The 57,671-nt window shown below is 52.0% G+C and carries 53 protein-coding genes, 1 tRNA gene and 1 pseudogene (2 of these 55 running past the window's edge); 37 read left to right on the top strand and 18 right to left on the bottom strand.

Translation table 11 applies throughout. The annotated features are described in order from the left end of the window. The 4 genes in view from G5574_RS16280 to G5574_RS16265 are tightly spaced (each overlapping or abutting the next) and all read left to right on the top strand, a layout consistent with a single transcriptional unit that may run on beyond the window. Window positions 1-2,429, top strand: the 3' portion of a protein-coding gene (locus G5574_RS16280; protein ID WP_164482894.1) for a type I restriction endonuclease subunit R. The gene continues 625 nt to the left of window position 1, outside the view; 2,429 of the gene's 3,054 nt are visible here — the last part of the coding sequence; its start codon lies off the left edge, out of view; it ends in the stop codon at window positions 2,427-2,429. Continuing rightward, the gene (locus G5574_RS16275; protein ID WP_164482893.1) at window positions 2,422-3,660 is read left to right on the top strand and encodes a restriction endonuclease subunit S; all 1,239 of its coding nucleotides are present in this window, start codon (window positions 2,422-2,424) and stop codon (window positions 3,658-3,660) included. The genes G5574_RS16280 and G5574_RS16275 overlap by 8 nt, the downstream gene beginning before the upstream one ends. Then, window positions 3,660-4,817, top strand: coding sequence for an AAA family ATPase (locus G5574_RS16270; RefSeq protein ID WP_164482892.1), 1,158 nt, complete (start codon window positions 3,660-3,662; stop codon window positions 4,815-4,817). Before G5574_RS16275 ends, G5574_RS16270 begins: the two co-directional genes overlap by 1 nt. Beyond that, window positions 4,814-6,469 (top strand): type I restriction-modification system subunit M, encoded by a 1,656-nt coding sequence (locus tag G5574_RS16265; RefSeq protein ID WP_164482891.1) that lies wholly within the window; start codon window positions 4,814-4,816, stop codon window positions 6,467-6,469. Before G5574_RS16270 ends, G5574_RS16265 begins: the two co-directional genes overlap by 4 nt. 282 nt (window positions 6,470-6,751) lie before the next feature. On the opposite strand, the gene G5574_RS16260 is transcribed toward G5574_RS16265, so the two are convergent. From G5574_RS16260 to G5574_RS16225, 8 genes are all read right to left on the bottom strand, one after another. Beyond that, window positions 6,752-8,005, bottom strand: coding sequence for a tyrosine-type recombinase/integrase (locus G5574_RS16260; protein ID WP_164482890.1), 1,254 nt, complete (start codon window positions 8,003-8,005; stop codon window positions 6,752-6,754). Between the two features lie 445 nt (window positions 8,006-8,450). Then, a complete protein-coding gene (locus G5574_RS16255; RefSeq protein ID WP_161592657.1) occupies window positions 8,451-8,801 on the bottom strand; it encodes a DUF1493 family protein in 351 nt (116 codons plus the stop codon). Further along, complete coding sequence (locus G5574_RS16250) at window positions 8,795-9,238, bottom strand: STM2901 family protein (protein ID WP_064373099.1); 444 nt, start codon at window positions 9,236-9,238, stop codon at window positions 8,795-8,797. Before G5574_RS16250 ends, G5574_RS16255 begins: the two co-directional genes overlap by 7 nt. A 267-nt stretch (window positions 9,239-9,505) precedes the next feature. After that, window positions 9,506-11,830 (bottom strand): phage/plasmid primase, P4 family, encoded by a 2,325-nt coding sequence (locus G5574_RS16245; protein ID WP_164482889.1) that lies wholly within the window; start codon window positions 11,828-11,830, stop codon window positions 9,506-9,508. 11 nt (window positions 11,831-11,841) lie between these two features. Continuing rightward, window positions 11,842-12,165, bottom strand: coding sequence for a DUF5375 domain-containing protein (locus tag G5574_RS16240; protein WP_058701181.1), 324 nt, complete (start codon window positions 12,163-12,165; stop codon window positions 11,842-11,844). Continuing rightward, window positions 12,162-12,386 carry a hypothetical protein gene (locus G5574_RS16235; protein WP_164482888.1) on the bottom strand — a complete coding sequence of 75 codons (225 nt, stop codon included), beginning with the start codon at window positions 12,384-12,386 and terminating at the stop codon, window positions 12,162-12,164. The genes G5574_RS16240 and G5574_RS16235 overlap by 4 nt, the downstream gene beginning before the upstream one ends. Further along, window positions 12,383-12,919: a host cell division inhibitor Icd-like protein gene (locus G5574_RS16230; protein ID WP_164483250.1), complete on the bottom strand. Its 537-nt coding sequence runs from the start codon at window positions 12,917-12,919 to the stop codon at window positions 12,383-12,385. Before G5574_RS16230 ends, G5574_RS16235 begins: the two co-directional genes overlap by 4 nt. 28 nt (window positions 12,920-12,947) lie before the next feature. Continuing rightward, entirely contained in the window at window positions 12,948-13,214 is a 267-nt protein-coding gene (locus G5574_RS16225) for a helix-turn-helix transcriptional regulator (RefSeq protein WP_164482887.1), read from the bottom strand. Window positions 13,215-13,762: 548 nt separating this feature from the next. On the opposite strand from G5574_RS16225, the gene G5574_RS16220 reads away from it, so the two are divergent. The 5 genes from G5574_RS16220 to G5574_RS16200 all read left to right on the top strand — a co-directional run bounded on the left by G5574_RS16220 (window position 13,763) and on the right by G5574_RS16200 (window position 18,722). Further along, window positions 13,763-14,488 carry a phage polarity suppression protein gene (locus tag G5574_RS16220; protein ID WP_164482886.1) on the top strand — a complete coding sequence of 242 codons (726 nt, stop codon included), beginning with the start codon at window positions 13,763-13,765 and terminating at the stop codon, window positions 14,486-14,488. Further along, window positions 14,488-14,763, top strand: a complete 276-nt coding sequence (locus G5574_RS16215; RefSeq protein ID WP_164482885.1) for an ogr/Delta-like zinc finger family protein — start codon at window positions 14,488-14,490, stop codon at window positions 14,761-14,763. The genes G5574_RS16220 and G5574_RS16215 overlap by 1 nt, the downstream gene beginning before the upstream one ends. 15 nt (window positions 14,764-14,778) lie before the next feature. Next, window positions 14,779-15,603 (top strand): hypothetical protein, encoded by an 825-nt coding sequence (locus G5574_RS16210; RefSeq protein WP_164482884.1) that lies wholly within the window; start codon window positions 14,779-14,781, stop codon window positions 15,601-15,603. 279 nt (window positions 15,604-15,882) lie between these two features. Next, window positions 15,883-18,039 (top strand): DEAD/DEAH box helicase, encoded by a 2,157-nt coding sequence (locus tag G5574_RS16205; protein ID WP_164482883.1) that lies wholly within the window; start codon window positions 15,883-15,885, stop codon window positions 18,037-18,039. Between the two features lie 14 nt (window positions 18,040-18,053). Continuing rightward, entirely contained in the window at window positions 18,054-18,722 is a 669-nt protein-coding gene (locus tag G5574_RS16200) for a DUF2290 domain-containing protein (protein ID WP_164482882.1), read from the top strand. A 42-nt stretch (window positions 18,723-18,764) separates the two neighbouring features. Here G5574_RS16200 and G5574_RS16195 read toward each other — a convergent pair whose 3' ends face one another. Together G5574_RS16195 and G5574_RS16190 are read right to left on the bottom strand one after the other, a co-directional pair. Continuing rightward, window positions 18,765-20,036, bottom strand: a complete 1,272-nt coding sequence (locus tag G5574_RS16195) for a tyrosine-type recombinase/integrase (protein WP_164482881.1) — start codon at window positions 20,034-20,036, stop codon at window positions 18,765-18,767. Between the two features lie 163 nt (window positions 20,037-20,199). After that, window positions 20,200-20,284, bottom strand: a tRNA-Leu gene (locus G5574_RS16190). A gap of 623 nt (window positions 20,285-20,907) precedes the next feature. On the opposite strand from G5574_RS16190, the gene G5574_RS16185 reads away from it, so the two are divergent. From G5574_RS16185 to G5574_RS16135, 11 genes and pseudogenes are all read left to right on the top strand, one after another. Beyond that, complete coding sequence (locus tag G5574_RS16185) at window positions 20,908-21,453, top strand: hypothetical protein (RefSeq protein ID WP_164482880.1); 546 nt, start codon at window positions 20,908-20,910, stop codon at window positions 21,451-21,453. Between the two features lie 517 nt (window positions 21,454-21,970). Further along, the gene (locus G5574_RS16180) at window positions 21,971-22,462 is read left to right on the top strand and encodes a YjjA family protein (protein ID WP_006121821.1); all 492 of its coding nucleotides are present in this window, start codon (window positions 21,971-21,973) and stop codon (window positions 22,460-22,462) included. A gap of 181 nt (window positions 22,463-22,643) precedes the next feature. Then, complete coding sequence (locus G5574_RS16175; protein ID WP_006121820.1) at window positions 22,644-23,279, top strand: hypothetical protein; 636 nt, start codon at window positions 22,644-22,646, stop codon at window positions 23,277-23,279. 12 nt (window positions 23,280-23,291) lie between these two features. Further along, complete coding sequence (locus G5574_RS16170) at window positions 23,292-23,960, top strand: MarC family NAAT transporter (RefSeq protein ID WP_054634575.1); 669 nt, start codon at window positions 23,292-23,294, stop codon at window positions 23,958-23,960. Between the two features lie 129 nt (window positions 23,961-24,089). Further along, window positions 24,090-25,658, top strand: a complete 1,569-nt coding sequence (locus G5574_RS16165) for an ABC transporter substrate-binding protein (protein ID WP_164482879.1) — start codon at window positions 24,090-24,092, stop codon at window positions 25,656-25,658. Window positions 25,659-26,017: 359 nt separating this feature from the next. Next, window positions 26,018-26,470: a flagellar protein FlhE gene (locus G5574_RS16160; protein ID WP_110267927.1), complete on the top strand. Its 453-nt coding sequence runs from the start codon at window positions 26,018-26,020 to the stop codon at window positions 26,468-26,470. Between the two features lie 146 nt (window positions 26,471-26,616). Then, on the top strand, window positions 26,617-27,330 hold the full coding sequence (locus G5574_RS16155; RefSeq protein ID WP_133745511.1) for an ABC transporter ATP-binding protein: 714 nt from the start codon (window positions 26,617-26,619) through the stop codon (window positions 27,328-27,330). A gap of 2 nt (window positions 27,331-27,332) precedes the next feature. Beyond that, complete coding sequence (locus G5574_RS16150) at window positions 27,333-28,577, top strand: ABC transporter permease (protein WP_164482878.1); 1,245 nt, start codon at window positions 27,333-27,335, stop codon at window positions 28,575-28,577. Beyond that, a complete protein-coding gene (locus G5574_RS16145; RefSeq protein ID WP_244964639.1) occupies window positions 28,567-30,048 on the top strand; it encodes a TolC family protein in 1,482 nt (493 codons plus the stop codon). The genes G5574_RS16150 and G5574_RS16145 overlap by 11 nt, the downstream gene beginning before the upstream one ends. Next, the gene (locus G5574_RS16140; protein ID WP_164482877.1) at window positions 30,038-31,291 is read left to right on the top strand and encodes an efflux RND transporter periplasmic adaptor subunit; all 1,254 of its coding nucleotides are present in this window, start codon (window positions 30,038-30,040) and stop codon (window positions 31,289-31,291) included. The genes G5574_RS16145 and G5574_RS16140 overlap by 11 nt, the downstream gene beginning before the upstream one ends. A 37-nt stretch (window positions 31,292-31,328) precedes the next feature. Beyond that, window positions 31,329-31,439 (top strand): annotated as a pseudogene (locus G5574_RS16135) (helicase HerA-like domain-containing protein); the annotation flags it as partial. A 32-nt stretch (window positions 31,440-31,471) separates the two neighbouring features. Here G5574_RS16135 and G5574_RS16130 read toward each other — a convergent pair. Beyond that, window positions 31,472-31,966: a hypothetical protein gene (locus G5574_RS16130; protein WP_006121814.1), complete on the bottom strand. Its 495-nt coding sequence runs from the start codon at window positions 31,964-31,966 to the stop codon at window positions 31,472-31,474. A 248-nt stretch (window positions 31,967-32,214) separates the two neighbouring features. Here G5574_RS16130 and G5574_RS16125 point away from each other — a divergent pair, with 248 nt between their 5' ends. Beyond that, complete coding sequence (locus G5574_RS16125; protein ID WP_164482876.1) at window positions 32,215-33,504, top strand: DUF445 domain-containing protein; 1,290 nt, start codon at window positions 32,215-32,217, stop codon at window positions 33,502-33,504. A 622-nt stretch (window positions 33,505-34,126) separates the two neighbouring features. Here the strand turns inward: G5574_RS16125 and G5574_RS16115 are convergent. After that, entirely contained in the window at window positions 34,127-34,972 is an 846-nt protein-coding gene (locus G5574_RS16115) for a BtpA/SgcQ family protein (protein WP_033739242.1), read from the bottom strand. A 29-nt stretch (window positions 34,973-35,001) separates the two neighbouring features. Here G5574_RS16115 and G5574_RS16110 point away from each other — a divergent pair, with 29 nt between their 5' ends. After that, window positions 35,002-35,883 carry a PfkB family carbohydrate kinase gene (locus G5574_RS16110; protein WP_164482875.1) on the top strand — a complete coding sequence of 294 codons (882 nt, stop codon included), beginning with the start codon at window positions 35,002-35,004 and terminating at the stop codon, window positions 35,881-35,883. Here the strand turns inward: G5574_RS16110 and G5574_RS16105 are convergent. Then, complete coding sequence (locus tag G5574_RS16105; protein WP_164483248.1) at window positions 35,876-36,826, bottom strand: ABC transporter substrate-binding protein; 951 nt, start codon at window positions 36,824-36,826, stop codon at window positions 35,876-35,878. The two genes, G5574_RS16110 and G5574_RS16105, sit on opposite strands and share 8 nt — an antisense overlap. A gap of 324 nt (window positions 36,827-37,150) precedes the next feature. Here G5574_RS16105 and G5574_RS16100 point away from each other — a divergent pair, with 324 nt between their 5' ends. From G5574_RS16100 to G5574_RS16070, 7 genes are all read left to right on the top strand, one after another. Further along, window positions 37,151-38,173: a LacI family DNA-binding transcriptional regulator gene (locus G5574_RS16100; RefSeq protein WP_164482874.1), complete on the top strand. Its 1,023-nt coding sequence runs from the start codon at window positions 37,151-37,153 to the stop codon at window positions 38,171-38,173. Window positions 38,174-38,548: 375 nt separating this feature from the next. Then, window positions 38,549-39,295, top strand: coding sequence for an ATP-binding cassette domain-containing protein (locus tag G5574_RS16095; protein ID WP_161784123.1), 747 nt, complete (start codon window positions 38,549-38,551; stop codon window positions 39,293-39,295). 22 nt (window positions 39,296-39,317) lie between these two features. Further along, entirely contained in the window at window positions 39,318-40,319 is a 1,002-nt protein-coding gene (locus G5574_RS16090) for an ABC transporter permease (protein WP_161784121.1), read from the top strand. Between the two features lie 3 nt (window positions 40,320-40,322). After that, on the top strand, window positions 40,323-41,402 hold the full coding sequence (locus G5574_RS16085) for a phosphotriesterase family protein (protein WP_033739235.1): 1,080 nt from the start codon (window positions 40,323-40,325) through the stop codon (window positions 41,400-41,402). Window positions 41,403-41,414: 12 nt separating this feature from the next. Continuing rightward, entirely contained in the window at window positions 41,415-42,170 is a 756-nt protein-coding gene (locus tag G5574_RS16080) for a glutamine amidotransferase (RefSeq protein WP_033739233.1), read from the top strand. Beyond that, on the top strand, window positions 42,170-43,279 hold the full coding sequence (locus G5574_RS16075) for a M20 family metallopeptidase (protein ID WP_133745556.1): 1,110 nt from the start codon (window positions 42,170-42,172) through the stop codon (window positions 43,277-43,279). The genes G5574_RS16080 and G5574_RS16075 overlap by 1 nt, the downstream gene beginning before the upstream one ends. Before the next feature lie 212 nt (window positions 43,280-43,491). Beyond that, window positions 43,492-43,824 carry an SH3 domain-containing protein gene (locus G5574_RS16070; RefSeq protein WP_243835878.1) on the top strand — a complete coding sequence of 111 codons (333 nt, stop codon included), beginning with the start codon at window positions 43,492-43,494 and terminating at the stop codon, window positions 43,822-43,824. 63 nt (window positions 43,825-43,887) lie between these two features. Here G5574_RS16070 and lptG read toward each other — a convergent pair whose 3' ends face one another. After that, window positions 43,888-44,964, bottom strand: coding sequence for an LPS export ABC transporter permease LptG (gene lptG / locus G5574_RS16065; protein ID WP_006121802.1), 1,077 nt, complete (start codon window positions 44,962-44,964; stop codon window positions 43,888-43,890). Continuing rightward, complete coding sequence (gene lptF / locus G5574_RS16060; RefSeq protein ID WP_033739230.1) at window positions 44,964-46,064, bottom strand: LPS export ABC transporter permease LptF; 1,101 nt, start codon at window positions 46,062-46,064, stop codon at window positions 44,964-44,966. Before lptF ends, lptG begins: the two co-directional genes overlap by 1 nt. A 268-nt stretch (window positions 46,065-46,332) precedes the next feature. On the opposite strand from lptF, the gene pepA reads away from it, so the two are divergent. The 4 genes from pepA (at window position 46,333) to G5574_RS16040 (ending at window position 51,812) form a co-directional block, all read left to right on the top strand. Then, window positions 46,333-47,844 (top strand): leucyl aminopeptidase, encoded by a 1,512-nt coding sequence (pepA, locus tag G5574_RS16055; RefSeq protein WP_033739229.1) that lies wholly within the window; start codon window positions 46,333-46,335, stop codon window positions 47,842-47,844. Between the two features lie 69 nt (window positions 47,845-47,913). Further along, on the top strand, window positions 47,914-48,372 hold the full coding sequence (locus G5574_RS16050) for a DNA polymerase III subunit chi (RefSeq protein ID WP_164482873.1): 459 nt from the start codon (window positions 47,914-47,916) through the stop codon (window positions 48,370-48,372). Window positions 48,373-48,377: 5 nt separating this feature from the next. Continuing rightward, on the top strand, window positions 48,378-51,233 hold the full coding sequence (locus G5574_RS16045; RefSeq protein ID WP_164482872.1) for a valine--tRNA ligase: 2,856 nt from the start codon (window positions 48,378-48,380) through the stop codon (window positions 51,231-51,233). A gap of 81 nt (window positions 51,234-51,314) precedes the next feature. Further along, entirely contained in the window at window positions 51,315-51,812 is a 498-nt protein-coding gene (locus G5574_RS16040; protein ID WP_058707947.1) for a GNAT family N-acetyltransferase, read from the top strand. A 5-nt stretch (window positions 51,813-51,817) separates the two neighbouring features. Here the strand turns inward: G5574_RS16040 and miaE are convergent, their stop codons facing one another. After that, a complete protein-coding gene (gene miaE, locus G5574_RS16035) occupies window positions 51,818-52,579 on the bottom strand; it encodes a tRNA isopentenyl-2-thiomethyl-A-37 hydroxylase MiaE (RefSeq protein ID WP_033739224.1) in 762 nt (253 codons plus the stop codon). A gap of 57 nt (window positions 52,580-52,636) precedes the next feature. Further along, window positions 52,637-53,059: a ribonuclease E inhibitor RraB gene (gene rraB / locus G5574_RS16030; RefSeq protein ID WP_006121795.1), complete on the bottom strand. Its 423-nt coding sequence runs from the start codon at window positions 53,057-53,059 to the stop codon at window positions 52,637-52,639. Window positions 53,060-53,222: 163 nt separating this feature from the next. Between rraB and argF the strand changes: the two genes are divergently transcribed. The 4 genes from argF to ridA all read left to right on the top strand — a co-directional run bounded on the left by argF (window position 53,223) and on the right by ridA (window position 56,352). Next, complete coding sequence (gene argF / locus G5574_RS16025) at window positions 53,223-54,230, top strand: ornithine carbamoyltransferase (RefSeq protein ID WP_006121794.1); 1,008 nt, start codon at window positions 53,223-53,225, stop codon at window positions 54,228-54,230. Window positions 54,231-54,472: 242 nt separating this feature from the next. Further along, entirely contained in the window at window positions 54,473-55,408 is a 936-nt protein-coding gene (pyrB, locus tag G5574_RS16020) for an aspartate carbamoyltransferase (RefSeq protein ID WP_006121792.1), read from the top strand. A gap of 10 nt (window positions 55,409-55,418) precedes the next feature. Beyond that, a complete protein-coding gene (pyrI, locus tag G5574_RS16015; protein ID WP_006121791.1) occupies window positions 55,419-55,883 on the top strand; it encodes an aspartate carbamoyltransferase regulatory subunit in 465 nt (154 codons plus the stop codon). Window positions 55,884-55,965: 82 nt separating this feature from the next. Beyond that, window positions 55,966-56,352 carry a 2-iminobutanoate/2-iminopropanoate deaminase gene (ridA, locus tag G5574_RS16010; RefSeq protein ID WP_164483247.1) on the top strand — a complete coding sequence of 129 codons (387 nt, stop codon included), beginning with the start codon at window positions 55,966-55,968 and terminating at the stop codon, window positions 56,350-56,352. A 98-nt stretch (window positions 56,353-56,450) separates the two neighbouring features. On the opposite strand, the gene G5574_RS16005 is transcribed toward ridA, so the two are convergent. Continuing rightward, window positions 56,451-57,671, bottom strand: the 3' portion of a protein-coding gene (locus G5574_RS16005) for a methyl-accepting chemotaxis protein (protein WP_164482871.1). The gene runs 429 nt beyond the window's last position; the window shows 1,221 of its 1,650 coding nt (coding positions 430-1,650); its start codon lies off the right edge, out of view; it ends in the stop codon at window positions 56,451-56,453.

Raw genomic sequence — 57,671 nt, 5'->3', positions numbered from 1 at the left:
AGAAAATTGCTCATTTGCATGAATTTGCTGATGACTTCTTGTCAAAGTGTACCTTGGGTCAATTGATCAGCCGCTATATGGTACTAGTGCAGAGCGAGCAAAAAATGCTCATCATGCGCCCATATCAAATCTATGCCGTTAAAGCTATTGTGGATGCTATTCACCAGAACCGTGGTAATGGCTATATCTGGCATACCACAGGTTCTGGTAAAACACTCACGTCATTCAAAGCCTCTACTCTATTGAAAGATAATCCCGATATTGAAAAATGCTTATTTGTGGTCGATCGCAAAGATCTCGATCGCCAAACACGAGAGGAATTCAACAAATTCCAAGAAGGATGTGTAGAGCAAAACACCAACACCGAAACACTTGTACGCCGCATGTTATCAGAAGACTATGCCGATAAAGTGATTGTCACTACCATTCAAAAGCTTGGTCTGGCCTTGGATGAAAATAGCAAACGCAACAAGGCTCAGCAGAAAAATGGCAAACAGACCTATAAAGAGCGTTTGGAGCCGCTGCGTGATAAGCGCGTGGTATTTATCTTCGACGAATGTCACCGCTCTCAATTTGGTGAGAACCATAAAGCCATTAAAGAATTTTTCCCCAAAGCTCAGTTATTTGGTTTTACCGGCACACCTATCTTTGACGAAAATTCAAGCTATCAGCAAGTAGATGGCAACTTGGCCTCTTTCAAAACCACGGAAGATATTTTCGAAAAAGAGCTACACGCCTATACCATCACCCACGCCATTGAGGACAAAAACGTACTGAGTTTCCACATTGACTATTATGGGAAAGACGATGGTAAAGATGCTCAAACCAAGCTTAAGAAAAAAGAACTGCCACCACCTGAAGCAGTAATAAAAGCCATTCTCGACAAACACGATAGCGCCACAAATCAGCGCCGCTTTAATGCCATATTAGCAACAGGATCGATCAATCACGCCATCGAGTACTTTGAGCTATTTAAAACGCTTCAAGCACAAAAGCAGTCTGAAGACGAAAATTTCGAGCCATTAAATATCACCTGTGTATTCTCACCTCCGGCCCAGATTGCTAAAGAGAACGATGGTAACGGCAATGGTAATGTAAACGGCAATAAGAATGCGGCAGACATTAAGCAGCTTCAGGAAGATCTGCCCCAAGAAAGTGCTGACAACCAGGTAGAACCCGAAAAGAAAAAGGCTGCCCTGATGGCGATTATTGCCGACTACAATGTGCAATACGGCACTAATCACACCATTAACGAATTCGACCTTTACTATCAGGATGTGCAGCAGCGCATTAAAGACCAAAAGTACAGCAATGCTGATTACCCTCGTAAAAACAAAATCGACATCACCATTGTGGTGGACATGCTATTAACCGGTTTTGATTCAAAATACCTCAATACTCTGTATGTGGATAAAAGCTTGAAGCATCACGGGCTTATCCAGGCATTCTCGCGCACCAATCGTGTACTAAACGACACCAAACCTTGGGGCAATATTCTGGACTTCCGTTATCAGGAAAACGAAGTCAATGCCGCCATTGAATTGTTTTCTGGCGGGGCGAAAGACAAAGCCCGAGAAATCTGGCTGGTCGATCCAGCGCCCAAAGTGGTTGAGGCATTCCAGAAAAAGGTGGACGAATTGCAAACCTTTATGGAGTCTAAAGGCTTAAGCTGCGAGCCATCTGAGGTGCATAACCTCAAGGGCGATACGGCCAAGGCCGAGTTTATCAACCACTTTAAGGAAGTGCAGAAGCTGAAAACCCAGCTAGAGCAATACACTGATCTGGACGAAGAAAGCAAAGCGATCATCGAACAAAAATTGCCAACGGATACCCTACGGGGCTTTAAAGCTATTTACCTCGACACCGCTATGGAGCTAAAGCGCAAGCAAGGTAAAAGTGATGACAACGAAGAATCAGTTGAGCAGCTTGAGTTTGATCTGGTACTTTTTGCCTCCAGCATTATTGATTATGACTACATCATGGGGCTGATTGCCAAATCCACGCAAAAAACCGGTAAGCAGAAGATGACACGCCAGGAGCTGATCGATCTTATCAGCGCCAATTCTAACTTGATGGAAGAGCGTGAAGATATTATTGCTTACATCAATAGCCTCAAGACGGGTGAAGCACTTAATGAAAAGCAAATCCGCGAAGGTTACCAGGCTTTTAAAGTGCAGAAAGCCGCGCAGGTATTAACACAAATTGCCGAAAAACATGGGCTACAAACCCAATCACTGCAAGTTTTCGTGGATGGTATTCTGGATCGCATGATTTTTGATGGCGAACAATTAACTGACCTACTTGCTCCCTTAGAGTTGGGCTGGAAGGCGCGTCGCGTGGCGGAGCTGGCTTTAATGGAAGATTTAGTACCTTACCTGCAAAAACAGGCCGAAGGACGTGAAATTTCGGGATTAGATGCGTATGAGTAAGCAAAAAAATGAATTGGTTCCAGAGTTACGCTTTCCTGAGTTCATGCGTAGCCCGGGCTGGGATGCCGTTTATGGTAACAAGGCCTTTGAACAGGTTAGCAATAAAGACCACAATTCAGATCTTCCAATCCTAGCTATAACGCAGGAGTATGGAGCTATTCCCCGGGAAATAATCGATTACAACGTATCCGTGACCGAGAAGAGTGTGCAAAGTTACAAAGTTGTAGACGTAGGAGACTTTATTATCAGTTTAAGGTCGTTCCAAGGGGGGATTGAGTATTCTGAATATAAAGGGCTATGCAGTCCAGCTTATGTGATCCTTCGTAATAAAAGGGGTATTGATAAACGATTTTTCAAACAGTATTTCAAGGCGAAGTCCTTCATTCGTGATCTAACAAAAAATCTTGAGGGATTACGCGATGGAAAGATGATTAGCTACAATCAATTTTCAGAAGTTCTTCTGCCAAAGCCTTCACCTGAAGAGCAGCGAAAAATCGCTAACTGTCTCGCTTCCATTGACGAGCTGATCACGCTACACACCCAAAAGCTGGATGCCCTCAAAGACTATAAAAAAGGGTTAATGCAGCAACTCTTTCCTGTCGAAGGTGAAACTGTACCCAAGCTCCGATTTCCTGAGTTTCAGGATAAGGGTGAGTGGGTGAAGAAACCGTTCGAACGAGTTATAGAAATTGCGTCTGGCCAGGTTGACCCCACAAAGTCACCATACTGCGACATGCCTCATATAGGCGGCGAGAATATTGAAAGCGACTCTGGGAAAATCTTAAATGTCAGCACAGCAAAAGACCTTAATCTTATTAGTGGAAAGTATGCTTTCGATGAAAGTTACATCCTTTACTCGAAGATCCGACCTGCACTGAATAAAGTCGCGAGACCGAATTTCAAAGGCATTTGTAGCGCTGATATTTATCCGATTCGCCCAGCGACTGATGAACTTCTTCTGGTTTTTCTTAGTTATATACTTCTATCCAAGGAGTTTTTGGATCACGCGAAAAAACACTCTGATCGAGGCAAGATACCTAAGGTTAATCGTGAAGCGGTGATGGCCTATATCGCTTCGCTTCCGGCCCCCGACGAACAATATAGGATCGCTAATTTTCTCTGTTCTATCGATGAGCTACTTGCCTCTCAAACTCTAAGAGTTGGAGCTCTCAGGGCCCACAAAAATGGTTTGATGCAAAAGCTCTTCCCTGTCATGGATGAGGTGGCGTGATGGCAAAAAACTTGGCTACTTTTCAAGAGATAAGCGAGGTCGCAGCTTATCTTCGGGAAATACTAGACACTAAAAAGTATGTTCTCTTATTTGCCTATAACGGTACAGGTAAAACTCGGCTATCAATGGAGTTTAAAAAGCAAGGAAAAAACCGCGATGAACGGGATACCCTTTACTTTAATGCGTTTACTGAAGATCTGTTCAATTGGGATAATGACCTAGAAGCTGATGTAAGTAGAGAACTTCGATTAAACACTCACTCACGATTTTTTGATGGGCTGTTCGCATTAGAGATGGATAATAGAATTCGTCCTCTTTTGCAATCCTATGCGGATTTTGATTTCAAGATCAAAGAAAAAGAAATCGAAATTACAGAGGGGGATACGGTTTATAAACAATCTATAACATATGTATCGTTCGAGCGTGAAACTTTGGTTGATGGCAAAACGGAGTTGGTCGAAAACATTAAGATTTCACGAGGCGAAGAAAATCTCTTTGTTTGGTGCTTCTTCCTTGCCATTGTTCAGCTTGTGCTCGATAAAGAGGAAGGATCGCCATATGCCTGGGTTCAGTATATTTACATTGATGACCCAATATCTTCCCTCGATGATAATAATGCAATTCAAGTGGCAAATCACTTGGCTCAATTATTAAAATTGAGCAACAACGGAATTAAAACGGTTATTTCTTCGCACCACGCACTGTTTTTCAATGTGATATGTAATGAGTTAAAAAGTGGATTGAGATACATGCTTTGCAGCCATGAAGGACGAGTGAAGTATTCCCTGAAAGACACGTCAGATACTCCGTTTTTTCATCATGTGGCGTCTTTAAAGAGGTTGGCAAAAGCAGCTAAGCGTAATGAGCTTTACACTTATCACTTCAGTATTTTGCGTAACATCCTTGAACGTTCCGCGAGCTTCCATGGTTTTAACGGCCTGTCTGATTTTGTAAAACGCGACAAGGATGATCCTGATGGTGTACTACATCATCGTATTATTCAATTGTTGAATCATGGCGGCTATTCTCATTTTGAGCCACAAGAGATGATTGAAGAAAACAAACGTCACTTTAAGAATATATTAAATAATTTCATGAAAAACTATGGATTTAACCCCGAATTGTTTCCAGAAGAGCAGGAAGAGACAACAGAATGACCAAAGGACAATTTAATCAGCTAGGTAAAACCCTCTGGGATATCGCTGATCAATTACGCGGCGCGATGAATGCTGATGACTTTCGCGACTACATGCTGTCCTTTCTATTCTTGCGTTATCTGTCTGATAACTACGAGCAAGCCGCTAAGAAGGAATTGGGCAGTGATTACCCCGAACCGGGCAATTATGATCGTCGCGCACCACTAGCAATCTGGTATCAGAACAACCAAGCTGATATTACCGATTTTGAAAAACAGATGCGTCTTAAAACCCATTATGTTATTGAGCCTGAGTTTCTGTGGAGCAGTGTGGCCGAAATGGCACGTACCCAGCATGCGGATTTGCTGGATACACTATGGAAGGGGTTCAAATATATTGAAGAGAAGTCATTCAACAGCACATTTCAGGGCTTGTTCTCGGAAATCAACCTACACTCTGAAAAGCTAGGCAAAAAGCCTGCAGATCGTAATGCCAAGCTTTGTGCCATTATCCAAAAGATTGCCGAAGGTATTTCTGGTTTTAGCAATGCCAGGGACGATCTGGGTGATGCCTATGAATATTTGATTGGCCAGTTTGCAGCAGGTTCAGGAAAAAAAGCTGGTGAGTTTTATACACCTCAACAAGTTTCTACTATCTTGTCAGAAATCGTCACATTAGATAGTCAAGACCCGACGACAGGCCCAAAGAAAAAAATTAAACAAGTAATGGATTTTGCCTGTGGCTCAGGCTCGTTGCTATTAAATGTACGAAACAGGTTAAATGATGAAGGGGGTTCTATAGGTAAAATATTTGGCCAAGAGAAAAATATCACTACCTATAACCTTGCGCGCATGAACATGCTGTTGCATGGAGTAAAAGATACTGAGTTTGAAATTCATCACGGTGATACGTTAGAGAATGACTGGGATATTCTTAATGAGATGAATCCTGCGAAGAAAATGCAGTTCGACGCCATCGTCGCTAACCCACCTTTCAGTTTGCGTTGGGAGCCAACCGAGGCATTAGGTGAAGATTTCCGCTTCAAGAACTATGGTCTTGCACCTAAATCAGCCGCTGATTTCGCCTTTCTTCTGCACGGCTTTCACTTCCTCAGCGAGGACGGGGTTATGGCGATTATTCTCCCGCACGGTGTTTTATTCCGTGGCGGTGCAGAAGAACGGATACGTACCAAGTTGTTAAAAGATGGGCATATAGATACCATCATTGGCCTTCCTGCCAATCTGTTCTTCTCAACCGGCATTCCTGTTTGCATTCTGGTGCTCAAACGCTGTAAGAAGTCAGACGATGTCTTGTTTATCAACGCCGCAGAACACTTCGAGAAAGGAAAACGTCAGAATTACCTTCGTAGAACTGATGAAATGCCTAATGGAGAGTTGGGCGATATAGAAAAAATTATCGATACCTACCAATTCCGAAAGGAAGAAGAGCGATATTCTCGTCGTGTGTCTATGGAAGAGATTGAGAAAAACGGCTTCAATCTGAATATCTCACGTTATGTCAGTACAGCACAGGCTGAAGAAAAAATAGATCTAAAAGATCTCCACAGTGAGTTGGTATCATTGGAAGAAAGAATTAAGAGAGCAACGCTCACTCATAACGCGTTCCTTGAAGAACTAGGACTACCCCCACTTCCCTTAGCTGAAAAAGACTAATCTGGAGTGATGTAACTTATAGGTGAAATATATAGCCCAAATCATCAGTATTCGGGCTCTATATTTATCAATTTAGCCTTCAGTAAGGCAATGTTATTGATCGGCACAAGAAAGGCACAGCCAAGATTATGTAAAGAATGAGCGTCCGCTTCACGCTCACAGCGGACTGTCAGATTTTACTTGTTTCAACCTATAAAGCTGTTAGGTTAAATTTGTGTTAATACAAAATTGTCGCACCCAAAAGTTCCCCCACGTCAGCCCAACCATTTATCCACAGTTCCCCTAATTAATTTTTGCATAGTCAAACGGCGTAATGCCCTTCTCCCGGTTCGCATCCAGAAAGTCCGCCCACCATTGCAGCATCAACTTACGTTCATCGATAAACTCTGCCTTATGGACATAGGCTGCCCGCACAGAGTTACGCTCCATATGGCTCATCTGCCGCTCTAACGCATCCCTCGACCACAGCCCTGACTCTATCAACGAACTACACGCCATTGTGCGAAAACCATGACCACAGACTTCGACTTTCGTGTCATAGCCCATTACCCGAAGCGCCTTATTCACTGTGTTTTCACTCATCGGTTTACGTGGGTCATGATCACCAATAAAAATCAGCCCTTGTTCTCCACAAAACTGTTTGATCTGTTTCAGGATCGCCAGTGCCTGCTTTGAAAGCGGCACAAGATGCGGCGTACGCATCTTTGATCCCCGGTGAGAATGTTTGACGCCGGGAATGGGCTCTCGTTCCGGCGGGATCGTCCACATTGATGTTTCAAAATCAATTTCTGACCAACGGGCAAACCGTAATTCACTAGAGCGAATAAAGATAAGCAGAGTCAGTTCCGTTGCCCGGCAGGTTAATGGTCTACCAGTATAATTATCTACTTTCTGAAGTAGTTCAGGGATACGCTTTAATTCCAGTGCCGGTCGATGTTGCCTGTTTCCGGAAGCAACCGCCCCTGCCATTTCCTGCGCTGGGTTATAATCTATCAGTCCACTCTGCACAGCAAAGCGCATGATAGCCGTAGTGCGCTGCTGAAGACGAGCCGCCACCTCAAGACGTCGAGACATCTCTACGGCTTTAATTGGAATAAGTAGATCTCGTGTTTTAAGCTCAGCAATATTCTGATTACCTATAGCAGCAAAGAGATTATCTTCCAGGCTTTTCAATACACGAGCACTATGCGATGCAGACCACTTCTGATTGCTGGCGTGCCAGTCTCTGGCGACCACTTCAAACGTTATCGCCTCTTGTTCCTGCTCTACTTTAACGGCTTTCTTGTTCTCACTTGGATCGACACTATTTGCTAACAGCTTACGGGCTTCATCCCGGCGTGCCCGGGCATCCGCCAGCGAAACTTCAGGATATTTTCCCAATGCCAGCATTTTCTCCTTACCGCCAAAGCGATAACGCAGTCGCCAGTATTTGGAGCCGTTAGGGTGAACCAGCAAAACCATGCCATCACCGTCAGTCAGTTTGTAGGTTTTTGCTTCAGGCTTTGCCGAACGAACCTTCACATCACTCAGAGCCATGATGAGTATCCTTTCAAGGGTTCTGTGTGGGTACAAACATTATCGAACCGGGATATACCCGCAGTTGTACCCGCATCAGTAAGTTGATGTAGATTGAATCAGGTTGACTTAGGTTGAGTGAAAAAGCGAGGAAAGCCTTGCGGATACTGGATTTCAGGCACAAAAAAAGACGTCCGTTGACGTCTATTGATGTTCCGATGGTGCGAAGGCCGGACTCAAATAATCATGTAAGCAGTTGTTTTAATGGTTAATTTAAAAATCAAAAACCAAAAGTGCCCCCATTTGTGCCCCCCTGGCTTTTTTTAGCGATTTCAACTAGCAGGGTTCTCAATACGGATAAAAACTAGTCGTGTGGAAAACTATCAAACCCATTGGTTAGGTTCCGAAAGACGGAACCTAACCACGCTCTATGCTTTTCTGGTGGGGCTGGATGCGCTTAATTTGATCAGTTGAAAAGCCATCGTCCAGCTTTTGCCGACTCAACAAGCATAAAAATCGTAAGGGGCTTTGGTTCAATATCAGGGACTCTTTGCGACTTAGGCCTTAAGAAATTGGGCAGAAAGCCTTTTTCGTAAGGCCAGTATGCAAGAAAGTCAAATTCGCTACTATCAACGTTAAATCTTTGGAAATAGTCATTCATTATTTCATCACCAGTCTCTCTGGCCCAAGGATACTTACCTGTTGAGAGGCTGGTTTCGAGCGTTAATTCAGGCTTATCTCTTGAGAAAAGGGGTTTAGAATTATAATTATTGTCGTACCACTCAAAAATAGCGCTTTCTATCGTGTCCTTTACCATAGCTTGTCACCATTCTTTGCAATCAGGTTATAGGTATGGGTTGCTTTCCATGCGATTTGTGTCACGTCATTTAATATAAAGCCAATCCCTAGTATTGGTATCCAGCGTCCAGCAAACGCCCCCAGATTATTAACGTAACTAAATTTAAGTCGTTTGATACTTTCAGTTGTAAGAGTCGGCCAGCGGTTAACTCTTATGTTCAACCAAACGCGGAGATTTGCACTCAAGATCGACGTCCCCTTTGTGGTCCCAGCCGGTTTTCCCCGCGTCGTTTGAGTTGGTTGCCCTAAAATTATAAGTGCCAAAGTAGCTATATCCTCGACACCAAGCTGTTTTTGAGCCTCATCCAGAAATACGAAGAAAAAAAGCTCTCCAGCGGTGAGATTGAACATTCCTTTGTAAAAATACGTTCCACCCAGCTCTTCAACTGTATCCATTTCGCACCTCGCTTGTGGCTGTCTGAATACCATATCTGTCGAATTGGTGTTCGTCCAGAATCGACGTTGGTTAATAACGGCTCAATATAATGTCGTGATTCCCCATAAAAAAAGATTTTATGAATAATCCTTCACACTGTTCACCTTTTTATTTTGTCTATTTATATCATATGGTTAACGGGTGATGAATGGGTGAAGGGTGACGCATATCCTTCACCACGGGTGAACGATGAGCGTAAAAAAACCGGCTTTCGCCGGTTCAGGTTGTCATGCTGCGTTCGGATCGTCGCACTTCGGCAGCCAGTCGGCGCTGCTTTCGTCCGTCAGCCCGAGGTTGGTCTGCATCCCGAGCTTCGTGCGCCGCTTCAGGTAGCTTTTGCCGTACTCGCGCAGGATGCTCTCCAGCGCCTGGCTGAAGGTCTTCATGCTGAGCGGGTTGCGGTAGCCGTTGGCCTCCATGTACGCCAGATAGGCGTGATAGAGGTAGCGGCGGGGTTGCAGGGGGCGGATGCTGGCGTTGCCCATGTGCAGGCCGTTCGGCTCGGCGGTCGCAAACAGGTAGCCGCAGAAGTCCACCATCGGGTCGGCGTCGCGCTTGATGCGCATGGCCTCGCCGGAGTTCTGCTGCTGCTGAAGCAGCACGCGGGCGTCCTGCGGGCTGCTGAAGCGCTGCATCAGCTGGCGCACGATGACGGCCAGCTCCGCCTGTATCTTCTCCTTCAGCTGCGGGTCGCGCTCGTTTGCCGGGATGATTTCCGCGAAGTGCAGGATAACCCGGCGGCGCGACACGCCCCCGCTGCGGTCGGTGAAGCGCATCGGGTTGTTGTTAACGGCCAGAATCACCGCCGGGATGTGCGTGGAGTAGGCGTCGCGGTACTTGGGGTCAACGGACACCGCATCGCCGCCGGTAATCGCCTTGATGCCCGCGCCGTCGCCGCTCCACTTCTCCTGGTCGGGCAGGCGGATGAGCGAATAGCCGATGACCGACGCCCGCTCGCGCGACGACTCCAGCGTCTCGATGGTGGCCGACACGGCGTTGTCCGTTCCGGCCAGCATGGTGGCGATTTCCGCCATGATGCTCTTGCCGCTGCCGCCGGGGCCGGTGACCTCCAGAAACAGCTGCCAGTCGTAGCGGTTTGCCAGCACCATGAACAGCGCCGCCAGAATCACGTCCCGCTTCTCTGCGCTGCGCCCGGCGGCGCGGTCAAGCCACTGCCAGAAGTGCGGCGCGTGGCGCTCCAGCGTTTCGCCCGCCACCGGGCGGGTGTAGTCCACGTCGCTGACCGTGCGCAGCCAGTTCTCACGCCGGTGCGGGCTGAAGGTGCCGCTGCGTGTGTCGAGCACGCCGTTGCGAAAGCCGATGAGCTGTCGCTGCGGCGCGGCCTGCTGGGGCAGCATCAGCTTCAGCGTGTCCACCACGCCCGCCACCTTGCCCGCCGAGAACGGCGCGCGCAGGCGCTGGAACAGCTTCGCCACGTCGCGGCCGAACTGGTTGCCGGAAATCACCTTCCACGCCCCGGCCTCATAGCGGCAGAGGATTTCGCCGCTGGCGTCCACGGCCAGATTTCGCCCGTAGTGCTCCGCAACGCGCTCCGCCTTCTCGCTGGCGCTCATGGCCGTAAACTCGGCCTCGCTCATGGTGTCGAACGGGCTGGCGGCGGGCGGGGCTGAGGCCTCGCGCAGCGCCTGCCGGGTGGCGTCCTCTCCGTGCGCGGTAAAGGCGTCGTTCCAGTCGCCGAACACCGGCGGCAGGGCAACTGTTGCGTTGCAGGCTGCGGCGGCATGCTTCGCCTTACGCTGGCCGTCGCCGTTCAGGTCGCGGTCGGCGGCAATCACCAGCGGCAGCGTCGGGTGCTTTTCACGGACGAGGCCGGCCAGGGAAAGGAGGTTTACGGACGACAGGGCAACCCACACCGCGTCCCCCGTCAGCGCGTGCACCGTCAGCCCGGTGGCGTAGCCCTCGGTGAGCCAGATGCGTTTCGGCGTACCTTTGCCGCTCAGGACGTGGCAGGCGCCTTTCACCTGACCGCCCTTAAGCGTGCGCTTGTCACCGGCGGCGTTAATCAGCTGGACGTTGACCAGCGCGCCGTCCGCGTCGTGCAGCGGTACAAGCAGGTCGCCGGGGCGGTAATCGGTCAGGGCCACCTTATGCGGCTTCGTGAGCGTCAGGCAGGAATGTTCGGGCAGCCCCTTGCGGGACAGGTAGGCGTTGCCCGTGACCGCCTTCGCGCTGCTGACCAGCTGCTGCGCCAGCGCGGCCGCCGCCGTGCGGGCGGCCTCGTCGTCCGGCTCTGGCGGTGCGGCTTCCGTGACCGGCGGCAGGTTGCCGGTCAGGTCGTTCACGCGCGCGGCGGCCCCGGTCAGGCTGACGCCCAGCGCCTTCTGCACCAGGTCCATGCCGTCACCGGCCCCGCACTGGTTGCAGAACCACGTCCCGCGTCCCTCTTTGTCGTCAAAGCGGAAGCGGTCCTTGCCGCCGCACACCGGGCACGCCGTGTGCCGGTTCTTCACCACCTTCACGCCCAGCGCGGGCAGGATGCGGGGCCACTGGCCCCGCGCGGCGCTGGCCGCGTCGGATACGGTCATTTTCATTATGTTTTCCCTCAGTGCAGCGGCGGCGCGTCGTGGATGCGCCCGCAGAGTTCGTCCATCACCACCTGGCCTAAAAAGCTCAGGCACGGGGCGGCCTTCAGCGGCCCGGCGGTCAGCAGGTCGTCGAGCAGCGCGCAGGCTATCTCCAGCCCGCGCGCCCGGCCGTGCTGGCGCAGGTAGAAGCCCTCCAGTTCGGTCTCAATGGCGCGCTCCAGGCGGGCCAGCGTCAGGCCGGAATGCCGCTGCTGCTCTCGGCACAGCGTGAGCCAGGCGCAGGCCACGGCGCGGCGGGACAGCGCGGCGCGCAGCTCAGGAGACAGGGTGCGTGCGTTCATGCGCTCACCTCCCCGTTCATCCAGCCGTCGCGGCAGCGGGTCACCACGTCGTCCAGCTGGCCGGTGATGAGAAACAGCAGCGAGGCCAGCTGTGCGCTGTCGGCAGGCTCCGGCGGGGTGCAGCAGTCGCGCAGGGCCGCCGCCTCACAGGCCAGACGTCCGGCGTTGCGCAGGTGCTCCAGGCGGGCAAGGTCGTCAAGGGTAATGGTGGCGTAATTCATGCGCGCACCTCCGTGAACGGCAGGCGGGCAGCAAAGGCCAGCACGTAATCGCGGGCCAGCAGCTGGCGGGCGGCGCGTTCGGTGGCGGCGGTGGCGCGCAGCATCTGCACGCGGGCGTGACGTTCACAGTGGCGCACGGCGGCAAACACAAAGACAAATTCTGAATGCGGGGAATTAAGGACGGTAGCCATAAGGGCAGTCTCCATTGAGTAGCGGTTATCGCCACCACCGGAGTTTCCACGCTCTGGCGGTGACCCGAACGGGGGTGGAAAACCGGCCTCAATGGATACCGGCCAGCCCGAAGGCTGCCCCGCCCGGGCCACCATTACGAGAACGGCGCAACGACAAAGAAACCGTTGCCCGAATAACGGGTGCACTGAGGCAAAGACACAAAAAAAGACGCATGGCGCGTCTGGTGTCGCCATTGAGTAACTCGGGTTTCCACGCCCGGCTGCCGATTTTGCGACAGCACAAACACTGTACCAGGGAAGGCCCCCGGCGCGCAAGCCGGGGAAAGCAAAGAAATGCAGCATGACGGACGGTCTCAGCGGTGGGTGAAGGTCATGCCGCACGCCCCTGACTCCGGGCGGCGATGCGTTCGTTCATCCAGGCGTTCACCTCGCTGGCCGCCCACGCGACGTTCTTGCCGCCCAGCGAAATCTGCGCGGGAAAGGCGTCACGGCTGATGAGATCGTAAATGGTCGAGCGGGACAGGCCGCAGACGTGAATGACCTCCGGCAGGCGCATGAAGCGCTCCTGAAACGGCGGCGCGTAAGCGGCTGACGGGGCCGCAGGGGCGGAAGATGGTGCGGTTAAAGCAGTGTGCATGGGCTACCTCTCGTTGATTCCATACAGAGCCGGGCGGGTGCGTCCGGCATCGGGCAGCTCTTTATTCTGAGTAAATTTCTTACGGAATCAACAAGTGAAATTTGTCTGGCGGCTCATACACCGGGCGCAACTTTTGTGCGGTTTGCCAGTGTTTGCCTCTGTTTGCCATATATTGACATATAGTGACATTTTGATTTTTTCCAGTAACGAAAGGGGATAAATAAGGGTCTTTATATGGATATTTATTATAAGTGGTGCAGGGTTTTAACCGTCACAGGGGGTGAAGGATGGTGAACAGTGGGTGAAGGATGCTTTTTAAACTGTTCACCCTCTAATTTACTGTATTACTTATCTTTTTCTTTCTGGTGAAGAATAGTGAAGGATTTATATAAAACTAAAAGCTGAGTAGTGGGTTTCGTGAGACCTTTTCCTGGCTGGCCAGAAGAAGGGCTTTTTGTCTGAGTCGTCACACAATGTCATCCGGTGGCACCGCCTGTGCCAGCTCCGGCACAATTGACTGACTGAAAACGACCACACAGGAAGCCGACATGACCGCCACCGTTTTATCCCTTCCCGCCGCCACGCAGGCCGCGCTTGATAAGGTCAGCACCGCTAAGGCGGCATGGCTTGAGGCCCGCCGCGTGCAGGCCGCCGCCGCTGAAAATGCCGAAACCATCCGCCAGCGCCGTGCGGAAACCGAAGCCACCGCGAACGCGCAGAACGACGAGTGGCGCGCCCTGTTCCGCGACAGCAGCGGAGCCATGACGCCGGAAATGCGCGCGCTGCGTACCGAAATCGCACTCAACCGCGAGACGCTGGAGGAGTTCGATGCGCTGCTGGCCTCTCACGCCGAAGAAACGGCCCGCCTGCCGTTTGAGACCGCCGACAGGGCGCAGGAGTACATCAGCGCCCACAACAGCCTGGTGGAGCTGCGCGCCATGCAGCTCTGGCAGGACTTCATGCGTGACCACGGCCAGCCGCTGATTCAGATGCTGAGCCTCCTGCACATCACGCTGGGCCGTCAGGCCGCGCTGGTCACCGGCGTGGTGGACTCCGTGAACGACCCCGACAGCGTGCTGAAGGACTTCATTAAGCGCCACATCACTGAACCGGCCGTTTCCGGTGAGGCCATGCCAGACAGCGACCCGGTGTTCCGCCTGTGCGGCGTGACCCCCGACGCCACCGCCAGGGCTGATGCGGGCCGCACCCTGTCACCGGCCGCCCGTCACAAGGCCAGAATCCGCCTGGAGTTAAAACAGAAGGAAAGCCGCTGATGGCCCTGAAATGTCCCGAATGCGGCCAGGTGGCCCACACCCGCACCAGCGCCTACGAGGCCCCGTCCGTCAAGCGCACCTGGTATCAGTGCCAGAACCTCGACTGCTCCTGCACGTTCACCGCGCTGGAGAGCGTCGAGAAAATCATCATGAAGCCCCACAGGCCCGTGGCGGCAGAGCCGGAGCCGGAAAATGATGCGCCTGCGCGCCAGCCGCAGACGCTGGGCCGCTACGGCTCGGCCTGCACCCGTAAAGACCGCCACGCACAGCCCTGACAGAGAGGAAAAGACATGACACAGAAGCAGATGACCGACGAAGAGATTAAGGCAACCGGCCAGTACGTGGGCCAGCTTGTGGCACGGAGTCAGAAGCCGCTTAAGGATGCGGGCTGGCTTATGAAGCTGCCCGAAGCTGAGTTAGCAGAACAGAGCGCCGCGCTGGCGAAAAGCCTTCCGGCTGGCTGGCTGCCCCGCATTCAGGAACTCCAGAAAAAAATGATGGAATGGCTGGAGGCCAAAAAGGCCGAAGCCGCCGCCAGGGAGAGCGTTGAGGCGCTGCGCCAGAGCCAGGCACAGACGGAGCAGTCAGGCCAGGACAACCGGGCGCGCTTTCGTGAGCTGCTGGAGCAGAACGGCGGCACCGTCACGCCGGAGATGAAAGCGCTGCGCGCGGAATACCTGGAGCAGCAGGAAACGGCGACCGAGCTGGCCGGGCTGATTACCCAGAGGGAAAAGCAGCTGCCGGGGCTGGCCGACGTGACCGGGCAAAAGGCTCACGCTTACATCACCTGCCATGAGCGCATTATGGACGAGCGCATTGATGCGCTCATTGACGAATTCTTTATCTTCCACGCCATTGAGCTGACCAGCCTGCTCAGAATGAAGTACAGCCAGTTTGAGCGCTACGGTTCACCCCTTGCGCCGGGCGTAATTGAAGGGGCAAACGATGCAGACACGCTCTACCGTGGATATATCATGAATCTGATGCTGAGCTGGACAAATACAAAGCTGCCGCTGATGTTCCGTGATGATGTTATCAGCCTTGCAGGCCCTTACCCCTTCAGGGGTGCCGGAACTGACCGGCGTAAGCGTAAACGGTTCCCCGGCCAGAAATAACCCCTCAGCCCGGCACCTGCCGGGCTTTTTTACGTCTGCTGCGCCAGTGCATGTCTATGCTGCATGAAAACGCATGAGTCTCAGGCACCCAAAAGCGGCAGCAAAGGCCAGCAGCGGCGCGGCCCGGAGCCACTCATGCAGGTGCATGAAAACCGCTACATGAAGTGCGCAGGCGTGGCGGGGCTACGAGCGCGCGCAAGAGGGTAAAGTAGATATAGAGTAGCTATAGTCTAGCGTGTATGATTGGGAGAAATTTTTTCAATTTCCATGGCGAATATTATGCTCAATATCATCAATGGTGCATCTGATAAACCCGTAACCTCTCAGCGCCTAAGAGAGTGGCTATCAGACAAAGAACATTTAGAAGGATCTCTATACATAGGGTATCCAATCATTGGTACTGTTGAAGGTGCCTACGAAATTGATGCATTATTAGTTTCACAGAAGAATGGCATAATCGCATTTAATCTTATTGAAGGTAATGTTATACCTGATAATTATTCTGAAATTCAGGATGAGTGTTTCAACATGCTTGAAGCCAAGCTAAAGCAGTATAAAGAATTAAATGCAAAAAGAAATTTATTAGTTGATATATCTATAATTACGCTAGCACCCGCAATCGTTAAAGAGAAAGAGGATGTAGAAGGCGACGCCCCAATTATTGTAAGCGAAGAAGGGCTTCTTGCCTTTTTACAAAACGTGACCTGGGATCATCCTGAATTATATAATAAGACTATTTCCGTTATCCAAGCAGTTTCTCGGGTTAGAGTCGCAAAAAAAAGGGACTATGTTAAAAAACAGGACTCTAAAGGCGCAATACTGATAAAACTTGATCAGTCGATAACAAATCTTGATAGCCAGCAAAGTAAAGCAGTGCTTGAAACTGTCAATGGAGTTCAACGAATAAGAGGACTCGCAGGCTCAGGAAAGACAATTGTACTTGCTAGAAAAATTGCTTATCTGCATGCAAAAAATAGAGAATGGAAAATAGCAGTCACCTTTAATACTCGTTCTTTAAAAAATCAATTTATTAATCTTATAACTAGTTTTGTTTATGAGCAAACTTCAGAAGCTCCCGACTGGGATCGCATAAAAATCATACACGCATGGGGGAGCTCAAGAATTGAGGGTATATATTACAATGCATGCATTGATAATAATATTGAATATTTAGATTTCGGCACTGCGAAAAATTACGCATCGGCTAACGATGCCTTTGGATATGTCTGTAAAAAATTCATTAAAGAAGCATCTTCTATAAATAAAGCTTATGATTTAATACTAATAGATGAAGCGCAAGATTTCTCAGTGGATTTCTTGAGGCTATGTTATTACTTACTCGACGAAAATAAACGTTTAGTATACGCCTACGATGAGCTTCAAACTCTAAATGAAAGTTCTATGCCTACTCCTGATGTAATATGGGGTCTAAAAGAAGATGATACGCCGCATGTTAGCTTAAGGAATGAAAAAGGAGAGCCTTTAAGAGATATCATTCTTGAAAAATGCTATAGAAATCCTGGCCCTGTATTAAGCGCAGCTCATGCTTTGGGTTTTGGTATATATAGAATGGTCTATGAGGGCTTAAACAATAAAGGCGAGAATAAGTGGAAAAGGGAATTAGTACAAATGTTCGATTACGCCCCTCTTTGGGAAGATATCGGATATGAGGTGATTGATGGTGAATTAAAAAGTGGTGAGCATGTTATTTTAAAAAGAAAAAAAGAAGCTAGCCCTGATTTTTTAGAGTCGCATTCACATATTGATGAAATTATTTCTTTTGAAAAGTTTGAAACAGAAGATGAGCAAACGGTAGCTTTAGTAAATGCTATCGAAAAAAATATTAAAGAAGATGAATTAAAACCTGAAGATATAATGGTTATTCATAGTGATCCGTTCACAACAAAAGCAGCGGTAGCTAGTGCTCGAAGAATGCTGTTTGATAGAAAAATTCAATCCACAGTAGCCGGAGTTACAGGGTCTCCAGATGACTTTTTCGAAGAAAATAGCGTGATGTTTACTTCAATTTACCGAGCTAAGGGTAATGAAGCTGCAATGGTTTACCTCATTAACGCCCAATACTGTGCCACTGGCGGCGGCTTAGGCACAAAACGAAATATCATGTTTACTGCTATGACAAGGACAAAAGCTTGGCTGCGCGTATTTGGGCATGGTGACATGATGGATATTATAAATTATGAATATGCAGAAGTTAAAAAGAACGAGTACAAATTAGACTTCACTTATCCTACTGAAGCAGAACGGAAACTTCTTCGAATTGTCAATAGAGACATGACTATTCAAGAGAAGAACAGAATTAACAAACGTCAATACCAGTTAGATGAAGTAGCCGGTGAACTTCTTTCTGGAGAAATTCATAAGGAAGATTTATCCCCTGAGGTTTTAGAAAAACTCAGAAAGGCTTTGGGTTTATAAATCGGGAGATTGCAATGATTAAATCCAAGGCAATAATTAAAGAGATTTACGAATTAACTTCGAAGGTGATTGATTCTTCAATCACCGATAAAGAGAAATTCCCCTGCATGAAAAACGTGCAAGGATATAAGGTTATTGGTATTGAAGGCGTTGAAGATCTTTCCATCGCACTAAAAAGCATGAGATACAAGGAGTTATATCAAGCTATTTTTGACGCCGGATTCTACAATTTCAGATTCGTAGATGGTGGTTTAATCCAATTACTTTACGAGTTTACCCCTAGTGATGAACTAATAAAACATAAACTAGCTTATTTCCCTTCACCTGACTTTGAAAGTTTTCAAAATGAACCAGATGTTTACCTTCATGACAATATTTATGCGGAGATTCTAGACCCCAGAATATTACCTGTACCTATACGGTTTGATTATGATGGTAGAGCTGCAGTTTATAAAGAACTTAGTCATCCTAAGAGTCATTTAACACTCGGTCAGTATAAAAACTGTCGCATCCCTGTATGTTCGCCTATAACCCCTTCTCTTTTTATTGATTTCGTGATGAGATCATTTTACAACACTGCACTACTAGATCTTTCTGAGAAATTGAATTTAAATTTCACACGTTTTAACGCAACTTCTACGCATTTAGAAAGAGATAGAATACATATAAATATAAGGCCTTAAATTAAAAATGCGGCATTCTGCAATGCTGCATTTTATATAAAATTAATTATTATTTAACTTCCTTGTTTTTGAAAAATCATAAGGTGTTAAATATTCTTTTTTTAAAGAATCCAAATAATCTGCCCACCACTGCACCATCAATACTCTTTCATCCAAATGCTCGGAGGTGTGAATATACGCAGCGCGGACACTGTTACGCTCCGAGTGGCTCAGTTGGCGCTCTATTGCATCATCGCTCCACAATCCAGACTCACCTAATGCACCACGTGCCATCGTCCTAAAGCCATGTCCGCAAACCTCTACCTTAGTATCATAGCCCATTGCACGTAATGCGCTGTTTACGGTATTTTCACTCATTACCTTATTTGCGTCATGGTCACCCGGAAAAAGCAGTTCTTTATCACCGCTAATCTGCTTCAGGTCACTTAATAAAATCATTGCTTGCTGACTGAGAGGAACTATATGTTCCTCTTTCATCTTCATGCCACGGTAAGAGTAACGCACGCCCTTAATTTCTTCCCGTTTCGCAGGTATGCGCCAAAGTGATTTATTAAAGTCAAACTCATCCCAACGCGCGAAACGTAACTCACTGGAACGCACAAAAGTTAGTAAGGAAAGCTCGACCGCGATCCGTGTCATTACACGGCCACGATATGCAGCAAGACGTGCAAGAAACTCTGGGAAACGGCTAGATGGTAAAGCTGGATAGTGTCGTGCTTTGGTTGTCGATAACGCACCGGCCATATCACTGGCTGGATTAGAGTCGATGTAATCGTTCTGTACTGCGTAACGCATTATGGCTGTGACGCGTTGTTGCAGGCGCTGCGCAACGTCATGCTTTCCACTCGCATCAACTTTTTTAATCGGGGCTAACAGGTGGCTAGTTTTGAGCTGACGAATGTCAGACGAACCGATATGAGGAAAGATATAAAGCTCAAGATAGCGAAGAACGCGCGTTCTATGGTCTTCACTCCAGCGCTTGTTACTGGCGTGCCATTCACGAGCAACGGTTTCAAAAGTGTATGCCCCCGAATTCTCGGCCTGAGCTTCTTTCTGTTCGGCTTTTGGATCAATACCCTGCACTAGCAGCTTTTTAGCTTCATCACGTTTTGCCCTAGCCTGAGCAAGCGTCACTGTGGGCCAAACGCCAAAAGCGAGGCGATCCTCTTTTTTGTCAGAGGGCCGTCTGTATTTCATGCGCCAGTATTTAGAACCCTTAGCCGAAACCTCGAGATACAAACCGCCGCCGTCGGCCATTTTATAGGTTTTGTCTTTTGGCTTTGCGGTCTCTACCTGTCTGGCGTTGAGCTTCATTTGGGGGCACATTTCTAATCGAAGTTAAGATGTCCCCAATTATGCCCCCAACGGCATCCGGATTTCAACGGACAACCTCGGACGACTCAGGACATAAAAATCGCTGCAAGCATTGATTTTTAAGGGATAATTGGACTTTCTCGGATGATCTTGGAAGTACTAATGGTGCCGAAGGCCGGACTCGAACCGGCACATCTTTCGATGGTTGATTTTGAATCAACTGCGTCTACCGATTTCGCCACTTCGGCACTGAAGAGGATGCGGAAAACGTTGGCGATTATACCTTTACGTGCCCAGCACGCAACCCAATTCCGCTGTGTTGTGCACTAAGCGGTGAAAAAACACGCGGAATCATCATTACATTCCAGTTTTCCTTAAAAGAGTGATTGAAACCTCTACAGAGTCAACAGATGAAGTAGTCTGGACGCTTGATGCAACTCGCATCAGCTTAAGAACACGCAGCCAAGTCAGCTCTTACAAAATTTGCAGCCTCTGTGGTAATTACTACATGCGTAAATCCATCATGATGGCAGTCGCCCCGCTACCTGCCTAAAACACAGCACAAAACTATAGTAGTTAACGCCATCGAAAGCACACAGGTAGTACTCTCATCAACGTTTTCAATTCTAAGCAAGTACCTTCAAGGAAAGGCCTTATCATGAAGCAAATGCATTGTCTGCTTTGCCTCTATTCATTCTTTATTATAAATAAGTAAAAACTAAAAGCAGTTTATGCGAAAGTATGTTAAAAATGCTTTTTATAATGTCTCGATGCCCTTTTTCTGCTTAACAACTATCATTTCGACGACAAAAAACTCTTTTTCACATATTTAAATCTCTGAGACGAATCTGTTTACTTTCAAGGAAAAAAAATGAAATTTTTACCTAAATCACTTCTGGCCTGTGCCATAACGTTAACTCAAGCACCGTGCTCATTTTCAGCTGAACTTCCGAGAGAAACAACGCCTGCAAATTACCATGCTGTAGTGTACTTTCTAAAAAACCCAAGTAACAGAGCCGCTATGAAACGCATTATGCCTGTTATTAAAAAGTCTATGGCAGATGGTGAACTCTCTGAGCGTGAAGCAGAAAACCTTATTGAGATGCTGAAGGGCGAAGGTATGATAGATTATACTAATCCGGAAAGCGATCAACTTTTTGCGCGCATGGAGTTAGCTGAAGTAATAGATAAAATTGAACGTGATCCTTGTATTATAAGTTATGAAGACGAAAAACCCAAAGAAGGAGATTTGAATGCAACAAGTGAGGATTTTTATAGAATATTTGAATTAGACCGACTCGACCATAAATGGTCTGAAGAACAAGGAAAAATAAACCAACAACGAATGATAGCAAGACAAGAACATTACGAAAAACAGAGATACACCGACTGTATAAAGGATAGTAAAAGAAAATAAAATTCTGCAATCAGAATTGCAGAATGATTCTGTTTTTTTTCGATGATTATAGATTTTAAAGGTTACTGGATAAAGTTCTCAATCTATTATGATAAATATATTGGCTATCTTTAGTACTTCATTGTGGGGCAGACGTATTCCACTTCCTGGCTAAGAGTATAGAAGCATTTAAATGTCTGGCATCTATGGGTAGGCCCCCCTGCCCTGTTTTATTTATCTGTGAGCAGGCATTAAAACCTTAATTGCTCCAGGTACAGAGCGATGACATATCAGTAGAGCTACATCGTGCTTAACAGAATCTCTTTAATGATTCAGACTACATCCACGACTTAAGAAGCCAGATCGGTAAACTTCTTAACAATCGAATCAAATGTTTTTCCAAAGCGATTTCATCAATAACACTACTCTCCCACTGCCAGAATCCTCCCAAACCGCCTTCCCCTCACCATTCCGTCGGAACTTTCTCATCCGCACCGCCTCTTAGCAACACGAAGCACTAAACCCAATCGAGGTCGAAATGAAAAAGCGCCATATCGCCTGCGCCCTGGCAGCCCTGCTGCTGGCGGGCAATGCGTCAGCCGCAAGCTGGCAGGATCAACTGAGCAGTGCCGCCAACCAGCTCAGCCAGCAAAACAACGGTGCAGCAGGTCAGCAGAACGGCGGGCTGTCGATGTCCTCCATTACCAGCCTGCTGAACAGCAACGACAAAGCCATGAGCGCCAACAGCATGACCAATGCCGCCGGCGTGATGCAGTACTGCGTGGAGCACAACGTGGTGAAAAACAACGTGCAGTCGGTAAAAGACCAGGTGCTGAGCAAACTGGGCCTGAATACCACCGCTGCGCAGGAGCAGAAACCGGATTACACCCAGGGCGTCGCCGGGCTGCTGAACACCGGCAATGGCCAGCAGCTGAACCTGCAAAGCCTCAGCAACTCGCCGATGGGCGAGAAGCTCAAAACCAAAGCCTGTGACGTGGTGCTGAAGCAGGGTAAAAACTTTATCTCCTGACCGTCGCCTGCCAGCCCCGCGCTGGCAGGTTTATCGCCCTTGCCTTCCGCCTGTTTACCGCCTGTCAGCACCCCGCCCGCTGTCTGTATCATCTTGTATCGCAACACGTTAAGTCATAAGTTTTCCTTCCTAATGCGTTGAGCGGTATAGTGATGTTTTGGATTTGAACAGGACGGCACGCATGAAAGGTATCAACATCGCAATTTACTTCGATCCAGACCTGATCACAGCCTGCGTAAATGCGTCAGAAGGGAGCTATGTAAACAAAAAGTTCGAGTACGACGATGGCGTGATCGAAGAGATCTACCAGTGGCTCGAAGAGTACGATCCCAACCGCACGCATATCTGCCTGATTGAAAACGAAAGCGCTGAGCTGCTGGCCGACGAACTGGTGGATAACGGTTATCACGTCCATCAGGTCACCATCCACCAGTTGCTGACCTGGTTCGCCGCCGAACCACCTAAATCCCCGGATGGCACACCGATGCGCCTGATGCTGCGCTACATGGCCGAAGAACACCCGCGCGAATATGAATCCCGCACGCCGCAAACCGAAGCGTTAATGGAGATGTTCGACGAGCTGGATGCGCTGGAGATGGTGGAAGACAACGAAGACGAAGACAACCTGCCCGCCGACCTGCTGCGCAGCATGAAGAAGCATAAAATCAGCGCCAGCGATGCGGCACAGCGCCTGATTCCGGACGTGAACGAACGCATCCGCGAGCACCTGATGCAGTACCCGGAGCTGATGACGCCGGAAATCCTGCAAGACTTCTTCCCGGAGCTGCTGGAAGCGCTGGAACGGCCTAAACACTAAGCGGAATAAGGCATGCTGGAGTTAATCAAAGCTGTCGGGTTGGGGCTGGTGGTGATCCTGCCGCTCGCCAACCCGCTCACCACCGTGGCGCTGTTTTTGGGCCTGGCCGGTGAGATGAATTTTCGGGAGCGCAACCGTCAGGCCCTGCAGGCGAGTATCTATGTGTTCGCCATCATGATGGTGGCCTGGTATGCGGGCAGCGCGGTGCTGCATACGTTCGGCATCTCCATTCCGGGGCTGCGCATCGCGGGCGGGCTGATTGTAGCGTTTATAGGTTTTCGGATGCTGTTTCCGGCGAAGCCGGTGGGCCATTCGGTCGAAGCCAAACACAAGCACGATGAGCTGGAAACCGCGCAGGAGCCGGTGAACATCGCCTTTGTGCCGCTGGCGATGCCGAGCACCGCCGGGCCGGGGACGATCGCGATGATCATCTCCTCGGCGTCTACCGTGCGCAGCGGGGTGGATTTTCCGGCCTGGGTTATTAACGTCGCGCCGGTGCTGACGTTCCTGGTGGTGAGCGTGATTTTATGGATTTCCCTGCGCAGTTCAGGGGCGATTATGCGCCTGGTGGGCAAAGGCGGCATCGAGGCGATATCGCGTCTGATGGGCTTTCTGCTGGTGTGCATGGGCGTGCAGTTCATTATCAACGGCGTACTGGAAGTGATTCACACCTTCCACTGACGATCTGAGCCGCCCTTAACGGGCGGCTTATCAGCTAAGACGAAACTGGCATAGCTCAGAACAAACCGGCATTTTGACCTGCTCTGGCGCGGGTTACAGTAGGGTTATCAATCATTAAGGATAACCGCCATGCGCAAACCGCTGCTCCTGCTTACCGCCCTTGCTCTCTCCTCAGCCGCCCACGCGGCAACGCCCAAAGATACGTTCGTGGTCGCCGTGCCGCTGGACGGCATTATCAGTTTTGACCCGGCGGAAAGCTTTGAAACCGTCAGCAACAGCAGCCTGCGCAACATCTACCAGACGTTACTGGAGCCGGACCATCAGGATCCGCAGAAGCTGTCCCCGCTGGCGGCGCTGCGCTGGCAGCCGGGTAAAACCCCAAACAGTCTGGTGTTCGACCTGAATCCGCAGGCGCGTTTTGCCAGCGGCAATCCGTTAACGGCGCAGGATGTGGTGTTCTCCTTTACCCGCGCGGTGAAGCTGAACAAAGCGCCCTCATTTATCCTGAGTGAATTTGGCTGGACGCCAGAGAACATCGACCAGCAGTTCACCGTGATCAACGATCATCAACTGGAGCTACGCTGGCCGGCACAAATCGGCCAGGATCTGGCCCTGCGCCTGTTGACCGCGCCGGTCTCCTCCATTGTCGACAGCAAGCTGGCGCAGTCGCATGCCGCCAGTAATGATTACGGCAACGGCTGGCTGAAAACCCACTCGGCGGACAGCGCGGCCTATGCGATCAAACAGTTCGTGCCCCTGCAGGCGCTGGTGCTGGAGGCCAATCCCAACAGCACGCAGAAAGCGCACCTGAAACGGGTGCTGCTGAAAGGCGTGGCCGATCCGGGCACCCGTCGGCTGTTGATCCAGCAGGGCGATGTGGATGCGGCCTATCAGTTGGGGCCGGATCAGCTGGCCTCGCTGAAAAGCGATCCCAATGTGCACATCGAGGCCTTTCCTTCCAGCCTGATCTACTACCTGGGTTTTAACACCAAAAGCACGCAGCAGCCTGCGCTGGGTAATCCGGCCTTATGGCAGGCGGCGCGCTGGCTGGTAGACTACGACAGCCTGGCGAATCAGCTGCTGAAGGGGCAATATCGTGTACACCAGAGCTTCCTGCCGCAGGGCTTTGACGGCGCGCTGGAGACCAAACCGTTCCACTACGATGTCGAGAAGGCCAAAGCGATTTTAGCCAAAGGCGGCATTAAGCCTGGCGCGCATATCGCGCTGTCGGTGGTGAATCAGCCGCCGTATATCGACATTGCCCAGGCGCTGCAGTCGAGCTTTGCCAAAGCCGAGGTGAATCTGGATATCCAGCCAGTGGCGGAATCCGAGCTGTGGAGCAAGATGCGCAGCCGTCAGTTCGAATCCATCTTTACCTACTGGGGCGCGGACTATATCGACCCGAACACTAACGCCAGTACCTTCGCCTATAACGTGCCAAACGGCAGCAAAACGCTGGCCTGGCGCGTGGGCTGGGATATTCCGGAGCTGAGCGCCCTGACCCGCAAAGCCGCCGGAGAAAGCGATGCCGCGAAGCGCAGGGCCGATTACGTCTCGCTGCAACAGCAGCTTCAGCAGAACTCGCCTTACGTGGTGATGCTGCAGGGCGAGGTGCAGGTCGCGCTGCGCAAGAACGTGACGCACGCCCAGCAGGGCATTGGCGTGACGCTGCTGAATTTTGAAGAGGTGCAGAAGTAAATTTCCGGGCGGCAGCACGCAATCTTTACTGACGGCTGCCGCCCCGCTGGCTATGCTTGACGCATGACTGACTTTTCATCAGGTTCTTTCAACATTAAGCCGCACAGATCTTGTTGAGAGACGACAGGTTGTTTTCCTTATCAGATTTTTATCTCTCCCCACTTTGAAACCATCATGTAAATTTATACAACGCTCTTTAACGATGGACGCAGGTCATGATTACCTTGAAAAATGATTACGAAACAACCTCCAAAAGAGCTTAATTTAATAAAAAAATAACATTAATATATTTTGTCATTCATGAAACTTGATGTAATTTATCGTTTCTTACAAATGATGATAACAATCAAGGGAAGCTAATGAAAAAAAGCATGAAAACACTCGTTATGGCAGGGTTGGTTCTGGGAATGGCTTCACAGGCAGCCTATGCTGTGGATGGTGCCTACAGTACGCAGGCAAACCGCCCTATGACCGTCAGTGCACCTAACACCTGGTACACGCTCAATTTTCCAATCCCATCGGGGGCTATCCCGGTTAGCAATGCCACACTGACAGAAATATATTATGATTACTCACTTGGTCAGTCAGACGTGGGGAGTCGTGGTACCTTAACTGTCCAGTTGTGCCAGGGCTCTACCATAAACTGCACTGATGTTTCCTCAGCTAAATCAGGGTCGACTACTTTTTTCAAGGGTAAACCTGCTGGAAATCCACTGTTTCTGTACTACATGGTCAGTAGTAACCGAGCAACCGGAACCATTACTGGAAATGGTGTATCGCAGTTAAGCGTCAACTATACATCAAGCAAATAAATTTATTTGTGCCTGGTAAACGCAATCAGTGATAGCAGCCATCACTGATTGCGTTATTACTATTTCTGATGGGTAAAAATGGATTTAAGGCCAATGCTCCTGGTTATTCAGTCCTGTGATTGTTTTAATTTGCAAAGTTATAAAGTATGAACATCGCAGAAAAGTTGCCCGAATCAGTTTTTGCATCCGCTGAAGCAATTCGCCTAAAAGAAATAACCTATGCTTATGGGATACAGTCGGATGCTACAACCATTTTAAATAACATTTCTCTTTCAATTCATCGTGGTGAAACCTGTGCTATAACGGGACCATCAGGTGCAGGAAAAAGTACACTACTTAACCTTATTGGTTTGCTCGAAAAGCCTGTTAAAGGGAAGGTTATTATTTCCGGCTACGACACATCTACAGCCCTTCCTGACGAACGGGCAGTATTAAGAAATCGCCTGCTTGGATTTATTTTCCAAAATTTTAATCTACTTCCTCGTCTTAACGCCCTTGAGAACGCTGCTTTACCGCTTCTCTATCGGGGTATTAGTAAAGAGAAAGCTTTTATTCGCGCGAAAGATAAACTTGAACTGGTTGGCCTTTCAAATCGGTTAAATCATCGTCCACACGAATTATCTGGAGGACAAAGTCAGCGAGTAGCCATTGCAAGAGCACTTGTTGGAGAGCCGATACTCTTGCTCGCGGATGAACCCACTGGAAACCTTGATCGTAAAACAGGAGATATGATTGCTAATCTTCTTCTGTCGCTGAATGCATCACAAAATACAACGCTGATTATGGTGACACATGATGATGCTCTTGCGAGTAAAATGAAAAGACGCCTGAATGTACTCAACGGAAAAGTATTTGAATAAAAATGCAATTTTTTAGATGGCCCCACTTTTTTGAAAAATTCACGGATGGTGGAATGTATGGCCCTACGCCAAGACAACACTTCTTTTCTGCAATCGAAAACATTCGTTACCTTGGACGCAGAGCTGTACTCGCTTTTGCTGGAATAGCTATTGGTTGTTGTGCTGTAACCGCCTTGATAAATATGGGAAGCATGGCGCAGGCAGAATCGATTAAAGTTTTTAAAGGATTGGGCAGTAATCTCATTATAGCCAACCTTCAACCTTCCCCGGGAAAGTTTAATGCAGGTCTTACACCTCGAGAATTTAATCCATCTTCGCTTTTACGCGCTTTAAAAGATATAAAAAGTGCGAGTGGAGTGATTTTCACTTCATCTGAAGTAAAATATGGCAGCCGGATCATAGGTTCATTAGTTATTGGTGAAAGTGGCGAACTCGCAAAAATAATGCAGTTAAAACTAACCTCGGGTCGTTTTTTGGGGGATGAAGATTCAGACAATACTTACGTCCTTGTTGGTTATAATGTCGCTCATCGCGCGGGTTATGCCTCTTTAAATACGGGTGAAAATATAGTTATTGGAAACTATATGTACAAAATAGTTGGCATTTTGAAAAGACAGGGTGAAAATTATCTCTTCCCTTTCAACATCGATGATGCCGTGGTTATGCCTGTTGAAGGTATGAAAAGAGTAATTCATCGGCCAATATTTTCTGCAATTATGATGGTATATCAAGAAAAATCTTCTGCAGAAGATACAGGAAAAAATATCAGTAATTATTTAAAAAAACTGAAAAATGGACTGTCGGTTAACATTCAGATCCCCGAATCACTCATTGATGGTATGAAACAGCAAACCGGGCTTTTTAGTTGGTTACTGATATGCATAGGCGGCGTCTCAATGTTAGCCGGTGGTATAGGCGTCATGAATGTTATGCTTATGAATATAGCCGAAAGAAAAAAAGAAATAGGTATACGACTTGCAATAGGTGCTCGTCCATTCGATATAACCATACAATTCCTTCTCGAGGCTCTCATCCTTAGCGCGGCAGGGGCTTTAGTTGGAAGCGTATGTGGAATCATTAGTTCACTTATATTTTTTTACTTTTCTGTATGGTCTCATTTTATTATTACGCCCTACTCTCTCATACTTGGCGTAACCAGCTCACTCGGGACTGGATTATTTTTTGGACTTTATCCAGCAATGAATGCATCTAAAATAGAACCTGTAAGAGCGCTTAATGATGCGTAAATATACTCTTATTCTTGCCATGATATATGCATTTACAGTTAACTCAGCCTACTCAAATATCTCAGCGCAATCTTCACATGGTGCAAATGAAAGTTCGCTCTCAACACCTGAAAATAAAATTAAACTAAATTTAATTGATACCATTGCAATCGGTTTAAGAAATAACAGAGATATTCAAAGTGCCTACCTTGAAAGGATTTCTCAAAAATTCGATCTTCGGGTTGCCGAGGATAGTTTTACACCGAAGATGACTATTACTGGAGAATATCTTAACGGTGAAAATGATGAGAATGGTTATCGCCAAAACAGGATTGGACCGACTGCGACATTGCTCACTCCTTATGGAACGAGATTCAGCCTTGGATGGGCTTATCAAGACCGAAAATCTGATACGCAGAACTCATTCAGCAATGACGGTGCAAGCTTTACTGTAATCCAACCCTTACTTAAAAATGCAGGGAAAGACGTTACCACCGCATCTCGAGAGCTTGCAAGGATGACCGAGGCGCAAAACCGTTTATCTCTTAAATCGACTCTGTCTCACAAAATTACACAAATCGTTGTGGCCTACAGAAATTTTTTGAGATCGAAGGAAGAAATTAATATTGCTCAAGAGTCATTGGACAGAGCAAAAAATCTCACACAGGTCAACGAGGCTTTAATAAAAGCAGGAAGAATGGCTCGATTCGAGGTTGTTCAGACAGAAGCGGATGTTGCAAATCAAGAGTTATCTCTGGAGGAGGCCAGAAATAACTATGAAACTTCTCGTCTCGGTTTACTTAGCCTCTTGGCACTTGATTTAAATACGCCTATCGATGTATCTGAAAATGCTGATCCTGCTTATGCAAGTATAAATATTAATGAAGCAATTAGTGTTGCTAAAAAAAACCAGCCCGTTTACTTAAGTCAGTTGATTGAAAACAGAAAATCAGATATCAATGTTTTGCTTGCCAGAAATGGACAGTTATGGGATATATCACTTGTTGCTGGCGCAAGTCAAATTCGATCTCATGCGGGAGATTCAAGTCCTGAAAAAACGTGGGATAAATATGTTGGGGTACAAGTTGAAATACCCGTAGGGGATCTTTCAACAAGAAAAACGCTTATTGATACAAGCGTGACAATGCAAATAAATAAACTCCGCACAGAAGATATGCAACAAAAAATAAGAGAAGATGTTCTCAATGCAGTCAACACAATAAATACTAAATGGAAACAGTACGAGATAGCTCAACGCGCTTACAGGCTGACTGCTGAAAAAGTAAAAATTGAAAGAGAAAAATTACTGGTAGGGCGTTCCACAAACTTCCAAATAATTTCGTATGAGAATGATCTTCGTAACGCAAACAACTTCAAACTGAATGCATCTATCAGTTACCAAAACGCCCTTACAGAATTGGATGAAATTGTTGGTACCACTCTTCAAAGCTGGCATATATCACTAAAAGATGAAGAAAGAAATGAGCCATAATCTTAATAAAAACTGGAAACTTTGGTCTCTGGTTATTTGCACCTGCGTGATTGGGGCTTGTTTATACTTTTCTAAAACGCCTGATGAATCACATCAAACCGCAGAACAATGGTATCCGATTGCACCGGGATCTCTGACGAATACTCTAGGCCTTATAGGGCATGTTGAAGCTGTTGAACAAAAGACGCTTAGTGCACCTTTTGACGGTGTCCTTGAAAAAATAAACGTTCAGGCTGGAGATAGCGTTAAAGCTGGCGATATGCTCTTTACTATGGGAACGTTAGAGCTTGATATTCAGATCAGGAACGCACTTTCAGAACTTCTTAAAACTAAACGGGAAGTCGTACGACTTAAGAACTGGGATCAAGATCCAGAAGTTCATCGCCTGAGACGACAGGTAAGCATAGCAACAGCAGTACTAAACAATAGCCGTAAAAATTTGAAAGAAACGACAGAACTCTACGACAGAGGTATTGTTGCACGCAATGAGGTTGACAATCTACGTCTTCAAATCCAGACGCAAGATCAAGACTTAAAAAATGCCAGGGAAGATCTGGCCACTCTTGAATCAAGAGCCGATAAAGATTCACTACAAATTGCTGAAATCGCTTTCCTTAACGCTCAAGCCCTCTATGAATCGCTTAGAAATATGGCTTTAAATTACCAGGTTCGGGCTCCTTTCGATGGCGTAATTGTTCCCGCCAAATTTTTTGGAGGTGACAAAAGCGTAATTGTAGAATCAGGGCAGCATATATCACAAGGCAATCCTGTTTTTTCAATCACTGGCCTAAAAAATTTTAAAGTACTGGCTCATGTTCAAGAAAGTGATATATCTTTGCTTAAAGAGGGCATGCCAGTGACAGTATCGGGGGAAGGGTTTGGAAACGTTTCCCGTCAAGGTAAAATAACCCGAATTGCTTTCCAAAACAGTAGTGATCAAAACTCAGGAGGGTTAGTTGAATACGAAATAACCGTTTCCTTATCTCCAGAACAGATAAAAAAAATAAATTCAATTAAATTAGGCATGAGCGCAACGCTGGAAGTGCTTGTTTATTCAAATCCACACGGTATAGCTGTACCTCCTCAGGCAATTATGCGAGACAATGATGGTAATGCTTACGTTTTGTACCGTAATGCCCCCCATTCATCACCTGTTAAAAGACCAATTACAACTGGAAAAAGTGTTTCAGCCGGGATTGAAGTTTTTGGACTGGAATCTGGCGAGGTCTTACTTAAAAATTAAATTATAGCGTTAAGATCCGTTAACGCTGAAGTACCGCGGCAAGCGAGATGGCGTGGTGCAAACCATGGCGAAAAGCGCGGGACGACAGATTACTAACCAGATTATTCGCGGCGTGCTGGGCAGCCTGTTTGGCGGTCGCCGTCGCTAAAGGTCGGTGGCAGCCTGGCTGCCACCTTAACGCTACTTGTGTTTCCAGCTGGTAGACACCGGGTTGGTGACGGTGTTCTTTTCCTGCGTGTAGGTGCCGTTCTGCTGGGCAATCGCCTCGCCGGTATCGACAATCGCGTTCTGGATAAACACGTTCTGCTTATCGCCGCGCACAAAGGTCAACTGATGGAAGGCGGTCTTGTTGCCCCAGTCGGTGGACGGCAGCGAGATAAAGCGCACCGTGAAGGTCTCATCATCGAACTTGCCCTGCATCACGTATACGCCGTAATGGTTTTCCCCCTGCGAGATGATTTTATAGGTGCCGTTGTCGTAGTAATAAATTTCGGCATCGGGGAAGGGTTTTTTGTCGTACATTTTACGGTAATGCAGGACCTGCTTAATGGTGGGCTTTCCGAAGCTGACGGTCAGATTTTTTCCATCGGCAGAGGTGGTCAGCCCTTCTGCGTGCGCGCCGATGCCACTCATTAACATCAACAGACTTGCGGTTGCCGTTGCGATTGCTTTCACGTGAATTCTCCTGGTCTGGTTCCATGGATAGGGTGCGTCAACGTACGGAGACTGCTTCCGAAATGTACACTGATGTAACTGTTTATAAGAGTGGTAATTTTTAATGTTATTAGTTTTTAGGAACAGTCTGATTAGCACATCGCCCGACATGTTAAGACAGAGCGGTTTAGTACCAGACTTAACTGCGCTTTTCGGCCTGGATCGGGCAACGTTGACTTACTCAGCAGGCAAGCTGCTAAGATCAGGATATGGATAAACAACGCGAACTAAAACGGACCAAACGCCTGGCGCTTTCGCTGCTGCTGCTGGCCGCCATCACTTTTGTTGTCACGCTGTTTCTGCCGCCCAACTTCTACGTCAGCGGTATTAAAGCCATTGCCGAAGCGGCGATGGTCGGGGCGCTGGCCGACTGGTTTGCGGTGGTAGCGCTGTTTCGCCGCGTGCCGGTGCCGTTTATTGCCCGTCATACGGCCATCATTCCGCGCAATAAAGATCGCATCGGTGAGAATCTGGGCCGCTTTGTGCAGGAAAAATTTCTGGATACCGATTCGCTGCTGAATCTGATCCGCCGCCACGATCCGTCGCAGATGCTGGCAAGCTGGCTGAGCGTGCCGGACAACGCCGATCGGGTCGGTCGTCATCTGTTGCAGGTGATGCGCGGCTTTCTCGATCTGACGGATGACGCACGCATCCAGCACTTTATGCGCCGGGCGGTGCACAAGGCGATCGACAAGGTGGATCTCAGCCAGACCGGCGCGCTGATGCTGGAAAGCCTGACCAAAAATAACCGCCATCAGGAGCTGCTGGATGCCGCGATCGATCAGCTGCTGCGGCTGCTGGATAAACCCAGTACCCGGGAATTTATCGCTAACCAGCTGGTGCGCTGGCTGAAGCGCGAACATCCCATCAAGGCCAAAATGTTGCCGACCGAGTGGCTGGGCGAGCACAGCGCAGAACTGGTGGCGAATGCGGTGGATTCGCTGCTGGATGATGTGGCGCTGGATCAGGGCCATGAACTGCGGCTGGGCTTTAACCGCGCGGTGGATCGCCTGATTGAGAAGCTGAAAAACGATCCGGAAATGGCGGAACGCGCCGAGGTAATTAAAGGCTGGCTGAAAGACGATCCTACGCTGAACCGCTATATCGGCGAGCTGTGGGGCGATCTGCGCGACTGGCTGAAAGCGGATCTCAACAGCGAGGCGTCAAAAGTGCAGAATAAGGTCCGCCAGGCGGCCCTGTGGCTGGGCGAAACCCTGGCCGCTGATGAAGGGCTGCGCAGCTCGATGAATCAGCATCTGGAAGACGCTGCCCGCAGCGTTGCGCCGGAGTTCGCGGCGTTCCTGACGCGCCATATCAGCGACACGGTGAAAAGCTGGGATGCGCGGGAGATGTCGCAGCAGATTGAGCTGAACATCGGTAAGGACCTGCAGTTTATCCGCATCAACGGCACGCTGGTGGGCGGCACCATCGGGCTGGTGCTGTATCTGCTTTCGCAGATTCCGGCGCTGCTGCCGGTGGTGAAAGGCTGGCTGGCCTGATTTAACACTGCCCTGTTCTGCTTAATTCAACGACATGATTAAAGGGAGGTAAACATCACCTCCCTTAGGTGCGGCCTGAACGTGATTTACCTGAAGGACTTCACGATAATTTCAAGCAGTTGCAGTAGTGCAACCATGAGCTTCAGAAATACGCGAGCGATTTCTATCCATCTCATACGCTGGCTCCTGTGGTCAGGAGCACTTACAGCCTGCGTACCTTTCCGCTGCCTGTAACAGGCTGATTAGGTTGATAATGCATGATGTGCCCCTGGAGGCTAAGGCACTGACGGCACCACCCGTTGCAGCCAGGACTTGTCAGTCATGAAACGCATCTTTCACAGCACGGTGCGGCCTCAGAGCACATCAACATCAACCTGGAAAGCATAACAAAAACACTGTATAAATAAACAGAAAAATACAATGATTGCGAGCGAAGCCTCAAACCAATCCAGTCAGAGCGTACAATAAAGCATCACCTGCTTGCACCATGCCGGATTAATTCGTATAGTTCAAAACGTTGATAATGCATGATGTGCACCGCACGCAATCGTGCTGACGTAAACAAAAAACCTCGCCTCACCCGCGGGGTTTTTTGTTGTCTGCGCCAGAGAATAAACGGCGGTTATGCCTGATCCAGCGCCGACTGCGCCACGGCCATAAACTGTTTTACCCTGTCCCGGTCCACATCGTTCCACCAGACGCCGTCCACCTTGAGCGCGCTGGCCACAATCACGCCCTGGGTGCGCCCCAGAATCTGGCAGACATTGGCGGGCGTGACGCCCGAACCCACCAGCAGCGGTAAGGCGGTGGCGGCGCGGATCTCGTCGATTTCGTCCAGCGTGGCGCTGTCGCCGGTACGCTGTCCGGTGGCGATAACCGCATCGGCTTCAAAGAAATCAACGTCGCGGGTCAGTTCCTGAATGGAGCGGTCGGCGACTATCGCATGGCTGCCGTGTTTAACGTGGCTGTCGGCAAACACCCGAATATGTTCGGCACGTAGCTGGCTGCGGTAGCGCAGCGCTTTGGCGGCGGCCCCTTCAATAAAGCCTTCGTTGGCGATGTAGGCATTCGCCCACTGGTTGACGCGGATAAAATCCGCCCCGCCCGCCAGCGCGGTGGCAAAGGCAGGCAGCGCGGCGTTCGCCAGCACGTTAATACCCAGCGGTACGCCGAAACGTTCGCGCACTTTTTCCGTAATTACCGCCATGAATGCCGGGGTTTCCGGGCCAATATCCTCGGGTTTTGAAAAGGGAATATCGCCATGATTTTCCACGATCAGGCCGTGAACACCGCCGAGAATATAGTTTTCGGCATCGCGTAAGGCGCGCTCAATGATCGCGCTGACGGATTTGCCGCGATATTTTGGCGAGCCCGGAAACGGGTCACAGTGAATCACGCCAATAACGGCTTTGGGGCGGGAAAATATCGCTTGTATTGCGTCATTTTTTTCTGCTGATATAGCAACCATCGCGTCTTTATCCTGTTCAGGAAAACACTATGCGTGTTTATGTGGCTGGTAATATTACTGTCGATGAAACCTGGTCTGTCACGGATATTCCGGCTAAGGGCGCCTCTGTGCATGGTTATCACCGTTCGCAGGATATCGGCGGTAAAGGCGCGAATCAGGCGATCGTATTATCCCGCTGCGGTATTGAGACGGTTTTACTTGCCGCGACCGGTCATGACAGCAAAGGAAACTGGATCCGTCAGCAGCTTATAAACGAGCCGGTGACGTTACTGCCTGCACAGCCTGTTGCGGCCCTAAGCGATACCTCACTTATTTTAAACAGCGCCGACGGCGATAACGCCATTATTACCAGTACAGCGGCGGCTGAGGCGCTGGATATCGCGACGCTCAGTCACCATCTTGCCGGCGCGCGTCCGGGCGATCTGCTGGTCCAGCAGGGTAATTTCTCGCCCGGAAAAACCCACGCGCTGTTCAGCCTGGCGAAATCCCTTGGTCTGATCACCGTCTTTAACCCCTCGCCAGTGAACGCCGGTTTTCGCGCGTGCTGGCCGCAGGTGGATATCGCGGTAGTGAATCAGCATGAAGCCCAACAGTTAGCGCCCAGCGCCGTTAAAACGCTAGTGGTTACTCACGGCAGTGCCGGGGCCTGGCTGATTCAGGGCGAGCAGCGGACGTTTTGCCCGGCGCAGCCCGCTCATGCCGTGGATACCACCGGTGCAGGCGATACCTTTCTTGCCGTAATGCTGGCATCCGCACTCCTTCGTGGGGGCGAGATTGATAAGTTAGCACTTACTCACGCCAGTAAGGCTGCCGCGCTGACCGTCAGTCGGCATGGCACACGTCAGGCCTTTCCCACCGCAGAGGAGCTCGCCGCGCTGCTCCAGGCAGGCGGCGAGTCAGCGGTTATTTAAACATCGCGCGATAGCTGTCCACGTTGGCTTTGGTCACCACCGTGGCCGGCACCAGAATGGTTTTCGACACGGTTTTGCCTGCGGTAATCGCGTTCAGAGCCTTCACCGCCTCTTCACCCATCTTTTTCGGGTCCTGTTGCAGGACAGCCGTGACATACCCGCCATCGATGCCGCTGATAGCTTTAGAGGTCAGATCCCAGCCAAAGACTTTGATGTCTTTCTGGCGGCCCTGGTTTTCCACCGCCGCAATCGCGCCCAGCAGGGCCGGTTCGCCGGTCGCGTAGATGGCGGTTAAATCCGGGTTGCCGGTGATCAGGTTTTCTGCCGCCGTCATCGCCGTATCCTGCACGTTCTGGCCATCAACCACATCCGCGACGGTGATGCCTGGATGACTTTTAATGGTTTCTTCAAACCCTTTTTGACGCTGGTTCTGCACGGCTGAGTTCAGCGCGCCCACAATGCCCAGTCGCGCTTTGCCGCCCATATTTTTCGCCACGTAGTCGACAAAATATTTACCAATAATTTTGCCGCCTTCCAGGTTATCCACGCCCACCTGTGCCGCCTGTGGGCCCGCCGGTAATACCGCATCAATTGCAATGACCGGTATTTTGGCGGCGGCCGCTTCTTTAATGGCCGGCATAATGCCGTTGACGTCAATCGCGTCCACCATAATGCCCTTCACGCCCTGCTGAATATAATTTTCGATCGCGTCGTTTTGCGATACGGGATTATCGTTGGCGTTAAAGATCACTAAATTTTTACCGCTGGCTTTCGCGGCTTCCTGTGCGCCCTGACTCATCTGATTAAAAAACAGGGCCTGCTGATTAATCTGAACCAGCGCATACGTCGTGGCGGCATGCGCCAGTGAAAATAACGAACCCGCAGACAGTAAGCCGGTAGCCAGCGCAACCGCGCGCAGTTTTCTGGTGTTAAATGCCATCATCATAAAATTCCTCGTCGGGAATGTGCGATAACCAGTCGATCTCCGCATCGTAATGCAGAGGGATTATTGTTGGCGGGCAAATATCGTCTGAATGGCTGATTCAGCCAGGACCTGAATAACCGACTTTCTGTTCGCCGTCCATTATGGTGAACTTGTGAAAGGGATTAATCGGGTTTGGGAGTGACTCCCGGGTCATGCGGTAAACTGTCTCTACCATTCGCTTCCGGCAAAATTTTGTCAAGCGATTATTTTATCGTCAGCGGTCAGGGAAAATACTGTATTCGCTGCGCGTAACTGTGTTACTGATAGCCGATTCCGGGCAAGATGGCAGATGATATGAGTAAAAAACGGGTGTTGTTATCCGACGTCGCAGCGCTGGCCGGGCTGTCAAAAGCGACCGTATCCCGCTATATGAATCAAAGCATTATGCTGCCGCAGGAAACCATCGACCGGATTGAAGCAGCGATTCGTCAACTGGATTATCGCGGTAACAGCCTGGCACGCCGTCTGAGCAAGGGCGGCAGCGAAACCTTAGGGCTGGTCTTGCCCGATATTACCAACCCCTTCTTTGCCGAACTGGCCGATGCCGCCGAAGAAGCCGCCTCGGCCCACGGCTACAGCCTGGTGCTGTGCCTCACCCGCAACCATCCTGACAAAGAGAGCCAGTTTATTCGCTGGCTGGATACCTGCCAGGTGGATGGCCTGCTGTTTACCACTAACCATCCTGATAACGGCCTGTTACGCAAAGAAATTAACCGCCACCAGCGCATCGTACTGCTGGATGAAGACATTCCCGGCAGCGTGGTGCCCAAGGTCTTTGCCGATAACGTGCAGGGCGGCCGGATTGCCACCGAAAACCTGATCGCCGCCGGTCACCGCCATATCGCCTTTGTCGGCGGGCCGGATGAGCTGATGAGTGTGCGCGAACGCTATCAGGGCTTTTGCACCGCGATGACGCAGGCGGGCCTGCACGTGCCGCCCGAATGGGTGATGTACGGCGAATACCAGCGTGAATTCGGTGAGCAGGCGCTGGAAAGGCTGTTCAGCCGCGATGAGCGCCCTACCGCTGTCTTTGCCGCCAGTGATTATCTGGTGCTGGGACTGCTGGATGGCCTGCGCGCACGCGGACTCACAGCCCCTGAGGCGCTGTCGCTGGTGGGCTTTGATGACGCGATCTATGCCGACTTTACCCAACCGCGCATTTCTACCATCCGCCAGCCCGCGCGGGAACTGGGCCGCACAGCGGTTCACATCATGTTGCGCATTCTGAATGACGACCTCGCCGTGCCCGCCGAAACCCGCTTGCCAGTGGAATGGGTGGCGCGCGATTCAATACAAATGTGTTAACAACGTCCCAAAATGGCGCAAAAGCGCACAGTTTTAGCGCAAATAACGCGCTTTTAATTTCACAGCGTTATAGTGAGTAAACCGGTTTACCTGAAATTAACATTTAAATGTTTTTCATTACAAAAGGTTAGACCGTGAATGTCGCGCCTGTTCCCAGGCTGGCACGGAAGCTGCAATGTCGTACCCGGCAAACAAATATCGTTGTAGCGCGTTGTTCTGTGTGTCATGACAAAGGGTTTATCTTGCAGGTAAACCGGTTTACAAGGGTGTAAACCGTGCCGGATAACCTCTTTTTACCCGCAGAACAACTTTCCCGTTAGCGGTGATGGGAGTGATCACATGCAGCAAATACAACCTGCCCCGGCACGGGTAGAAATGGTGAATATTACCAAGACTTACGGCGCGATACGGTCCCTGCGCGGCGTCAATCTGCAACTGGCCCCGGGCGAAGTGCTGGGCCTGGTGGGCGACAACGGCGCGGGTAAATCCACGCTGACCAAAGTGCTGTCTGGCGCAGTCGTGCCCACCAGCGGCACGATTCGTATCGATGGTGAAGACCAGCATTTCAGTAACCCGGCGGATTCCCGCCGCTGCCATATCGAGATGGTGTATCAGGACCTGTCGCTGTGCGACACCGTCGATGTGGCGGGCAACCTGTTTATGGGACGTGAGCCGATGAAGTCGATTCTCGGCATTCCGTTTCTGGACGAAGAAAAAATGCACGCAGATGCGCGGGAAATGCTGAAAGGCCTGGGTATTTCAATCCCCGACACGCGCTTACTGGTGCGCAATCTCTCCGGCGGTCAGCGCCAGGCGATTGCCATTGCGCGCGCCGCCGCCTTCGATCCCAAAGTGCTGATTATGGATGAACCCACCGCCGCGCTGGCCGTCGCCGAAGTCGAGGCGGTGCTGGAGTTGATCCGTCGGGTCTCAGCGCGTGGCGTGAGCGTCATACTGATCACCCATCGCTTACAGGATCTGTTCCTGGTGTGCGATCGCATCATGGTGATGTACGAGGGCACCAACGTAGCGGAGCGCCGCGTGGCCGACACGGATCTGACCGAGATCGTCAATTTGATCGTGGGTGAGAAGTTTGTCGCCCGCTCGGCCGCCGCGCACTGAGCGAGGTAACAGGATGACTATTATGAATCTGAGCAGTTCCCGTATGGCGCAACACTCGTTGCCGCGCCGCCTGCTGCACAACCACTCTGGCGTGGTGAGCATCGCGCTGTTTTTTGTGTTCTGCTGCGTGGTGTTCTCCCTGATCACCGGCAACTTTCTCAGCAGTGCTAACTGGCTGAATATCATTCGCCAGAGCGCGCCGCTGCTGATCGTCGCCACGGCGATGACGCTGGTGATCACCACGGGCGGCATCGATCTTTCCGTAGGATCGACGCTGGCGCTGGTCGGCGCGTTGTCGGCTATCGCGCTGAATAACTGGGGCCTGCCCTGGCCGGTGGTGTTGCTGGGTGGCCTGCTGCTGGGGGCGCTGGTGGGGGCCATCAACGGCTTCTTTATCGCCTATGAAGGCATTCCGGCCTTTATCGTCACGCTGGCGACGCTGGCGGTGGTGCGCGGCGTGGCGCTGCTGATTACGCAGGGCTATTCCATTCCCATCCCTGCCGACAGCCCGTTCGCTTTTATGGGCCGCGCCTGGGTACTGGGCGTGCCGATGCCCGCGCTGATCGGCATCGTAGTGCTGATCGTCGGCCATATCGTGCTGAATCATATGCGCTTTGGTCGCTATGTCACGGCGATCGGCGCGAATGCGGAAGGCGCGCGCCGGAGCGGCATTAACACCAAAGCCGTGACCATGAAGGTCTACATCATCAGCGGCATGGCGGCGGCGCTGGCGGGCATGATCATCACTGCGCGTCTGGGCAGCGGCTCCTCCAACCAGGGCGAAGGCTTCGAGTTACAGGTTATCGCTGCGGTGGTGCTGGGCAGTACCAGCCTGTTCGGTGGTTTCGGTACCGTTATCGGCACGCTGCTCGGCGCGCTGTCGATTGCCATCATCCAGAACGGCCTGATTTTGTCGCACATCTCCCCGTTTTATACGCAGATCGCCACCGGTACGATTATTTTGCTGGCCATCTGGCTGAACACCCGCATTCTCAACCCGACGCGATCGGCGGCGAAAGGATAGCTGATGAAACATTCTATTTTTCGCCATCCCGATCCGCTGCCGCTGGGCATCAACAGCGGCTATGTGATGACCGTACTCGGTCCGCTGCCGGTGAGTGAAATGGGCGTGACGCTGATGCACGAACATATTCTGCTGGATGCCTCCGGCAAGTGGGTGCCGCCCTGCTGCTGTGGCGATCGTCACCTGGCGGAAATGCCGGTCAGCATCGAAAACCTTGGCGAGCTGTCGCTTAACCCGCTGATCAGTCGCGATAACTGTCAGTTGTTTGATGTGGATTTGGCGATTGAAGAGCTGATGAAGTTTCGGGCACTGGGCGGCGAGACGGTGGTGGATCCCACCAATATCGGCATTGGCCGTGACCCGAAAGCGCTGCAGCGCATCGCGCGCCTGACCGGGCTGAACATCATTATGAGCACCGGGCTGTATCTGGAGCCATCTCATCCGGACTGGGTCAAAACGATCAGCATCGAAGCGCTCGCTGACAAGCTGATTTACGACCTGGGCGGCCGGGAAGAGAAACCCGAGGTGCTGGCCGGTTTGATCGGCGAAATCGGCGTCTCCAGCCGCTTTACTCCCAACGAGGAGAAATCCCTGCGGGCCGCGGGCCGCGCCAGTGCCGCGACACGGGTGCCGGTTGAGGTGCATCTGCCCGGCTGGGAGCGATTAGGCCATCGGGTGCTGGATATTCTGGAAGAAGAAGGCGCTGACCTGCGTCACGTGGTGCTGTGCCATATGAACCCCAGCTTTGCCGATAAGCGCTACCAGCGCGACCTGGCGCAGCGCGGCGCCTTTCTGGAATACGACATGATCGGCATGAGCTATTACTACGCCGATGAGTCCGCGCAGTCACCGTCTGATGAAGAGAATGCCCGCGCCATTCGCGAGCTGATCGATGACGGCTTTATCGAACAGATTTTGTTATCGCAGGACGTGTTCCTGAAAACCATGCTGACCCGCTACGGCGGTCACGGCTATGGCTACATCCTTAAACATTTTGTCCCGCGCCTGAAACGCCACGGCGTCAGCGGCGAACAACTTGAAACCTTACTGATTGCTAACCCACAGCGCGTTTTTGGTGGGTAAGGGAGAAGCGTAATGCAGAAGAAAATTTTACTGGTCGGGGAATCCTGGACCAGCACATCCGTTCACGTCAAAGGCTTCGATCAGTTTGCCACCGCGACCTGGCACAATGGCGCGACCGACTTTATGGCGGCGCTGGCCGACAGTGATTATGCCATTACCTACATGCCCGCCCATGCCGCCGCGACTGAGTTTCCGCTGACGCCTGCCGGGCTTCAGCAGTGGGACGCGATTATTCTGTCCGACATCGGCGCCAATACGTTGCTGCTGCACCCGGATACCTGGCTGAAGAGCCAGCGCACGGCAAACCGCCTGACGCTGATCCACGACTACGTGGCGGCGGGCGGCGCGCTGATGATGATTGGCGGCTACTTCAGTTTTCAGGGCATCAACGGCGGCGCGCGCTATCGCAACACGGCGGTCGAGAAGGTGTTGCCGGTGCGCTGCCTGGCCTGGGATGACCGCATCGAAACGCCCGAAGGGGCCTATCCCAGCGTGACCGAATCTCACGCGCTGTTTACCGATATGCCGGGCGACTGGCCATGGTTACTGGGCTATAACGAAGTGGAAATGCACCCGGAAGGTAAACTGCTGGCGACCATTGCCGGAACGTCACATCCGCTGCTGGCGGTGCGCGAATATCAGCAGGGCCGCTCGCTGGTCTGGACGAGTGATATGTCTGCCCACTGGCTGCCGCAGGAATTTGCTCAGTGGCCGGGTTATCGCCAGCTGTGGATCAACTGCCTGGACTGGTTAACGGTGCGCGGCTGATGAGCGAGAGCCAGACACTGGCGCAGCAGCTGTTGCGCTTTGACACCATTAATCCGCCGGGCAACGAAGCAGCCTGCATGCACTTTCTGGCGGACTGGCTGGCGGAACGGGGCTTTGACGTCACCCTGTCCACCTTCGGCGAAAACCGCCTGAACCTGATGGCCAGCCTGCCTGGCAGCCAGCCCGGACCGCAGCTGGGATTTACCGGCCATCTGGATACGGTTCCGCTCGGCAATGCCGACTGGCAGCACGACCCGTTCGGTGAAATCGTCGGGGATAAACTGTATGGGCGCGGTTCGAGTGATATGAAGGCCGCCGTTGCAGCCTTTGCCGTCGCCTGCGTTACGCACCAGCAGGCGATTCGACAGGGTTCCGGCGTGGTGATGTTGATTACCGGCGGCGAAGAAACAGGCTGCGATGGTGCGCGGGCGCTGATCGACAGCGCTGACCTTCCCGAAGTGGGCGCGTTGATCGTCGGCGAGCCCACCGCCAACTATCCGGTTATCGGCCATAAAGGCGCACTCTGGCTGCGCTGTGAAACCCGGGGCAAAACGGCCCACGGCGCGATGCCGGAGCTGGGTATCAATGCCATTTATCTGGCGGCGGACGCGCTGGGCAAAATTCAGCATTTCTCACCCGGCGCGCCGCATCCGCTGATGAAGCAGCCGACCCTCAATGTCGGCCGCATCGTGGGCGGCCTGAACATTAACTCCGTGCCCGATCGCACGCAGTTTGACGTGGATATCCGCAGCGCCCCCAATCTGCAGCACGCCACCATTCGTCAGCAGCTCACGACGTTACTGGGCGACAGCGTAACGGTGACCACGCTGGTGGATCTGCCCGCGGTGCTGAGCGAAGACAATCAGGCCTGGATTCAGTCGGTTTATCAGCACTGCCAGCCGTTACATGATGCCCCGCTGACACCGCGCATTGTGCCCTACTTCACCGATGCGTCCTTGCTGCTGCCCGCGCTGGGCAATCCGCCCTGTATTATCCTCGGCCCCGGCGAGCCGTCGATGGCGCACCAGACCGATGAATACTGTCTGCTGAGCCGGTTAGCGGAAGCGGAGGTGCTGTATGGTGCGTTGATTCACGACTGGATGACGTGATGAAGAGATGATGCATGCGCGGAGCGGCGTCAGCCCCGCTTTCCTGAGGCTTAATCTTTTCCTGCACGGCGGTTTTTTTTCACTTCAAACCTTTCCGCCTTTACGCTGCGCCGACACGGCCTGATATCGACGTAAAAGCGATCAGGGATTTCCCCTCTATAATGATTGCGGTGTTTCAGGCCAGAGAGAACATGATGAGACGGCGAGCATGCGTGATAAAGCGTTATGTGTCTGCGTATCCCGATCCCCTTTTCGTGGAGGCAGGCGACGTTGCGGTGGTCAGCCACTGTGATCTGGCATGGCGAGGCTGGCTGTGGATAATTTTGCCCGGTGGAAAAGCAGGCTGGGCACCTCAGCAATACTTTTCGCTACGTAGTCCAAATCAGGTTATCTGTCGGCAAACCTACAGTGCGCAGGAACTGACGGTCAGTCCCGGTGAGCAGGTGAGCGTAACGACATCGCTGAACGACTGGTACTGGGCTGAACGCGCATCGGGCGAGTGCGGCTGGGTGCCTGGGGAATGCATCAGGCTGTTGGATGACTGACCGATGCGTAGTAGCTGCAAACAAAAAGGCCGCCCGAAAGGCGGCCTTTTTCACGGCAGACGCTTAACGCCGTTTCACCAGCATAAACAGACTGATGGCAAAGAAGACGAAGCTTGGCAGTATCGCGCCGAAAATCGGCGGCAGGCCGTAGACCAGGCTGAGCGGGCCGAAAATCTGGTCCAGCACATAGAACAGAAAGCCGAAGCTGATGCCGGTCACCACGCGAACGCCCATTGAAACGCTGCGCAGGGGGCCGAAGATAAACGACAGCGCCATCAGCATCATCACCGCAACTGACAGCGGCTGGAAGATCTTGCTCCACATGTTCAGGCGGTAACGACCCGATTCCTGGCCGCTCTGCTTCAGGTATTTACTGTAATCGTAAAGGCCGCTAATTGAGAGCGCATCCGGATCCAGCGCCACCACGCCAAGCTTGTCAGGCGTCAGGTTTGTTTTCCACTCGCCGCCCAGGCTTTGTGAGCCGGTAATTTGTTTGGGATCGGTGAGGTTCGATTCATCCACCTGCGACAGCACCCACAGCTTTTTGTCTTTATCCCATTTGGCCGAGGCCGCGTAGCGAACATTCTCTAAGCGGCGCGCGTCGTTGAAGTTATAAATACTGACGCCATCGATCTCATCGTCGCCTTTAATGCGCTCAATGTAGATAAAGCTGTTGCCGTCTTTTGCCCACAGGCCGTTTTGTGTTGAAACCAGCGCGCCGCCGTAGAGCTGCTGCGCGCGGAAATTACGCGCCATCTGCTCGCCCTGCGGGGCAACGAACTCGCCGATAGCCATGGTCAACAGGACCAGCGGAATCGCCGTTTTCATCACCGACAGCGCCACCTGCATGCGGGTAAAACCCGCCGCCTGCATCACGACCAGCTCACTGCGCTGCGCCAGCGTTCCCAGTCCCAGCAATGCGCCTAACAGGGCGGCCATCGGGAAGAAGATTTCGATATCTTTTGGCACGCTCAGCAAGGTGTAGTAGCCCGCATCCAGCGCGCTGTATGCACCCTGACCGGTCTTACGCAACTGATCGACGAACTTGATGATGCCGGACAGCGAGACCAGCATAAACAGCGTGAGCAGAATGGTATTAAAGATGGTTTTACCAATGTAGCGATCAAGAACGCGAAACATCAGATCGATCCTCCGCGTGAAAAGCGCGCGCGAATCCGGCGCGCAGGCACCGTATCCCACAGGTTAAGCACAATCGCTAACGCCAGGTAGCTGAGGTTAACCACCCACATCCAGATGGCCGGATCCAGGCGGCCTTTGGCTCCACTTGAACGCAACGAACTCTGCAGCAGGAAGAAGATCAGGTACAGCAGCATGGCGGGCAGCATGGACAGTACGCGCCCCTGACGTGGATTGACTACGCTGAGTGGTACCACCATCAGGGCCATCACCAGCACAGAGAACACCAGCGTCAGACGCCAGTGAAACTCGGCCTTAAATTCCGGCGTGTTGTTAGCGTAGAGCGTACTCAGGGGAGCCTGATCCACATCGTTAGGATCCAGCGTCGCCTGTTTATAGCCTATATAGGCCTGGTAGTTGGTGAAATCCGTAATGCGGAAATCACGTAACAACGCTGTGCCCTCAAAGCGAGTACCTTTATCCAGGGTGACGATCTGCGAACCGTCTTTTTCCTGTTGCATATGGCCGCTGTCGGCCAGCACGACGGACGGGCGGGCATTGCCTTTTGGCCGTAGCTGCGCCAGGAAGACATGGCCGAAATGGTTGCCTTTTACGTCTTCCACGAACAACACATTATTGCCGTCGCTGGAGGTCTGGAACTGCCCGGCCGCCATGGCCGCTGCGCCGGGGTTGGCCTTGGCGTTTTGCGTAACCTGATCCTGATAACGTGACGACCAGGGGCCGAGCCAGATGACGTTAATCGCGGCCACAATCGACGTGAACAGCATCAGAATCATCGCCGCTTTAACCAGCACCGCTTTGCTCAGCCCGCAGGCGTGCATCACGGTGATTTCACTTTCCGTATACAGCCTTCCCAGCGTCATTAAAATCGCCAGAAACAGGCTAAGGGGCAGAATAAGTTGCGCCATTTCAGGCACACCGAGTCCTAACAGCGTCAGAACAAGGTTTGTCGGCACTTCGCCATCCACCGCAGCCCCTAAAATCCTGACCAACTTCTGGCAGAAGAAGATCAACAACAGGATAAACAGGATAGCCAGCTGGCTTTTGAGCGTTTCCCGAACCAGATATCTAATAATGATCACGCTTAATACGCCTGTGAAAACTTGTCTTTTTGCAGGAAAATCGCTAATTTCAACGCTTATTAGCCATTTTTCTTCATAAATGGCCGAAGCCAGCGCTAAAAATGTATACGAATTGCATGTGGGTGGTGAAAAAACAACACGTTGTCACCCTGATTCATTACGACCGTCGACAGCATGCTAGCATGTTGCACCGATTAATAAATGAGTCATGAATGCGCTACATTCTAGCGGCAGCTACGGCTGTTGTCTTTAAGATTCAGGAGAGTGCATGGAGTTCAGTGTAAAAAGCGGTAGTCCGGAAAAACAGCGCAGTGCATGCATTGTAGTTGGTGTTTTCGAACCGCGCCGTCTGTCACCGATTGCCGAGCAGCTGGATAAAATCAGCGATGGCTATATCAGCGCCCTGCTGCGCCGCGGTGAGCTGGAAGGTAAAGTGGGTCAGACGCTGCTGCTGCATCATGTGCCGAATATCCTGTCAGAACGTATTTTGCTGATTGGCTGCGGCAAAGAGCGCGAGCTGGATGAGCGTCAGTACAAGCAGGTGATTCAGAAAACCATTAACACGCTGAATGACACCGGCTCGATGGAAGCCGTGTGCTTCCTGACCGAACTGCACGTCAAAGGGCGCAACACCTACTGGAAAGTGCGTCAGGCTGTCGAAACCTCTAAAGAGGCGCTGTATAACTTCGACCAGTTGAAGAGCAACAAAGCCGAACCGCGCCGTCCTTTGCGCAAGCTGGTGTTTAACGTGCCGACCCGCCGTGAGTTAACCAGCGGAGAACGGGCGATTCAGCACGGCCTGGCCGTTGCGGCGGGCGTGAAAGCGGCCAAAGATCTGGGCAACATGCCGCCGAATATCTGTAATCCGGCTTACCTGGCTTCTCAGGCGCGTCAGCTTGCGGATGCCTACAGCAAACACATCTCAACCCGCGTGATTGGCGAGCAGCAGATGAAAGAGCTGGGCATGAACGCCTATCTTGCCGTCGGGGCCGGTTCGCACAATGAATCCCTGATGTCGGTGATTGAGTACAAAGGCAACCCGGATACCGATGCACGCCCCATCGTGCTGGTCGGTAAAGGGCTGACCTTCGACTCCGGCGGTATTTCTATTAAGCCTGCGGACAGCATGGATGAAATGAAGTACGACATGTGCGGTGCGGCGTCCGTTTATGGCGTGATGCGCATGGTCGCCGAGCTGAACCTGCCGCTGAACGTCGTGGGCGTACTGGTCGGCTGTGAAAACATGCCGGACGGCAAATCCATGCGCCCGGGCGATGTGCTGACCACCATGTCTGGCCAGACCGTTGAAGTGCTGAATACCGATGCCGAAGGTCGCCTGGTGCTGTGCGATGCCCTGACCTACGTCGAGCGTTTTGATCCGGAAGTGGTCATCGACGTGGCGACGCTGACCGGCGCCTGCGTGATCGCGCTGGGCCATCACGTCAGCGGCCTGCTGTCGAACCACAACCCGCTGGCCCATGAGCTAATCAGCGCGTCAGAACAGTCGGGCGACCGCGCCTGGCGCCTGCCGATGGCCGATGAGTACCAGGAACAGCTGGAATCCAATTTTGCCGATATGGCCAACATCGGTGGCCGTCCGGGCGGCGCGATTACCGCCGCTTGCTTCCTGGCGCGTTTTGCGCGCAAATATAACTGGGCGCACCTGGACATCGCCGGCACCGCGTGGCGCTCCGGCAAGGCCAAAGGGGCCACCGGCCGTCCGGTGCCGATGCTGTCACAGTTCCTGCTGAACCGTGCAGGTCTGAACGGCGACGACTAAACGTCCGGGCAACCGAACCAACCGGGGTGGACGCCATGTCGCCCCGCTTTTCTTTTAGCAGGCAATTCGATGAAAAACGCAACCTTCTACGTGCTGGAAACCGATGCATCCCGCGACGGCTTAACCGCTGTGGAAGCGCTGGTGTGCGATCTGGCGGAAACACGCTGGCGGGCCGGTAAGCGAGTGCTCATCGCCTGTGAAGATGAGCAGCAAGCCATTCGGCTGGATGAGGCGCTCTGGCAGCGCCCTGCCAATGCCTTTGTGCCACATAATCTGGCTGGCGAAGGCCCGCGCTACGGCGCACCGGTCGAGTTGGCCTGGCCGCAGCGTCGGGGCAATTCACCGCGCGACCTGCTGATCAGCCTGCTGCCGCAGTTTGCAGATTTTGCTACTGCTTTCCATGAAGTGATAGACTTCGTTCCTTATGAAGAATCGCTCAAACAGTTAGCGCGCGATCGCTATAAAACCTATCGCAGCGTTGGCTTCCAATTGAATACGGCAACGCCACCACAGCCGCAAACGACATAGCAGAAATGGATAAGACATATAACCCGCAAGATATCGAGCAGCCGCTTTACGAGCACTGGGAAAAGCAGGGCTACTTCAAACCGAATGGCGACACCAGCCAGGAAAGCTTTTGCATCATGATCCCGCCGCCGAACGTCACCGGTAGCTTGCACATGGGTCACGCCTTCCAGCAAACCATTATGGATACCATGATTCGCTACCAGCGCATGCAGGGCAAAAATACCCTGTGGCAGGCCGGTACCGACCATGCGGGCATCGCCACGCAGATGGTGGTTGAGCGTAAGATCGCCGCAGAAGAAGGCAAAACCCGTCAGGATTACGGTCGTGATGCCTTTATCGACAAAATCTGGCAGTGGAAAGCCGAATCCGGCGGCACCATTACCCGCCAGATGCGCCGCCTGGGCAACTCTGTGGACTGGGAGCGTGAACGCTTCACCATGGATGAAGGCCTGTCCAATGCTGTAAAAGAAGTGTTTGTGCGCCTGTACAAAGAGAACCTGATTTACCGCGGCAAGCGCCTGGTGAACTGGGATCCGAAACTGCGCACCGCGATCTCTGACCTGGAAGTGGAAAACCGTGAGAGCAAAGGCTCCATGTGGCACATCCGCTATCCGCTGGCCAACGGCGCCAAAACCGCCGACGGGAAAGATTATCTGGTTGTCGCCACCACGCGTCCGGAAACGCTGCTGGGCGATACCGGCGTGGCCGTGAACCCGGACGATCCGCGTTATAAAGATCTGATCGGCAAGTTTGTCATGCTGCCGCTGGTTGATCGCCTGATCCCGATCGTGGGTGACGAGCACGCGGATATGGAAAAAGGCACCGGCTGCGTGAAAATCACCCCGGCGCACGACTTCAACGACTATGAAGTGGGCCGTCGTCATAAGCTGCCGATGATCAACATCCTGACCTTTGACGGGGATATCCGTGAAAGCGCGCAGGTTTACGATACCAACGGCGAAGCCAGCACTGTCTACAGTGACGCGATCCCGACTGCGTTCCAGAAGATGGAACGGTTTGCGGCGCGTAAAGCCATCGTGGCCGCGGTGGACGAACTGGGCCTGCTGGAAGAGATCAAACCACACGATCTGACCGTTCCTTACGGCGACCGCGGCGGTGTGGTCATCGAGCCGATGCTGACCGACCAGTGGTACGTGCGCACGGCACCGCTGGCAAAAGTGGCCGTTGAAGCCGTTGAGAACGGCGATATTCAGTTTGTACCAAAACAGTACGAGAACATGTACTTCTCCTGGATGCGTGACATTCAGGACTGGTGTATTTCCCGTCAGCTGTGGTGGGGTCACCGCATTCCGGCCTGGTACGATAACGACGGCAACGTATACGTTGGTCGCACCGAAGACGAAGTGCGTAGCGAAAACAACCTGGCCGCCGATGTGGCGCTGCGCCAGGACGATGACGTACTGGATACCTGGTTCTCTTCAGGTCTGTGGACGTTCTCAACGCTGGGCTGGCCGGAAAACACCGAGGCCCTGCGGACCTTCCACCCGACCAGCGTGCTGGTCAGTGGCTTTGACATTATCTTCTTCTGGATTGCCCGCATGATCATGCTGACCATGCACTTCATCAAAGATGAAAACGGCAAACCGCAGGTGCCGTTTAAAACCGTCTATATGACCGGTTTGATCCGCGACGAAGAAGGCCAGAAGATGTCCAAATCCAAGGGCAACGTGATTGACCCGCTGGATATGGTTGACGGCATTTCGCTGGAAGATCTGCTGGAAAAACGCACCGGTAACATGATGCAGCCGCAGCTGGCCGAGAAAATCCGTAAGCGCACCGAGAAACAGTTCCCGAACGGTATTGAGCCATCCGGTACCGATGCGCTGCGCTTTACGCTGGCCGCGCTGGCATCAACCGGTCGTGATATCAACTGGGACATGAAGCGCCTGGAAGGTTATCGCAACTTCTGTAATAAGCTGTGGAACGCCAGCCGCTTTGTGCTGATGAACACCGAAGATCAGGATTGTGGTCAGAACGGTGGCGAGATGACGCTGTCGCTGGCCGATCGCTGGATTCTGACCGAGTTCAACCATACGGTGAAAGCCTACCGTGAAGCCCTGGACAGCTATCGCTTCGATATCGCCGCCAACATTCTGTATGACTTCACCTGGAACCAGTTCTGTGACTGGTACCTGGAGCTGACCAAGCCGGTGATGAACAGCGGCAGCGAAGCAGAACTGCGCGGTACGCGCCATACGCTGGTTTATGTACTGGAAGCGCTGCTGCGCCTGGCGCACCCGATCATTCCGTTCATCACGGAAACCATCTGGCAGCGCGTGAAAGGCCTGAAAAATATCAGCGATGACACCATCATGCTGCAGCCGTTCCCGCAGTTTGATGCGGCGAAAGAAGATGCCGACGCCAAAGCCGACATTGAGTGGATGAAGCAGGCGATCATCGCGGTGCGTAACATCCGTGCGGAGATGAACATCGCGCCGAGCAAGCTGCTGGATGTGCTGCTGCGTGACTGCTCGCCGGCGGCCCAGCGCCGCGTTGAGGCCAACCGTAACTTCCTGTCACGCCTGGCGCGTCTGGAAAGCCTGACCATTCTGCCTGCGGGCGAGAAAGGGCCGGTTTCGGTGACCAAAATTGTCGAAGGCGCCGAGCTCCTGATCCCGATGGCGGATCTGGTGGATAAAGCCGCCGAGCTGGAACGTCTGGCGAAAGAGCTGGTGAAACTCGATGTTGAAATCGAGAAGATTCAGACCAAGCTGGCCAACGAAGGCTTTGTGTCCCGTGCCCCGGAAGCGGTCGTCGCCAAAGAGCGTGAACGCGTTGCCGACATGGAACAGTCCAAAGCAAAACTGATTGAACAGCAGGCGGTGATTGCGGCATTGTAATGCGTCGTAGTCCGATAGCTTGAACCTGAAGCCGGGCTTTGCCCGGCTTTTTTATTGCGCTGACTTTGTACCGGAATCCTGATGAGAACCATTGCCGATATTCAGCTGCGGCCCATTACTGCCGCCGACAATCCCCATATCGCCCGGGTCATCCGCGACGTCTCTGCGGAATTTGGCCTGACGGCGGATAAAGGCTACACCGTTGCCGATCCTAATCTGGACCAGCTGTTTGAGCTGTACAGCGCTGAACACAGCGCTTACTGGGTGGTGGAACATCAGGGGAAGGTGATGGGCGGCGGCGGCATTGCCCCGCTCGCCTGCAGCGCGCCGGATATCTGTGAACTGCAAAAGATGTATTTCCTGCCCGCTATCCGCGGCTTCGGCGTGGCGCGCGAACTGGCGCTGTTAGCCATGGATCATGCGCGCCAGCGGGGCTTTCGTCGTTGCTATCTGGAAACCACCGGCAGCCTGACGCGCGCCATTAAGCTTTATGAATCGCTGGGCTTTGCGCGCATCGACCATGCGCTGGGCTGCACCGGCCATGGCGACTGCGAGTTCAGGATGCTGAAAACGCTGTAACGCCGTCAAAAAGCCGGGACGCCGCTGTGAAAGCGCAGCTCCGTGTCCGGCTCACTAATCAGCCTGGCCTCCGCTTCACCAATCGCCCGTACGCGCGCCGTAATGTCTTTGGGTGATATCTGTGCCGCCAGCGCCAGGTAATCCTGGTAATGGCGGGCTTCAGAACGCAGCAGCGAGATATAAAACTTCTCGAGTTCACTGTCCAGGAAAGGCGCCAGGCTGGCAAACCGTTCGCAGGAGCGCGCTTCGATATAGGCACCGCAAATCAGCTTATCCACCAGCGTATCGGGTTCGTGCGTGGTCACTTCGCGCAGCAGCCCTTTGGCGTAACGACTTGAGGTGATTTTCTCGTACACCAGACCACGCGACTGCATAATTTCCCACACCTGATAAAAGTGATGCAGCTCTTCTTTAATCAGCAGCACCATTTTCTCTACCAGATCATCCGCCCACGGTAGCGCATTACGTACGATGATCGTTTTAGTCAGATTTTTATGGGCGTTGATAAAATCGCTGTCGCCGTCTTCGCGAAAGATAAAATTCTCGTAAGGCCGCAGCCACGCCAGAATTCGGTCTCCACTTGGCTTGTCGGCGACATATTTGCGAATCAGCCAGACGGCGGTCTGTGCGGCTTTCAGTTCACACACCAGGTGGTCGGTCAGGAGCAGCGTGAGGTTTTCAGGTTTGCGCGCTTCATCAATCCAGGCCTGCGGCGTGCGGCAGTGTAAAAATTGCTGTATCGGTTCAAGTAAGGGTGCGTAATTCATGAATGTCAGACAGGGCCGGAAAACAGAAAAGGCGGAGCAGACTCCGCCCTCGTCAGATTAGTGGCGAATGCCGTTATCGTCTTCGTCGATGACATCGCCATCGTCTTCATCGTCATCCTGGGCATTCGGATCTTCAAAGTAGGTGCCCCAGCCGTCGTAGTCGACGTTATATTTTGCCACCAGATTCACCAGCTGCTCTACCTGCGCGTCGATCAGCTCCGCTTTCAACGCGCCTTCGCTGAGAATGTCCACGCACATGACGGTGGTGCCGTCTTCCAGCTCCAGCTCTTCCGGCTCGGTGACTTCATAGCCCAGCTTAAACGCGTCCACCGCCGCTTTTTCCAGCGAGTCAAAGTTATTACAGGAGAGATGGTGCTCAATGGTATAGAGCGCATCGGGATCGCTGCCATCCTCTAACAGTTCTTCGATGATCAGCCGCGTCTCTTCACGCTGCTCTTCCAACAATGCTTCAAATGCCATGGCGATATCCTCTCTGAGTTCGGCAATAAGTCATTATTTTCCCATACTGCCTGTCGCGCCACTACACAAAACAGAAAAGATTATTCTCGCCAGGGTTGAAAATGCATATTCATACGGTTAAATTGAATTTTAATTCATTACGAAACCCGTACCGGAGTGCTGTATGAGTCAGTTGTATCACCGTCATTTTCTCAGGCTGCTGGATTTTACCCCGGCCGAGATCGATTACCTGCTTGCCCTGTCTGCCGAATTAAAACACGCCAAAAAAACCGCCAGCGAAACCCAATACCTGAAAGGCAAAAACATCGCGCTCATCTTCGAAAAAGACTCGACCCGTACCCGATGCTCTTTCGAAGTTGCCGCCTACGATCAGGGAGCTAACGTCACGTATCTTGGCCCGAGCGGCAGCCAGATCGGCCATAAAGAGTCGATGAAAGACACCGCACGCGTGCTGGGCCGCATGTATGATGGCATTCAGTATCGGGGTTACGGTCAGGCACTGGTGGAAACGTTGGCCGAGCACGCGGGCGTGCCGGTCTGGAACGGCCTGACCACCGAGTTTCACCCCACCCAGTTGCTGGCTGACCTGCTGACCATGCAGGAGCATCTGCCCGCTACACCGCTGAATAAGATGACGCTGGTATACGTTGGCGATGCCCGCAATAACATGGGCAACAGCATGCTGGAAGCCGCCGCGCTGGTCGGGCTGGATCTGCGCATGGTTGCGCCACAAAGCTGCTGGCCGGAAGCCGGGCTGGTCGCAGAATGCCGTCAGGTCGCCGAAAAGACCGGCGGTAAAATCACCCTGACGGCGGATATCGCCGAGGGCGTAAAAGGTGCCGACTTTATCTATACCGACGTCTGGGTTTCCATGGGCGAAGCCAAAGCGGTGTGGGAAGAACGGATTGCCCTGCTGCGCGACTATCAGGTGAACCGTGCGATGCTGGCGCTGACCGGCAACCCGGCGGTGAAATTCCTGCACTGCTTACCGGCTTTCCATGACGATCAGACCACGCTGGGTCGCCAGATGGCAGAACAGTATGGCCTTAAAGACGGCATGGAAGTCAGCAATGAGGTCTTTGAGTCGGCACACAGCATCGTGTTTGACCAGGCTGAAAACCGGATGCACACCATCAAAGCGGTAATGGTCGCCACGCTGGGACAGCGCTAATCAGACAGACGCAAACGGTTACCTGCCGCGCGATTTTTCCTTGATGCCAACCCGCGATGGCGTATAATGCGCCACAATTTGCCGGAGGAAACATGCAACAGCATCGTGGACAATGTGACGCGCTATCTCGCCTGACCGCAGGCGGCACCGCTGTTTCTTTCCGTCATCGAACCGATCTCAAAAAAGCCCCTTTCTAAGGGGCTTTTTTTTGTCCGCAATCCGGCCGCGCAGAGGAGAGAGCTATGGCTAACCCGCTATATCGCAAGCACATCATTTCAATTAACGATCTCAGCCGCGACGAGCTGGAGCTGGTGCTGCATACCGCCGCCCGGCTCAAAGCCAACCCTCAGCCGGAACTGCTGAAACACAACGTGATCGCCAGTTGCTTCTTTGAAGCCTCTACCCGCACCCGGCTGTCGTTTGAAACCGCCATTCATCGCCTAGGTGCCTCCGCCGTCGGCTTTGCCGATGGCAGTAACACCTCGCTGGGCAAGAAGGGGGAAACCCTGGCGGATACCATTTCCGTCATCAGTACCTATGTGGACGCAATTGTGATGCGTCATCCGCAGGAAGGGGCAGCCCGACTGGCCACGGAGTTCTCCAACGGCATTCCCATTCTGAACGCGGGCGACGGCGCGAATCAGCACCCGACACAAACGCTGCTGGACCTGTTTACTCTCCACGAAACCCAGGGTCGTCTCAGCAATCTGAACGTGGCCATGGTGGGCGATCTCAAATATGGCCGTACCGTTCACTCGCTGACCCAGGCGCTGGCCAAGTTCGACGGCAACCGCTTCTTCTTTATCGCGCCGGATGCGCTGGCAATGCCTGCCTATATCACCGATATGCTGGACGAGCAGAATATTGCCTGGTCGCGCCATGACAGCTTTGAAGAGGTGATGCCTGAGCTGGATATTCTCTATATGACCCGCGTGCAAAAAGAGCGTCTCGATCCCTCAGAATATGCCAACGTCAAAGCCCAGTTTATTTTACGGGCAGCCGATCTGGCCGGAGCCCGCGATAACATGAAAGTGCTGCATCCGCTGCCCCGTATTGATGAAATTACCCCTGACGTGGACACCACGCCGTACGCCTGGTATTTCCAGCAGGCAGGTAACGGTATTTATGCGCGCCAGGCCCTGCTGGCGCTGGTACTGAACAGCGACATCGCCCTGTAAGGAGTGAACAATGAGCCACGATAACAAACTGCAGGTCGAAGCCATCAAAAACGGCACGGTTATCGATCATATCCCGGCGCAGGTGGGCTTTAAGCTCCTGTCGCTGTTTCGCCTGACCGAAACTGACCAGCGCATCACTATTGGTCTGAACCTGCCGTCAGGTGAAATGGGCCGTAAGGACCTGATCAAGATCGAAAACACCTACCTGACCGACGATCAGATCAATCAGCTGGCGTTCTATGCGCCGCATGCGACGGTCAATCGCATCGACGACTATGAAGTGGTGGCCAAGATCGCCCCGGCGCTGCCGGATCACATCGATCGGGTGCTTACCTGCCCGAACAGCAACTGCATCAGCCGCAGCGAGCCGGTGTTCTCCAGCTTCGCCGTTAAGCACCGCGCCGATGAAGTGCACCTGAAGTGCAAATACTGTGAGAAAGAGTTCGCCCGCCATGTCGTGCTGGGCCACTTTTAATCGTCCCGGGCGCGCCTATAATGGAACGCGTTCTGTTGCGGGCGGCATCGTTGCTGCCCCGGCCTTACTTTAAGGAGAAATGATGTCTCGTGAAATCAGTACGGAAAAAGCCCCTGCGGCCATTGGCCCTTACGTACAGGGCGTTGATCTCGGCAACATGATCATCACCTCGGGCCAGATTCCCGTGAACCCGGCCACCGGTGAGGTCGCCGATGATGTGTCTGCGCAGGCACGTCAGTCGCTGGAAAACGTGAAGGCAATCGTGGAAGCGGCGGGACTGACGGTAGGCAATATCGTTAAAACCACCGTGTTCGTGAAAGATCTGAATGACTTTGCGACCGTAAACGCCACCTACGAAGCGTTCTTTACTGAGCACAAGGCAAACTTCCCGGCGCGCTCGTGCGTGGAAGTCGCCCGTCTGCCAAAAGATGTGAAGATTGAAATCGAAGCGATTGCACTGCGTCGCTGATAAAACGCGTGCGCACCGGGTGCGCACGCGGCTTTCGGTCTGCCATTAAGCCAGGAATTTGCCCTGCTTACCGCCGACCGTTCACGGTGTGATCAGCCTTAAAAGCTTTGCCAGTTATCCTGTCCGCCTGTCGCCAGAGCCATCACGGGTTTGGGCGCAACAACGGCTGTGGGTTGGCGCTGAGGCGTCACATCAGCCGCCTGCTGGCCCGCGAGCGTAAACCTGCGCACCAGCGCAGCCAGGCCGTCGGCCTGCTCCTGTAGTGAGAGCGATGCGGCCGAGGCTTCTTCCACCAGGGCCGCATTCTGCTGGGTCACGTCGTCCATCTGATTGACCGCCTGATGCACCTGCGCGATCCCCTGGCTCTGCTCTGTGGCAGCAGCGGCGATTTCGTTAACCAGATCGGTAACCTGACTGACCGCACCGCGCATCGTCTCCATATTCTGATTCACGTTATCCGCCTGGGACGTTCCCGATTCAATCAATGCATTCGACGACTGAATCAGCGTTTTGATTTCACGGGCGGCGGTGGTGGAACGCTGCGACAAATTGCGCACTTCCCCTGCCACGACCGCAAAGCCGCGCCCGTGTTCGCCGGCTCGCGCCGCTTCAACCGCCGCGTTCAGCGCCAGAATATTGGTCTGAAACGCAATGCCTTCAATCAGGGTGATAATGTCGCCCACCTTGCCCGCGCTGTCACGGATCGACGTCATGGTATCCAGCATGGTAGTGAGCGCCGCAGAGCTGGTTTCGGAGAGGTTGCGCGTGTTTTCAGCCAGATTGCTCGCCTGGCGCGTGTTGTCGGCGGTCTGTCTGACGGTTTCGCTGATTTGCGTCATGCTGGCAGCGGTTTGCTCCAGCGAGGCAGCCTGCTCTTCTGTACGGGCAGACAAATCCTCATTCCCTGCCGCAATCTGTGCCGACGCACTGCTGACGGACTGTGAGGCACTGCTGACCGCATGCATAGCGGACGAAATACTTTCCATAAGACGATTATAAGAACGCGCCATGACACCGACTTCATCACGGCGGCTGTCATCGGCCTTCAGGGAAAGATCAAGTGTATTGCTGGCGCGTTCCATCAGCCCACCCATGGCATTCAGGCTGCGGCGGACGCGCATGATGGTCAGTATCGTCAGCATCCCCAGGCCAGTAATCGCCAGGGCAATACCGGCGGCCATGCCCCATTTGGTCAGCCGATAAATATGTTGGTTTTGCCGGCGTAACGCTTCACCCATTTTGCTGTTAAATTCAAACTGATCGCGGTAACTGTTTTTTAGCTGGGTGATGGCACCGCCAATGCCTTCATCATCACTTAA

Source organism: Pantoea stewartii, from assembly GCF_011044475.1.
GTDB classification, from domain to species: Bacteria; Pseudomonadota; Gammaproteobacteria; order Enterobacterales; family Enterobacteriaceae; genus Pantoea; species Pantoea stewartii.
The sequence above is the reverse complement of the archived record's forward strand: the minus strand, read 5'-3'. Positions and strand labels throughout refer to the sequence as shown.

Excerpts from the sequence above, each read along its gene's own strand:
- pepA (WP_033739229.1), top strand. The coding sequence starts at position 46,333 with ATGGAGTTCAGTGTAAAAAGCGGTAGTCCGGAAAAACAGCGCAGTGCA.
- miaE (WP_033739224.1), bottom strand. The coding sequence starts at position 52,579 with ATGAATTACGCACCCTTACTTGAACCGATACAGCAATTTTTACACTGC.
- G5574_RS16110 (WP_164482875.1), top strand. The coding sequence starts at position 35,002 with ATGCGTGTTTATGTGGCTGGTAATATTACTGTCGATGAAACCTGGTCT.
- G5574_RS16185 (WP_164482880.1), top strand. The coding sequence starts at position 20,908 with ATGAAATTTTTACCTAAATCACTTCTGGCCTGTGCCATAACGTTAACT.
- G5574_RS16125 (WP_164482876.1), top strand. The coding sequence starts at position 32,215 with ATGGATAAACAACGCGAACTAAAACGGACCAAACGCCTGGCGCTTTCG.
- ridA (WP_164483247.1), top strand. The coding sequence starts at position 55,966 with ATGTCTCGTGAAATCAGTACGGAAAAAGCCCCTGCGGCCATTGGCCCT.
- G5574_RS16090 (WP_161784121.1), top strand. The coding sequence starts at position 39,318 with ATGAATCTGAGCAGTTCCCGTATGGCGCAACACTCGTTGCCGCGCCGC.
- G5574_RS16225 (WP_164482887.1), bottom strand. The coding sequence starts at position 13,214 with ATGCACACTGCTTTAACCGCACCATCTTCCGCCCCTGCGGCCCCGTCA.
- lptG (WP_006121802.1), bottom strand. The coding sequence starts at position 44,964 with ATGTTTCGCGTTCTTGATCGCTACATTGGTAAAACCATCTTTAATACC.
- G5574_RS16260 (WP_164482890.1), bottom strand. The coding sequence starts at position 8,005 with ATGGCTCTGAGTGATGTGAAGGTTCGTTCGGCAAAGCCTGAAGCAAAA.
- pyrB (WP_006121792.1), top strand. The coding sequence starts at position 54,473 with ATGGCTAACCCGCTATATCGCAAGCACATCATTTCAATTAACGATCTC.
- G5574_RS16140 (WP_164482877.1), top strand. The coding sequence starts at position 30,038 with ATGAGCCATAATCTTAATAAAAACTGGAAACTTTGGTCTCTGGTTATT.
- G5574_RS16165 (WP_164482879.1), top strand. The coding sequence starts at position 24,090 with ATGCGCAAACCGCTGCTCCTGCTTACCGCCCTTGCTCTCTCCTCAGCC.
- G5574_RS16270 (WP_164482892.1), top strand. The coding sequence starts at position 3,660 with ATGGCAAAAAACTTGGCTACTTTTCAAGAGATAAGCGAGGTCGCAGCT.
- G5574_RS16200 (WP_164482882.1), top strand. The coding sequence starts at position 18,054 with ATGATTAAATCCAAGGCAATAATTAAAGAGATTTACGAATTAACTTCG.
- G5574_RS16085 (WP_033739235.1), top strand. The coding sequence starts at position 40,323 with ATGAAACATTCTATTTTTCGCCATCCCGATCCGCTGCCGCTGGGCATC.
- G5574_RS16215 (WP_164482885.1), top strand. The coding sequence starts at position 14,488 with ATGGCCCTGAAATGTCCCGAATGCGGCCAGGTGGCCCACACCCGCACC.
- G5574_RS16155 (WP_133745511.1), top strand. The coding sequence starts at position 26,617 with ATGAACATCGCAGAAAAGTTGCCCGAATCAGTTTTTGCATCCGCTGAA.
- G5574_RS16230 (WP_164483250.1), bottom strand. The coding sequence starts at position 12,919 with ATGCTGCATTTCTTTGCTTTCCCCGGCTTGCGCGCCGGGGGCCTTCCC.
- G5574_RS16095 (WP_161784123.1), top strand. The coding sequence starts at position 38,549 with ATGGTGAATATTACCAAGACTTACGGCGCGATACGGTCCCTGCGCGGC.
- G5574_RS16245 (WP_164482889.1), bottom strand. The coding sequence starts at position 11,830 with ATGAAAATGACCGTATCCGACGCGGCCAGCGCCGCGCGGGGCCAGTGG.
- G5574_RS16275 (WP_164482893.1), top strand. The coding sequence starts at position 2,422 with ATGAGTAAGCAAAAAAATGAATTGGTTCCAGAGTTACGCTTTCCTGAG.
- G5574_RS16235 (WP_164482888.1), bottom strand. The coding sequence starts at position 12,386 with ATGAATTACGCCACCATTACCCTTGACGACCTTGCCCGCCTGGAGCAC.
- G5574_RS16170 (WP_054634575.1), top strand. The coding sequence starts at position 23,292 with ATGCTGGAGTTAATCAAAGCTGTCGGGTTGGGGCTGGTGGTGATCCTG.
- G5574_RS16075 (WP_133745556.1), top strand. The coding sequence starts at position 42,170 with ATGAGCGAGAGCCAGACACTGGCGCAGCAGCTGTTGCGCTTTGACACC.
- G5574_RS16045 (WP_164482872.1), top strand. The coding sequence starts at position 48,378 with ATGGATAAGACATATAACCCGCAAGATATCGAGCAGCCGCTTTACGAG.
- G5574_RS16175 (WP_006121820.1), top strand. The coding sequence starts at position 22,644 with ATGAAAGGTATCAACATCGCAATTTACTTCGATCCAGACCTGATCACA.
- G5574_RS16240 (WP_058701181.1), bottom strand. The coding sequence starts at position 12,165 with ATGAACGCACGCACCCTGTCTCCTGAGCTGCGCGCCGCGCTGTCCCGC.
- pyrI (WP_006121791.1), top strand. The coding sequence starts at position 55,419 with ATGAGCCACGATAACAAACTGCAGGTCGAAGCCATCAAAAACGGCACG.
- G5574_RS16080 (WP_033739233.1), top strand. The coding sequence starts at position 41,415 with ATGCAGAAGAAAATTTTACTGGTCGGGGAATCCTGGACCAGCACATCC.
- G5574_RS16220 (WP_164482886.1), top strand. The coding sequence starts at position 13,763 with ATGACCGCCACCGTTTTATCCCTTCCCGCCGCCACGCAGGCCGCGCTT.
- G5574_RS16255 (WP_161592657.1), bottom strand. The coding sequence starts at position 8,801 with ATGGTAAAGGACACGATAGAAAGCGCTATTTTTGAGTGGTACGACAAT.
- G5574_RS16250 (WP_064373099.1), bottom strand. The coding sequence starts at position 9,238 with ATGGATACAGTTGAAGAGCTGGGTGGAACGTATTTTTACAAAGGAATG.
- G5574_RS16195 (WP_164482881.1), bottom strand. The coding sequence starts at position 20,036 with ATGAAGCTCAACGCCAGACAGGTAGAGACCGCAAAGCCAAAAGACAAA.
- rraB (WP_006121795.1), bottom strand. The coding sequence starts at position 53,059 with ATGGCATTTGAAGCATTGTTGGAAGAGCAGCGTGAAGAGACGCGGCTG.
- argF (WP_006121794.1), top strand. The coding sequence starts at position 53,223 with ATGAGTCAGTTGTATCACCGTCATTTTCTCAGGCTGCTGGATTTTACC.
- G5574_RS16180 (WP_006121821.1), top strand. The coding sequence starts at position 21,971 with ATGAAAAAGCGCCATATCGCCTGCGCCCTGGCAGCCCTGCTGCTGGCG.
- G5574_RS16210 (WP_164482884.1), top strand. The coding sequence starts at position 14,779 with ATGACACAGAAGCAGATGACCGACGAAGAGATTAAGGCAACCGGCCAG.
- G5574_RS16050 (WP_164482873.1), top strand. The coding sequence starts at position 47,914 with ATGAAAAACGCAACCTTCTACGTGCTGGAAACCGATGCATCCCGCGAC.
- G5574_RS16150 (WP_164482878.1), top strand. The coding sequence starts at position 27,333 with ATGCAATTTTTTAGATGGCCCCACTTTTTTGAAAAATTCACGGATGGT.
- G5574_RS16100 (WP_164482874.1), top strand. The coding sequence starts at position 37,151 with ATGGCAGATGATATGAGTAAAAAACGGGTGTTGTTATCCGACGTCGCA.
- G5574_RS16145 (WP_244964639.1), top strand. The coding sequence starts at position 28,567 with ATGATGCGTAAATATACTCTTATTCTTGCCATGATATATGCATTTACA.
- G5574_RS16040 (WP_058707947.1), top strand. The coding sequence starts at position 51,315 with ATGAGAACCATTGCCGATATTCAGCTGCGGCCCATTACTGCCGCCGAC.
- G5574_RS16160 (WP_110267927.1), top strand. The coding sequence starts at position 26,018 with ATGAAAAAAAGCATGAAAACACTCGTTATGGCAGGGTTGGTTCTGGGA.
- G5574_RS16265 (WP_164482891.1), top strand. The coding sequence starts at position 4,814 with ATGACCAAAGGACAATTTAATCAGCTAGGTAAAACCCTCTGGGATATC.
- G5574_RS16105 (WP_164483248.1), bottom strand. The coding sequence starts at position 36,826 with ATGATGGCATTTAACACCAGAAAACTGCGCGCGGTTGCGCTGGCTACC.
- G5574_RS16115 (WP_033739242.1), bottom strand. The coding sequence starts at position 34,972 with ATGGTTGCTATATCAGCAGAAAAAAATGACGCAATACAAGCGATATTT.
- G5574_RS16205 (WP_164482883.1), top strand. The coding sequence starts at position 15,883 with ATGCTCAATATCATCAATGGTGCATCTGATAAACCCGTAACCTCTCAG.